Origin of the sequence: Brucella grignonensis, from assembly GCF_002252505.1 — a bacterium.
GTDB classification, from domain to species: Bacteria; Pseudomonadota; Alphaproteobacteria; order Rhizobiales; family Rhizobiaceae; genus Brucella; species Brucella grignonensis.
Window position 1 is genome coordinate 170,071 of the sequence record NZ_NNRL01000164.1, and the last position, 56,224, is coordinate 226,294.

Consider the following 56,224-nt stretch of genomic DNA (forward strand, 5'->3'; position numbering starts at 1 on the left):
ACTGCTCCGGGCAATGAAATCCTCGAACATTATCACCATGTTCCGCTGTGGGTTAAGCTGTCGCCGTTCATCGCAATGCTGATCGGTCTGGTTACAGCCTGGGTGTTCTACATCCGCGCTCCACACATTCCGAAGGCACTCGCAGAACGTCATCGCGGTCTGTACCAGTTCCTTCTCAACAAGTGGTACTTCGACGAACTCTATGACCTGATTTTCGTCCGTCCTGCACGTTGGCTTGGCCGCTTCTTCTGGAAGGTCGGCGACGGCAAGATTATCGACGGATACGGTCCTAACGGTGTCGCTGCACGCGTTCTTGATGTTACAGGTCGCGTTGTGAAGCTGCAGTCTGGTTACCTTTATCACTACGCATTCGCGATGCTTATCGGCGTCGCCGCGCTCGTCACCTGGATGATGCTCGGGAGCTCTCTCTGATGACCGATTGGCCAATTCTATCTACGGTCACATTTCTGCCGCTCGTCGGCGCCTTGTTGATCCTTCTCATCAAGGATGACAGCGAAGCCTCGCGTCGCAACATCAAGAATGTTGCGCTGCTGACTACGGTTTTCGTTTTCATTCTCTCTTTGGTTATCTGGGCCGGGTTTGATAATTCAAATCCGGGCTTCCAGATGGTCGAACAGGTTGACTGGCTCGGTGGTGGCATTTCCTACCACATGGGCGTTGACGGCATTTCGATGCTCTTCGTCGTGCTTTCCGCTTTCCTCATGCCTTTCTGCGTGCTGGCAAGCTGGGTCGCTATCGACAAGCGCGTCAAGGAATACATGATCGCTTTCCTTATTCTGGAAACGCTCATGATCGGCGTGTTCTGCGCGCTGGATCTGTTCCTGTTCTATGTCTTCTTTGAAGCGAGCCTTATCCCGATGTTCATTATCATCGGTGTTTGGGGTGGCAAGCGCCGCGTTTATGCGAGCTTCAAGTTCTTCCTTTATACGCTGCTCGGCTCGGTGCTGATGCTGATCGCGATCATGGCAATGTACTGGCAGGCCGGTACGCTGAATATCGTAGAACTGCTCAAGTACGATTTCCCTGCAGGCATGCAGACGTGGCTATGGCTGGCATTCTTCGCGTCCTTCGCGGTGAAGATGCCGATGTGGCCGGTTCACACCTGGTTGCCGGATGCGCACGTTGAAGCGCCGACAGCAGGCTCGGTCATTCTGGCCGGTATCCTTCTGAAGCTCGGCGGCTACGGCTTCCTGCGCTTCTCGCTGCCGATGTTTCCGCTGGCATCTGCCGATTTCGCACCGTTCATCTTTGCACTCTCAGCAATTGCTATCGTCTACACCTCGCTCGTTGCCTTGGTGCAGGAAGATATCAAAAAGCTGATCGCTTACTCGTCGGTAGCGCATATGGGCTATGTGACCATGGGTATCTTCGCAGCCAATGAGCAGGGTGTGCAGGGTGCAATCTTTCAGATGCTCTCGCACGGCATCGTTTCGGGCGCGCTCTTCCTTTGCGTTGGCGTGATCTATGATCGTATGCATACCCGTGAGATTTCGGCCTTCGGCGGTCTCGTCAACAACATGCCGAAATATGCCGTTGCTTTCCTCATTCTGACGATGGCGAATGTCGGTCTTCCGGGTACGTCAGGCTTTATCGGTGAATTCCTCACGCTGTTCGGTGTCTTCCGCGTCAATACGTGGGTTGCACTGTTCGCGACTTCGGGTGTGATCCTGTCGGCAGCCTATGCGCTGTGGCTCTATCGCAACGTGGTGTTCGGTGCGCTGACCAAGGAAAGCCTCAAGGGCCTTCTTGACCTCAGCCCACGTGAAAAGCTGATCCTGTATCCGCTTGTGATCCTCACCATTTTCTTCGGTGTGTATCCAGTGCCGGTCTTCGATGCGACCGCAAGCGCTGTGCATGCACTGGTTACTAATTACGACGCAGCGCTGGCAAATGCCGCTAGCGCTACGCTGGCGCAGTAAGTAAAGGCGTAGGCTTGATGCAAACCGACCTGATTGCTTCCCTGTCTCTCGCAGCTCCCGAGGTTCTCCTCGCGCTGAGCGGACTGGCATTGCTCATGATCGGCGTGTTCTCCGGAGAGCGCGCCTCAACCCTCGTCAATGGACTTGCAGTCGCTGTTTTGATCGCAGCACTGGCTCTTGTCGTGATTTTCCCGCACAACGGCACTGCTTTCGGCGGTGGCTTTGTAAGCGACGGCTTCGCACGTTTCATGAAGGCGCTGACATTGATCGGCTCCATCGTGACACTCGTCATGTCTGTTGGTTTTGCGCGTGAAGAGAAATTCGACAAGTTCGAGTTCCCTGTGCTGATCGTGCTTTCGACGCTTGGCATGCTCATCATGGTGTCGGCATCGAACATGCTGACGCTCTATATGGGCCTCGAACTCCAGTCGCTTGCACTCTATGTGCTTGCAGCTTTCAATCGCGACAGCGTTCGTTCGACAGAAGCTGGCCTCAAGTACTTTGTTCTCGGCGCGCTTTCTTCGGGTATGCTGCTGTACGGTATCAGCCTTGTTTACGGCTACACCGGCCATATCGGCTTTGCAGAAATCGCCAGCTCCATTTCCGGTGGTGAGCGTCAGCTTGGCCTGGTCTTCGGTCTGGTGTTCATTCTGGCAGGTCTGTGCTTCAAGATTTCCGCTGTTCCGTTCCATATGTGGACGCCGGACGTTTATGAAGGTTCACCAACGCCTGTAACCGCATTCTTTGCTGCCGCTCCCAAGATGGCTGCAATGGCTTTGATCGTTCGCGTGGTCGAAGGCGCTTTTGCTCCAGTGACACACGACTGGCAGCAGGTCATTACCTTCGTTGCAATCGCCTCGATGGTACTGGGTGCCTTTGCTGCTATTGGTCAGCGCAACATCAAGCGCCTGATGGCTTATTCGTCGATAAGCCATATGGGCTATGCGCTCGTTGGTCTGGCAGCCGGTACGGTTGTCGGTGTTAAGGGTGTTGCTCTTTACATGGCGATCTATCTCGTCATGACGCTTGGTAGCTTTGCTTTCATCCTGTCCATGCGGACAAAAGAAGGCAATGTCGAACAGATCGAAGATCTGGCAGGCCTCTCGCGTACCAATCCGGTTATGGCAACCATCATGACCATGATGTTGTTCTCGCTTGCAGGTATTCCGCCGCTCGCTGGCTTCTTCGGTAAGTGGTACACCTTCGTGGCTGCGGTTGAAGTGGGGCTGTATCCACTCGCAATCATCGGTATTGTCGCTTCGGTTGTTGGTGCGTTCTACTATCTGCGCATGATCAAGATCATGTGGTTCGATGAGCCGGTAACGACCTTCGTTCCAGCAGCAATCGAACTTCGTCTGGTCCTACTCGCTTCCGGTGCATTCGTTCTGTTCTACGGATTTATCGGTGGCTGGCTCGGTGGCTTGGCTGAAACTGCAGCGAAGACGTTCTTCTGAGCATGACAATGAATAAAGCCGCAGGTGATGGCATGGGTTTCACGCTGGCACCTGCGGCTTTAGCAGACGGGTATAGACTGGAGTTTTTCCCAGTCATTGGTTCTACAAATGCAGAGGCGCTTGCGCGGGCTAATGCCGGTGATGCAGGGCGCCTCTGGTTCGTTTCTCCCAAGCAGGAAAGCGGACGCGGACGACGCGGTCGTACTTGGACTGCGCCGGAAGGCAATCTCGCAGCAACATTGCTTCTGGTCGATCGATTCGATCCCAAGATTGCCGCTACTTTAGGTTTTGTGGCTGGTTTGGCTCTGGTGGATGCCGTTGATGCGGTTTTGCCATCGACTGTTGCGACCCGCGTGAACGTCGCGCTTAAATGGCCGAACGACGTTCTCGTTGACGGTGCAAAACTTTCCGGCATTCTTCTTGAATCGACGTTGTTGGCCGAAGGCCTGTTTGGCCTTGCTGTCGGTATGGGCACGAATGTCGTGGCCGCTCCTGACGGCTTGCCTTATGCAGCGACTTCGATCAGCGCATTAGGTAGCAATGCTGATGCTGCGACGTTGTTCTTGGCGCTATCTGATGCGTGGTGCCATTATTTTCGAATTTGGGATGATGGGCGCGGTCTCAACACGATCCGAGAGCTTTGGCTCAAGCGCGCGCATGGTCTTGGTCAGCCCGTTGTCATGCAATTGAATGGCCGCATTGTCGAAGGCGTTTTTGAAACTATTGATTCGGATTGCCGTCTTGTCATTCGTGAAGACGACGGAACGCGCGTCCCGGTGACCGCAGGCGATGTTTATTTTGGAACAGCAGCATCAGTTAAAGCCGTTTCCTGACAGGTTATGTGTGCAAAATACGCTTAAGTTGATGCCGTTCCATGCTTGCAAACTATCGGCAGCCGGTTCAACAGGGACATAATCAGAGCATGTCTTCTAAAAGCGGGAGCCGGGTTTTCCGGTCAGGACATGTGGAAGAATGAAAGTTTGCGGCGCATCCCTCCGAAAAGTGATAGACACTTTTTCTACAGGATGTGCGTTAAATCAAAAAGTTAGAGCGTAAAGCTGAATCAATTCGGCAAGTCGGCACTCTAAAACGAAGTTAGAACAGGGAGGCATTATGCCCCGCTCACCATCGACCCAATTTGTCTTCCTGCCTCTCGGCGGCGTCGGCGAAATCGGTATGAACCTGGCTATGTATGGCTTTGGTCCAGAAGATAATCGTGAATGGATTGTGGTCGACATGGGCGTAAGCTTTGCCGGACCTGAACATCCCGGCGCGGATCTGATCCTGCCTGATATTCGTTTTCTCGAGGCTGAGAAGAACAATCTGCGCGGTATCATCATTACACATGCGCACGAAGACCATTATGGTGCACTGCTCGACCTTTGGCCGCGCCTGAAAGCTCCGGTCTATGCGACGCCATTCACGGCAGGTCTGCTTGAAGCGAAACGCCAGTCTGAATCTGGTGCACCCGAAATTCCGATTACGATATTCAAAGCTGGCGAAAGTTTCGAGGTCGGTTCTTTCAAGCTCGAAGCAATTGCCGTAACGCACTCGATTCCTGAGCCTGTTTCGCTTGCGATCACCACGCCGCTCGGCACGGTTGTTCATACGGGCGATTGGAAGATGGACCCTGATCCCTCAATGGGGCCGCTGATCGACGAAGCGCGGTTCCGCGCAATCGGCGATCGGGGGGTTCTGGCGCTGATCTGCGATTCCACCAACGCGATGCGCGAAGGTGAATCTCCATCCGAGCGCGAAGTCGGCGATAGCCTGCGCGAACTGATTGAAAACGCCCGCGGTCGCGTGGCGATTACGACTTTCTCGTCGAATGTTGGTCGTATCCGCTCAATTACCGAAGCTGCACGCGATGCCGGCCGTCAGGTGCTGGTGGTGGGCCGCTCAATGAAGCGCACAATCGCCGTGGCAACCGAGCTTGGTTATATGGAAGGCCTGCCAGAATTTCTCAGCGAAGACGATTACGGCTATATTCCGCGTGAAAATGTCGTGATGATCCTGACGGGCAGTCAGGGCGAGCCGCGTGCAGCGCTTGCGAAACTTGCGCGTGATGAAATGCGCAGCATTGCGCTTTCGGCTGGTGATACGGTTATTTTCTCGTCGCGTCCGATTCCGGGTAACGAGAAAGCCATTCTCGACATCAAGAACAAGCTTATCGATCAGGGTATCAAGCTGATCAGCGATGATGACGCACTTGTGCATGTTTCCGGCCATCCGCGCCGCAGTGAATTGAAGCGCATGTATTCCTGGGTACGCCCGAGAATTCTCGTGCCGGTGCACGGCGAAGCCGCACATCTGGTGGCTCAAGGGTCACTCGGTGCAATGGAAGGTATCGAAGAGATCGCGCAGGTTCGCGATGGCGATATGCTGCGCCTTGCACCAGGTAAGGCAGAAATCATCGATGAGGCGCCGGTTGGCCGTATCTACAAGGATGGCAAGCTGATTGGTGACGAAGACGAGATCGGCATGGTTGAGCGTCGTAAGCTGGCCTTTGTCGGCCATGTCGCCGTTTCTGTTCTGCTTGACCGCGATTTCAAGATTATGGATGAACCGGATCTCGTCGCTTTCGGTCTTCCAGAGGAAGACGGGCAGGGCGATCTGATGGAAGATATCCTGCTTGATGCTGCTATCGAGGCTATCGACAGCATTCCGCGCGCGCGCCGTAAGGATCTGGAAGTGGTTCGTGAATCGGTTCGTCGTGCTGTTCGCGCTGCGACAAATGAGGCATGGGGCAAAAAGCCGGTAGTGACGGTGTTTCTCAACCGGATAAAGTGATTCAAACGTCGGGAGGAGGAACACTGATGCTTGAACGCCTGAACCACGTCGCAATTGCGGTGCCGGATATAAAGGCTGCCTCTGCGCTTTACAGCAGCCAATTGGGCGCGAAAGTGACCGCGCCACAAGCCTTGCCCGAGCATGGTGTCACGGTGGTCTTTATCGATGTTGGTAATACCAAGATCGAACTGCTTGAGCCTTTGGGTGAGGGATCACCCATTGCTTCCTTCCTCGAAAAGAACCCATCTGGCGGCATGCATCACCTCTGCTATGAGGTTGCGGATATCATCGCTGCCAGAGATCATCTCAAAGCCGAAGGCGCACGGGTACTAGGTAATGGTGAGCCGAAGATTGGTGCACACGGCAAGCCCGTTCTGTTTTTGCATCCCAAGGACTTTAATGGGACACTGATTGAACTGGAGGAGGTATAATCATGTCCTGGGTTTCGGGCATTGCGATTTATTTTGTCATCTGGTGGACGACGCTTTTCGCGCTTTTGCCTGTCGGGCTACGAACGCAAGCAGAAGAAAATGATGTCACCCTCGGTACGGTTGCCAGCGCTCCTGCGAAGCCACGCATCGGACTCGCATTTCTGCGAACAACCTTAGTGGCTACGGCTATCTTCGGCCTTTACTATTACATGACGCAGGTTAAAGGTTTCGGCCTTGACGATATCCCGCACTTCTTCCCCGATCTGAAGTAAAAGCGGTCGTTCCATCATACTTATTTTTCTGATTTGACGGAGCGGTGCCTAAAAATTAGGCGCCGTTTTGCGTTGGGCAGTGGGCGCATTTTATTGAGAGTATGCCGTGAATCTAAAACTTACTATTTCAGCATAACTGTTTGAATAAATAGACAATTAGCGATGCGAGATACTCCATTTTTATGGAGATTTTTCGAAATGGATGCGCGCCAAATTTGCGCTTGGCGCATAGCGCTGACCATCATTGCAACTGAAAAATAATTAGAAAATCAACGACTTGTGTCGCGAATTAGATCTCTGCAGCCGGTGGTCACATTAAAGCCAAAAAAAAAGCAAGGCTTGCGCCTTGCTAGTCGAATACGCGTTCGACCCGTTTCCATTTTACTGGCGGCGGCGGAATTTCGCGCCTGGATCCATCCTCCCAAGACTTTGACCGCGTGAGACAACGGTTTCATTCCGTTGCTGGACTTATTGATGAAAAAAATAGCGGACTGCACAGCTTTTGTCACCAAAAATCTTTCAAGCAGTCATATTTCCTTCGCATTTTTTTCTGTTCTAGTATCTTAGATACATAATACATTGAAAATTAAAGTGAATCCTCGAATGACCTTTAAGGTCCGCTTTTAATACGAGCATCAATGATGGTTGTGGACGGTAAAAAAGCTGCTCAGTAAAGCGAGACGGAGCGGGTTTTCAACAGCGGCATAACCCGTTATGAAACCGGCAAGTTTGCTTAATTTTTGCCTGATTCTACACACACTCAGTTGATACTCAGGCAATCTCTCTCTTGATCGGTGGTCACGATGCGTCTGTCGCAGTATTTTTTGCCCATTCTGAAAGAAAATCCAAAGGAGGCAGAAATTGTCTCCCATAGGTTGATGTTGCGCGCCGGTATGATCCGGCAGCAGTCGGCAGGCATCTATTCATGGCTCCCGCTTGGTCTGAAGGTCCTCAACAAGGTCTGCAACATCATTCGTGAAGAGCAGAACCGTGCAGGCGCCAACGAAATTCTTATGCCGACGATCCAGTCCGCCGATCTTTGGCGTGAAAGCGGTCGTTACGATGCCTATGGCAAGGAAATGCTGCGCATTCAGGATCGTCAGGAGCGCGAAATGCTCTTCGGGCCGACCAATGAAGAGATGGTTACGGATATTTTCCGTTCTTATGTGCGCTCCTATAAGGACCTGCCGCTCAATCTTTATCATATTCAGTGGAAGTTCCGCGACGAAGTTCGTCCGCGTTTCGGCGTGATGCGCTCGCGCGAGTTTCTGATGAAAGACGCCTATTCGTTCGACCTCGATTATGAGGGCGCGAAAATGGCTTACTACCGTATGTTCGTTTCCTATCTTCGCACTTTCGCCCGCGTCGGCCTGCAGGCGATCCCGATGCGTGCGGATACCGGCCCGATCGGTGGCGATCTTTCGCACGAGTTTATCATTCTTGCAGAAACGGGCGAAAGCCAGGTTTATTGCGATAAGGCTTATCTCGATCTGGCGGTTCCGGGTGCAGATACGGATTTCCGTAATGATGCACAGCTGACGGATATCGTTACGCGCTGGACGACGCCTTATGCGGCAACGGATGAAATGCACGACGAAGCAGAATGGTCGGCGGTGAAAGCCGATGATCAGGTTTCGGCTCGCGGTATTGAAGTTGGTCACATCTTCCATTTTGGCACCAAGTATTCCGAACCAATGGGTGCAAAGGTGCAGGGACCTGATGGCAAGGAACACCTCGTATCGATGGGTTCTTATGGTATTGGCCCATCGCGTCTGGTTGCAGCTGCGATTGAAGCTTCGCACGATGAAGCAGGCATCATCTGGCCAAAGGCGATTGCACCGTTCGGCGTCGGCATTGTCAACATGAAGCCGGGGGACGAAGGTTGTGACGGCGTGAGCGAAAAGCTCTACCAGGCCTTCACCAATGCTGGCCTCGATCCGCTGCTGGATGATACGGACAACCGTCCGGGTTCCAAATTCGCGACCCTTGATCTGATCGGTCTGCCTTATCAGGTGATCGTTGGTCCACGCGGCGTTGCTGCGGGCGAAGTCGAAGTCAAAGATCGCAAGACGGGTGAGCGGCAGAACCTCACTGTAGAAGCGGCAATCAACCTGTTGACGGCTTAAACATGAGCAATGCGGCGGCAGCAAAATCTGACGGCAAGCAGAAGGTATCTAGCAAGGCACCTTCTTCTGGCCCATTCTCAGCCTATGAGCGGATGATCGCATGGCGCTATTTGCGAGCGCGCCGCCGCGAGACGTTTATCTCGGTCATTGCCGGTTTTTCTTTCACTGGCATCATGCTTGGTGTTGCCACGCTCATCATCGTTATGGCGGTGATGAACGGGTTTCGTGCCGAGCTTTTGAACCGCATTCTGGGTATCAATGGCCACCTCATCATGCAGCCGATGGATCGGCCGCTTGATGATTATGCGAGCCTTATTCAGCGCATAGATGGGATCAAAGGCGTCCAGTTCGCCATTCCTGTGGTCGAGGGGCAAGCCCTCGTTCAGGGTAATATCGGTGCTGGCACCGGTGCATTGGTACGTGGTCTTCGCGAAGAGGATCTTGACAAGCTCAAGCTTGTTTCCACGAATGTAAAACAGGGCACATTGAAGGGCTTCGATCAGAGTGGCGGCGTGGCAATCGGCACCCGTATGGCTGAGAATCTTGGCCTTTCGATCGGTGATTCACTGCGCGTTATCTCACCCGATGGTGACGTCACGCCTTTTGGCGTCAATCCACGCGTGAAAGCCTATCCGATTGTTGCAATCTTTGAGATCGGCATGTCGGAATATGATGCGTCAATTGTCATGATGCCGCTTTCAGAGGCGCAGCTTTTCTTCAATCAGGAAGGGAAGGTGCAGTCGCTGGAGATATTCGTCGATAACCCCGACAAGGTGGATGCGATGCGTGCGCCTGTCGAGGAAGTAGCGGCCCGCCAGATTTCTCTGGTGGATTGGCGCCAGCGTAACCAGACTTTCTTCTCGGCGCTACAGGTCGAGCGCAATGTCATGTTCATGATCCTGACGCTGATCGTGCTCGTTGCCGCGCTCAATATCATCTCCGGTCTCATCATGCTTGTGAAGGACAAGGGACACGATATCGCTATCCTGCGCACCATGGGTGCAACGCGTGGCGCGGTGATGCGTATATTCCTTATGACTGGTGCTGCTATTGGTGTGACGGGAACGGTTGCAGGCGTCATCTTAGGTGTTGTGGTGTGCCTCAATGTCGAGCGTCTGCGTGAGTTCTTCTCCTGGCTTTCGGGCACGACATTGTTCAATCCGGAACTTTATTTCCTGAGCACGCTACCTGCGAAGATGGATGTTGGTGAAACATTGTCCGTCATAGCAATGGCTTTGATCCTTTCTTTTATTGCCACCATTTTGCCGGCATGGCGCGCTGCCAAGCTCGATCCGGTCGAAGCCCTGAGGTATGAATAATGGCGGCTGAAGTCATTCTGCGTCTGGAAAATGTCAGCCGCGCCTATAAGGAAGCTGATCGCGAACTCGTTATTCTCAAGGACGCGAACTTTACACTGCGTCGCGGCGAGATGGTTGCGCTCGTTGCACCATCCGGTGCGGGCAAGTCGACTTTGCTGCATACAGCCGGTCTGCTTGAGCGCCCGGACAGCGGCGACGTGATTCTTGATGATCGTTCATGTGGTGGTCTGTCGGAAGACGAGCGCACCGCGGTTCGTCGCAACGATGTCGGCTTTGTCTATCAGTTCCATCATCTGTTGCCGGAATTTTCAGCCCTTGAAAATGTGATGATGCCGCAAATGATCCGTGGCTTGCCGCAGAAGGCAGCATCAGTACGTGCACAGCAGCTGCTCGATTATATGAAGATCGGCAAGCGTGCATCCCATCGTCCGTCAGAGCTTTCCGGTGGTGAGCAGCAGCGCGTCGCGATTGCGCGTGCGGTTGCCAATGCGCCTCTGGTATTGTTGGCCGATGAGCCGACAGGCAATCTCGATCCGACGACATCGTCTTATGTCTTCGGTGCGCTGGAAGCACTTGTGCGTCAGTCGGGCCTTGCAGCTTTGATTGCAACGCATAACCACGAACTGGCCCGCCGTATGGATCGTCGTGTGACGCTTCGCGAAGGCAAGGTCGTCGACGTCTAATCAGCCACATATCAAGGGGCGATGCGCAAAGCGCTCGCGCCTTGATATGTAGACAAAACCTTCCCCTCATATCTCGTTTGCTCAACGCCGGTGGCCATGCCGCTGGTGATCGCACGTTTATTTTTCGTAAACCTTAAATACATGCATCTACAAGAACGGGTGTTGACTTTGGAACAAAAATGGAACAAAAAATAAACATACGTGAACAAAGAGGAGTTATTCCAATGACCGATCTCGTCTACGACGTTTTGTCTTTCGTCTCCGTCAGCCTGTTCGTTGCCACTTTCGCCATCTGGGTAAGTGTAATCTGAAAACGTGATAAGGGTTCTTCTGTGAACCCCGTTGATTGTAACGACCGTCGCTCTGGACTTCGTTGCCGTATTCCCCGAAACTGACGTAGTGGGCGATAAGAGTCGCCCGTTACCGGGTGCAGCTCTCATTGAATGAGACGTGCCCGGACGGCGCTGGAACATGATTTCGCTATCATGGTATGGCAGTGCTTTCAGCTCTGCATAGATCGGGGAAATAGAATGAGTGATACAGCAAGCATTGCAGCGGGCGAGGGCAAGTCGTCACCTCGTTTCGTCCATTTGCGGGTACATTCTGCCTATTCCTTGCTTGAAGGCGCATTGCCGGTCGGCAAGATCATCAAACAGGCGATTGCCGATGAAGCACCGGCCATCGCGATAACTGATAGCAATAATCTTTTTGGTGCCCTGGAATTTGCGCAGAAGGCGTCGAAAGACGGTTTGCAGCCAATTATCGGTTGTCAGCTGGACATAGGGTTTGGCGATCACAACGATAACAGTCGTAGTGCCAATCGGCGATTGGTTCTCGATTTGGCACCTGTCGTTTTGCTCGCTTCGACCGAAAAGGGCTACGCCAATATCGTAAGGCTCGTCAGCCGTGCCTTCCTTGATACGCCGTCGGGCGATCCGGTCCATATCGAAGCAAGCTGGCTGCCGGGCTTGTCCGATGACGTCATTGTACTTTCGGGTGGACAGCTCGGTCCAATCGGACGGGCTTTTGCTGCAGACCGCCCGGACCGTGCAGAAGCACGTCTGGCGTTTTTGAAAGAAGCTTTTGGTAATCGGCTATATGTCGAATTGCAGCGACAATCCGGCTATGACCGTGCGCTTGAGGCGAAGACTGTAGAACTCGCCTATGCGATGGATTTGCCGCTTGTTGCAACCAATGAAGCCTTCTTTCTCAAAGCGGAAGACTTCGAGGCACATGACGCGCTGCTTGCTATCGCCGAAGGGCAAATCCTTTCCAATGATGATCGCCGCCGTCTGACACCGGATCATCATCTCAAAAGCCGCGCAGAAATGGCGGCTCTGTTTGCAGACTTGCCGGAAGCGCTCGAAAACACGATCGAAATTGCCGAGCGTTGCAGCTGGTTCACGCAGACGCGTCAGCCCATTCTGCCGCGCTTTACTGGTGAGTCTGATGATCCAGAGGCAGGTATTCAGGCCGAAGCAGAAGAGCTGGCCCGTCAGGCGCGTGAAGGCCTGAAGATGCGGCTGGAAACTGCCGGTCTTGCCGAAGGATATACGGAAGAACAATATGCTGAACGTCTCGATTACGAGATTGGCATTATCACCCGCATGAAGTTCCCGGGTTACTTCCTGATCGTTGCAGACTTTATCAAATGGGCGAAGTTGCACGGCATTCCAGTGGGGCCGGGACGTGGTTCAGGTGCCGGTTCTCTCGTCGCTTACGCATTGACCATTACGGACGTCGACCCACTGAGGTTTTCGCTGCTGTTCGAGCGCTTTCTTAATCCAGACCGCGTATCGATGCCCGACTTCGATATCGATTTCTGTCAGGATCGTCGTGAAGAAGTCATTCGCTACGTGCAGGAAAAATACGGGCGCGATCAGGTCGCACAGATCATAACTTTCGGAACGCTTCAGGCGCGCGCTGTGCTGCGCGACGTTGGGCGTGTTCTCGAAATGCCTTACGGACAGGTAGACCGTCTCTGCAAGCTGGTGCCGCAAAACCCGGCCAACCCTGTTTCTCTGGCGCAGGCTATTGAGACAGAGCCGAAAATCAATGAAGAGCGTGAGAAAGAACCGGTTGTCGGTCGTCTTCTTGATATGGCGCTGAAACTCGAAGGCCTCTACCGTCACGCCTCTACGCACGCTGCCGGTATCGTGATTGGTGATCGGCCTCTTTCCGAACTCGTGCCAATGTATCGCGACCCGCGTTCGGATATGCCGGTTACGCAGTTCAACATGAAGTGGGTCGAGCAGGCGGGACTGGTCAAATTCGACTTTCTTGGTCTCAAAACGCTCACCGTGCTGGAAACAGCCGTCAAGCTTGTTGCACGTAAAGGCATTGAAATTGACCTTACGCGTCTGCCGTTCGATGACGCACTGACTTATGAAATGCTTTCGCGCGGCGAAACCGTCGGCGTGTTCCAGGTTGAAAGTGCGGGCATGCGCAAGGCGCTGCTCGGCATGCGTCCTGATCGGATCGAAGACATCATTGCGCTTGTAGCGCTTTATCGTCCGGGTCCGATGGAGAACATCCCGACCTATAATGCGCGCAAGAATGGTGAGGAGGAAATCGCCTCCATTCACCCGAAGATCGACGGCCTTATCAAGGAAACGCAGGGCGTTATCGTCTATCAGGAACAGGTTATGCAGATCGCGCAGGTGCTTTCGGGCTATTCGCTCGGTGAAGCTGACCTTCTGCGTCGCGCGATGGGTAAGAAGATCCGTGAGGAGATGGACAAGCAGCGCGTTCGTTTCGTCGATGGTGCGATTGAAGGCGGTGTCGACAAGGCGCAGGCGAATATGATTTTCGACCTGTTGGCCAAGTTCGCTGACTATGGCTTCAATAAGTCTCATGCAGCAGCCTACGCAATCGTGTCTTACCAGACCGCCTACATGAAGGCACACTATCCGGTCGAGTTCCTTGCGGCTTCGATGACCTACGATATGTCCAATGCCGACAAACTTAACGATTTCCGCCGTGAGGCCAATCGTCTGGGTATTGACGTCGTGACGCCATCCGTCATGACTTCCTTCCGCCCGTTTGAAGTTGGCGAAAAAAAGATTTTCTATTCGCTGGCCGCGATTAAAGGCGTTGGCGAAGCGGCAGTGGACCACATCGTCGATGTACGGGCCGAGAAGCCTTTTGAAAGTCTTGAGGATTTCTGCGAGCGTATTGATCCAAAAACTGTCAATCGACGTGTGATGGAAAGCTTGATCAATGCGGGCGCGCTCGATTGCTTCGGACGTGATCGAGCCGCAATGAGCGCGGGCATGGATCGCATCATGGGCTTTGCGCAGCGCACACAGGAAAATGCGGCCAGCGGTCAGTCCGACATTTTCGGTCTTTCGGGAGCGCCGAAGGAACAGTTGATCCTACCACAGGCTGCCCCCTGGTTGCCGTCTGAAAAGCTGCATCGTGAATTTCAGGCGGTGGGCTTTTATCTGTCCGCTCATCCGCTGGACGAATATCGTCAGGTTCTCGATCGTATGCGCGTTCAGAGTTGGGCAGATTTCTCAGCCGCTGTGAAGCGTGGCGCAAATGCGGGACGTCTGGCAGGCACCGTCACCACGCGTCAGGAACGCAAAACGCGCACTGGCAACAAGATGGGTATCGTACAGCTCTCCGATGCCAGTGGTCAGTTTGAGGCCGTACTTTTCTCGGAAGGTCTTGCCCAGTATCGCGATCTTCTCGAAAGCGGTAAATCGGTGGTCATTACGGTCGCCGCTGAAAACCGTCCGGAAGGCATAGGCTTGCGTATCCAGACGGTACAATCGCTGGAGGATGAGGCATGTCGGATGCAGAAGGCGCTCCGCCTATATCTCCGCTCCGCTGAAGCTTTGAAGCACATCGTGCCGCATTTCAATACGCGAGGCGATGGTCAGGTGAGCTTTATCGTGATCAAGGAAGAAGGCCAGCGCGAAGTTGAGATCGAACTTCCGCACCGCTATCGTGTCAGCCCACAGATCGCCAGTGCCATGAAGGCAATTCCCGGTGTCGTGGAAGTCGAACTGGTTTAGAGCGCATCCCGAAAAGTGTGAAACGGTTTTCGGACAAAGATGCGCGTTAAAACAAATATTTAGAGCGCATTTCGATCTGATCCAATCAGATCGAAATGCGCTCTAATAAAAGCCGACCAATGCTGATTGGTCGGCTTTTTCTTCATACAGATGCTTTCAGGTTCAGTGCTTTGCGTATTTTTGGCGCTACATTTGTGTTGAACAGCTCTATCGGTTACGCGCCCCGTCGTAGATGATCTTAGTAAGCAGCGGTAAAACGCTGGCGAATATGCTTACCCTGTTCTGCTTCGTCGACGATTGCAACGGCCAGATCTTCAACCGAGATTTTGCTTTCGCCCTTATCGTCAAAAACAGGCTCGTCTGCACCAAGGCGATATTTGCCTGTGCGTTCGCCAGGCTGGAGAATGATAGCGGGTGAAACGAATGTCCAATCCAGGTCCTTCTCTTCGCGCAGTTCGTTGAGCGCCTGACGCGCGCCAAGCGCACCTTCTTTCCATTCAGCAGGAAACTCAGGGGAATCCACAAGCTGATGGCCATTGATTTCAAGGCTACCTGCGCCGCCAACTGCGATCAGACGCTTCACACCCGCTTTTTTCGCAGCTTCACTGATGGAACGGCTACCTTCGATGTGTTTTTCGCGGATGTTGGCGTCTGCCCAGCCGGGATTGAAAGCGGAAATGATAATGTCGCTGCCTGCAATCTGCTTTGCGAGCGCATCAGTGTCGTACACATCAGTCTTTACAGCGGTAACATTATCGAGTTTCGCAACCTTATCTGTATTGCGGACAAGGGCGGTGACACTGTGGTCGCGTGATGCGGCTTCCTTGAGGACGGCAGCGCCAACAAAACCCGTAGCGCCGATCAGTGCGATTTTAGCCATGAAATTTTCCTTTCAGTTCCAACCAGAGAAGTGATATTTAATAATCAGGTTCTTTATGGTAACTAGGTAGCCGATACGCAGAGCCTTGTGAAGAACGCACTTTTTCATGATTAGGGTACATGGAAGTAACCGCGTTGCTGACAAGAGCGGTCCGCAGGGAATGAAGCTTCGGAAGCGAGCCCAAGGAAACAGAATGACAATCACCACGCGCCCGAATGCCGAAACTCCATTATTGTCGTCGACGGCTGCTTTTCAGTCCGATCTAGAAGGCGAAAGCTTATGTCCAATCCGCGAAGTGCTTGATCGGGTGGGGGATACGTGGAGTATTCTCGTTGTCTTCAACTTGCAAACAGGCTCAATGCGTTTCAACGCACTGCGGCGAGCGATTGAAGGTATTTCCCAGCGGATGCTGACGGTGACCTTGCGTTCGCTTGAACGTGATGGGCTTGTGGCGCGTCATGTTCGTCCGACATCGCCGCCAGAGGTTGAATATTCGCTGACCGAGCTCGGTCATTCTCTGGCGGTACCGATCGATGTGCTTGGGCAGTGGGCAGTCAAGAATCGTAAGGAAATGCGGGAAGCCCGTTCACGCTTTGATGGTGCGGCAGAAGAATAAGGAACCTGATACCGGCGCACTCGTTACTCTCCCAACCAAGGGAGTAAGAACAATGCCAGCAAAATCACAGGCTCAGCAAAAAGCTGCCGGTGCCGCACTGGCCGCCAAATGTGACGAGATCAGGAAAAGCGAGCTGATAGGCGCTTCAAAAGAAATGTTTGAATCTGTGACTGAGAAGGAACTGGAAGGGTTTGTAGAGACCAAGCACAAAGGCCTTCCAGAACACGTCCCAGACAAAAAGAGCAACTGATTGGCATCAGTTGCTCCGATAGGTGGCAAACAACGCCTATTTCGCGCCTTGTCCGGGTGCAAGTTCAATTGCCTTAAGCTTGCCACCAGTTATGCCGCAGCGCAGAGTGATGCTATCCCATTGTGTGCCGCCACTTTTTGTACGGGCTTCACCGGGGACTGAAATAACGGCAGAAACCTTGCTCGCGTCTTTGGCGCTGAATTTCGACGATTTATCATTGATTGTGGCGTCAGCGATATCGTCTTTCGTGAAGCCAAGACGATCATATTTCTTGCTCTTCTTCACGTAGTCATAAGCGCTCGCGATGCAATCAGCCACTTGCGGTGATGCGTGCTGGTCTTTCACCAGCGTCTGATAATTCCCTGTGAAATCCTTTGACCGTTTCGGTACAGCGTCTGCATGGGCCGCCCCCGCGATACCAAGAGTAAAAATTGCAGAAAGTATAATCTGGGTCGATTTCATGGATCGCTTCCTTTGAAAAGCCACCGCGCAACGTGCGGTAAGCAAAATCGATAATGACGATGCTATTAGAAACGTAGATTGGATTTTTTTGTGTTTTCCCCGCCTAGTGTGGTGGATTTGAAGTTCCTATTATTTGTGTTGCATCCACGTTTAGGAACTTCAAATCCGCAAACCACACTACATTCAATATCATACTAGTATGGCTTGGAACCCAAAATTCGTTCAAACGGTTGCTTTATGGTGTGACGAATTCCGGGTTCGCCATACTAGCTCGAGAATATCTCATTGGCAGATTCGGGCAATGCAGGATTTGCCATGACATCCCTGATCCAGATGCATATTTGTGCGGTGGGCAGCGTCGCCGTCGGGGCCGATCACGGTCATGAAAAGCTTACAACTTGCGCCATGCACTGCACGCCAGAAAGCCTTTTCCTTTTCTGATCCATTCCAGCCGCTTTCAAGTTCGGTTTTGGACCCATCCGAGAACTTGAATGACATGATATCGAGCGCATTAGCGAATGCATGTTCAGAAACGCGGCCGGTCGATGCACCATTCACATTACGACATTGATAATCTGATCCGGTACCAATTTCGGTGATCTTGATGCTATCGCCATATACTTTCCTGGCTGCATCTTTGACGTCTTTAGACCATTCAGCGAGTGTTACTGCCATGGCGCAGTTTGTCGTGACCGCATTCGCAAATTTTAAAGGCTCATTCTTGCCAATAGCAGTGAGTGAGAGCGGCGAACGCGCACTGCATTGCAAACCCTCTTCGATCGGGGACAAAATTTTTCCCTCCACGTCGCCTGTCATTAATGCCGGACACGATACCTGATAGATACGCTCGGCCTTTTTGGGTTCAGACTGCTCATCGATAGGCTTGGCTTGTTCTGCAGGCTGTTCTGGCTTTTTTTCCGGCAGTGGTGTTGCATTATTGGCGGACGCAGGCGCGGGAGCCGCCACAGCAGGCTCTTTTGTCTCTTCGCGTGCTGGTGCAGGCGTTGGTACCGGAACGACACTTAATGACGGCAAAGCCTTACTCTGGGTGGAAGAGGCTGCCTTTGATTGCTGGCGCTTGATGTTGCGTTTTTTCTTTGAGCGTTTTTGGGGAGACGGCTGCTTTGTGTTACCGCTCAACACTCTTTCAATGAGGTTCTGTGCATTTGCTATTGCAGGTCCGGTCATGTTTTCGCCCGGGAGTATCGTGACTGCGACGGCGACGAGACAGGTAACAATAATCTTTTGAAAGAAAGAGAAAGAAACGGCCATGTTCACCTCTTTTGACAGCGAGCGCTATCGTCTAATGTCGGAGGGGCGCTTGTCGTTCCTTCACACTTGATGGCAGATCGTTGCATTTGGTCTACACGGGATATTGATACGCATCTGACCCGAAAATCGCTTCGCCCTTTTCGAGACACGCGATAAACGGCTGAAATGGCCGAAAAACAGGGCTTCAGCCTTGACAAGATGACACTGCAATGACTAAAAGCCGCCATCGCTGGAGCCTAAACGCTCCGGCGTTTCATTTGACGTGTCCCGTGGATGAAGTTGCGCTCGCGTGCTTCATCCTGTCAGTCCTTGAAAACCAAGGGCAGAGGAGGGCGCGTTTCCTATCTGTGCCGCAAGGCGCACCAACTTTTTAAAGGAAATGCGATGAGCAAGCGCGAATCCGCTAAGTACAAAATTGATCGCCGTCTTGGCGAAAACATCTGGGGCCGTCCGAAGTCCCCTGTAAACCGTCGTGAATATGGCCCAGGCCAGCACGGTCAGCGCCGCAAGGGCAAGCTGTCCGACTTCGGTGTACAGCTCCGCGCAAAGCAGAAGCTCAAGGGCTTCTACGGCGATATCTCGGAAAAGCAGTTCCGCAAGACCTATGACGAAGCAGCTCGCCGCAAGGGCGATACCGGTGAAAACCTCATCGGTCTGCTCGAATCGCGTCTGGATGCTGTTGTGTACCGCGCAAAGTTCGTTCCAACGATCTTCGCTGCACGCCAGTTCATCAACCACGGCCACGTGAACGTGAACGGTCGCCGCGTCAACATTCAGTCGTTCCGCCTCAAGGCTGGTGACGTTGTTGAAGTTCGCGAAAAGTCGAAGCAGCTCGTCATCGTTCTCGAAGCAGTTGCGCTCGCAGAACGCGACGTTCCTGACTACGTTGAAGTCGATCACAACAAGATGGTTGCGACCTTCGCACGCGTTCCAGTTCTGGGCGACGTTCCATACGCCGTTCAGATGGAACCAAACCTCGTCGTCGAATTCTATTCGCGTTAATTCTGAGCTTCTAGCTCAGTCTGCAGAAATAAATGGTCGCCCTTGGTTCCCCCAAGGGCGGCTTTTTTGTATGTAGATTTAAACCTTCTCTTATTCGTAGGAAGCACCATGAACGCTTTCGATCCAAATATCGCCGAAGATGCCGGAACTGACGGTTGTCATCCACTTTTTCGCGATGTGCCGACTTCGGTTGAATTCAACAAACTGCGCAAACGCCTGTTGCGGCTGACACGTCAGGCTGTTGATGACTTCGCCATGGTAAAGCCCGGCGAACGCTGGATGGTGTGTCTTTCGGGCGGCAAGGATTCTTATGGTCTGCTTGCTTTGTTGCTCGACCTTAAATGGCGTGGCCTGCTGCCGGTCGAACTGCTGGCGGTCAATCTCGATCAGGGACAGCCGAATTTTCCAAAGCACATTCTACCCGATTTCCTAAACAAGTATGGGATCGAGCATCGCATCGAATATCAGGATACCTATTCGATTGTGACAGAGAAGCTGCCTGAAACGAGCACCTATTGCTCGCTTTGTTCGCGCCTGCGTCGTGGCAATCTTTATCGCATCGCGCGGGAAGAAGGCTGCTCTGCAATCGTTCTCGGGCACCACCGCGAAGACATTCTCGAGACCTTCTTTATGAACTTGTTTCATGGTGGTCGCCTTGCCGCGATGCCGCCAAAGCTTCTTAATGATGAAGGCGATCTGATGGTATTCCGTCCGCTTGCTTATGCGGCTGAGGAAGATCTCGAGAAATTTGCCACGGCAATGCAATTTCCAATCATTCCGTGCGATCTGTGCGGCAGTCAGGAAGGTCTTCAGCGCAATGCAATGAAGGCGATGCTGACTGATATCGAAAAGCGCATGCCCGGCCGCAAGGATACGATGATCCGCGCCATGACCAACGTGCGCCCAAGCCATCTGTTGGATCGCAGGCTGTTTGATTTCGTAAGTTTGATGGCAAGTGGTGATACGGAGAATGATCGTGCAATTTGATGAAAAGCAGATCGATTGGCTGGCGGATCTTCTGGCAGAAGCCGCGAATGAAGAAATCATGCCGCGTTTTCGGCAACTGGGGCAGGGTGATATTCGTCAGAAAACCTCTCCTGCGGATCTCGTTACTGAAGCTGATGTAAACGCAGAGCGCTATATCACTGCGCGCCTCAACGAACGCTTCCCTAACGCGTTGATTGTTGGCGAAGAAGCTTGCTCCGATGACGAAACACTGTTGAATGGCCTTGGCGACGCGGACCTCGCATTCACTATCGATCCTGTCGACGGCACCTTTAACTTCGCGTCAGGCGTTCCGCTCTTTGGTGTGATGCTGGCAGTTGTATCGAAGGGTGAAACGGTTGCCGGCATTATCTACGATCCGGTTGGCAAGGACTGGATACTGGCTGCAAAAGGCGGAGGTAGTCATATCCGCTATGCGAATGGTTCCACGAGACCTGTGAGCGTGGCAGAAGCTGCGGATATATCGCAGATGACGGGATCGGTTTCCTGGCAATATACAGCGGAGCCGGTGCGGTCACGTCTTGCACGCAATCACACGAAGTTTCTGTCACAGATCGGCTATCGCTGCGCTGCACACGAATATCGCATTATCGCAACCGGTGGCGCGCATTTTGCGGTCTATAACAAGCTGATGCCATGGGATCATCTTCCGGGCGCACTTATTCATCAAGAAGCAGGCGGATATCTCGCGCGCTGGGATGAAAGCCCGTATCTGCCGTCACATACTGGTGGCGGTATACTGGTCGCGCCCGACAAGGAAAGCTGGAACGCGATCCACAAAACCCTCTTTGCAGAATAGAAGAAAGCCCGCTTTTGGCGGGCTTTTTGATTAGATCGGCTTGTTGTGCGGCTTGAACATTTTGCCACGTTCGGCAATCAAAACGCAAATGAATGCGATGAAACCCAAGACACAATAGCCAGCGGCAACGGGTGTGGTTGTTCCATCAAAAGACTGCCCGATAACGGCACCAAGTGCCGCACCGATAACTGTTTGCGCGAAGCCCAGAACCGAAGAGGCTGTACCGGCAACTTCACCGAGCGGTTCCATGGCCAGCGCATTGAAGTTGGCTGTCACGAGGCTGAATGAGAACATGATGGTCATGTAGATCGTCATCAGCATCCAGAACGGCACAGGACTTGTCATTGTTATTGAAAGCACAACCCAAAGCAGGCTGAAGCCGACGAATACCAGCAACATTGTCTGTGAAATGCGACGCATTCCGTAACGTCCGACAAGGCGCGAATTGAGGAAAGATGCAAGCGCAAGCGTCATAGCCACGGCTGCAAACGCCAGTGGGAACATGGTGCCGAGTTGGTATATGCCAACGAAAATCTGCTGCGCCGAGTTGATATAGCCAAACAACGCACCGAGGATGAAAGACGTACCGAGCATATAGAAGAGGGCAACCCGGTTGGAGAGGACGATTCCGAAGCCTCCAATGATGCTCTTCACTGTAAGCGGGCGGCGGTGATCGACGGGCAGAGTTTCTGGCAGGCGAATATAGGCCCATATGGCGACAATCGCTGCCATTACAGCCATTGAAAGGAAGATCAGGTGCCATTCGCCAAACAGCATGATCAGCTGTCCTGTGGCAGGCGCAATGACTGGCAGGATCATGAAAACCATCATGACAAGCGACATGACTTCCGCCATCTGGCGCCCGGCAAAACGATCACGTACGACGGAAACGGCAATGACACGGGTTGCTGCGGCACCCAGTCCCTGCAGCACGCGCAGGACAATAAGCGTCGTAAAATCGGTGGCAACCGCGGCTCCAAGAGCTGCGAGAATATAGATAGCCAGACCGCCGAAAAGTGGTAGTCGCCGACCAAAGCGATCGCTCAGTGGACCATAAAACAGTTGCGAGACACCAAAGCCCAGCAGATAGGCTGTGATGACAAATTGCGCGTGGTTTTCGGTGAGAACCCCAAGGCTAGCTCCGATCTGTGGCAGACCGGGCAACATGATATCAACTGCGAGCGCATTGATTGCCATGATTGCTGCAATAAGAGCAATAAATTCGGTGCGTCCGCGCATGGATGCTTTCTGGTCCGGCGAACCGTTCCTGATGTCTAGCGGCATGACTCGTATTCCTTGGCATAATTCGGTGCCACGTGCGGAGCAGGCGGCGCAAGATCGGAGATTTCAAAAGCAAGTCTGGCGGGCGAGAGCCGCTTAGCCCGAATATCAGGCCAATATAAAAGGCGCCAACAATCGGCGCCTTTTAGAATAAAAGGGAGGCAAAAGCCGTATGAGGGGAAATTAATCCTCAAGCAGCCTTGGTGGCAATGCCTTTATCAGCAAAAAGTGTCTGCAATTCGTTTGATTGGAACATTTCGCGTACGATGTCACAACCACCAATGAATTCGCCCTTTACATAAAGCTGAGGGACGGTTGGCCAGTTGGAGTAGTCCTTGATGCCTTGGCGGATTTCGTCGGAGGCAAGAACGTTCACGCCCTTATAATCGACGCCGAGATAGTCGAGAATTTGTACGACCTGACCGGAGAAACCACACTGCGGGAAGCCTGGTGTGCCCTTCATGAACAGCACGACGTCGTTGGTCTTCACTTCATTGTCGATAAAATCGCTGATTCCGGTCATTTCAATTCCTTTCAGGATGCCGGTTCAAGTCCCGGCCCGCGTAGGGAGAGGTTCTACCTCAATATAGTAAGCTGGGCTTTGGTAACCACCCTCTGGAGGTGAAAGCAAGTCAAATTAGCGCGAAAATAGGTTGCTTTGGGGGCAACATCTTGCCGCAGGAAGAAAATTACCGCCTCCAACCGTCACTTACGATGCTGTTCTGACGTATTCCATACTCAGATAGTTTCTCTCGCAAGCATAACAATCAGAGGCGGCGTACTTCACTTATTCCGGTACGCTGGTCTGAAGAGCGAGCGCATGAAGCACGCCGCCCATATTACCCTTGAGGGCATCATAAACCATCTGGTGCTGCTGCACGCGTGACTTGCCGCGGAAACTTTCCGCAACAACTTCAGCAGCATAATGATCTCCGTCTCCGGCAAGGTCGCGGATCGTAACCTTTGCGCCGGGAATACCTTCGCGTATCAGTTTTTCGATCTCATGAGCGTCCATAGCCATGCAAAATCTCCTGCCTTTTCGGGCTTCTTCTTGTTTGTCTCGAATCGTAACACATCATCGTTATACGTTAACGCCAATCTGTCTAACTTTTAAATCATAGACAAGCAAACGCCCGGCGCAGTGTTCCCGGCCGGGCGTCAATTGGTAACAGTTCCAACCGATAACGATTAGTTGTCGACCGCAGCTTCACCGCTCATGAAGTCCGGGAACCAGCCTTCAAAAGCCTTGCTGAGATCAGCAACAGTGACGTCAACGGTGCCAGCGAATTGCAGGCGATCACCGCCAACGGTTCCGAGTACGCGGAATGGAATTCCGGCGCCTTCGGCGTTCAATGCAATGAGTTTTGCCATTTCAGGCGTCGCGGCAATAACATAGCGCGCCTGATCTTCACCGAAGAGCACTGCATGAGGCAAGCCGTCACCCGCATCAAGCACAGCACCCTTGCCGGATTTGATCGCCATTTCTGCAACTGCGACTGCAAGACCGCCGTCGGACAAATCATGGCATGCCGTAACCTGACCATTGCGGATGGCTGAGCGAACAAACTCACCGTTGCGTTTTTCAAACGCAAGATCGACTGTCGGCGCAGGACCATCAGCACGGTCGAACAGATCGCGCAGATAGATGGACTGGCCGAGATGCGTACCGTCCACACCAAGAAGAACCAGCGTGTCGCCGTCCTGCATACCGCCAATCTTAGCCATCTGTGACCAATCGGGGATCAGGCCAACGCCAGCAATGGTCGGTGTTGGCAGGATCGCCTGACCATTTGTTTCGTTATAGAGCGAGACATTGCCGGATACGATCGGGAAGTCGAGTGCACGGCAGGCTTCGCCAATGCCTTCGATAGCCTTGACGAGCTGACCCATGATTTCTGGCTTTTCGGGGTTGCCGAAGTTGAGATTGTCGGTCGATGCAAGTGGCTCAGCGCCAGTCGCGGTAATGTTGCGCCAGCATTCGGCCACGGCCTGCTTGCCGCCTTCAAAAGGATCAGCTTCGCAATAGCGCGGAGTGACGTCAGACGAGAAGGCCAGAGCCTTTGTGTCGTGACCTTCAACGCGGATCACACCGGCATCGCCACCAGGGATTTGCAGCGAGTTGCCTTGAATGAGCGTGTCATACTGTTCGTAAACCCAGCGGCGCGACGAACCATCCGGCGAACCGATGAGCTTGAGCAGCGCATCCGAATAGTCTTCAACCTGTGGTACGTTGCTGGCAGGCAGCGGTGCGTGCTTGCCCGGTTCCATCCACGGACGATCATATTCGGGAGCCTCGTCACCGAGTTCCTTGATCGGCAGATTGGCGACTTCTTCGCCCTGATGAATAACACGGAAGCGCAGATCGTCGGTTGTCTTGCCGACGATCGCGAAATCGAGGCCCCATTTGCGGAAGATTGCCTGAGCTTCTTCTTCCATTTCCGGCTTGAGCACCATGAGCATACGCTCCTGGCTTTCAGACAGCATCATTTCATAAGCCGTCATGTTCACTTCGCGAACCGGAACGTGGTCGAGAATGAGTTCGATACCAAGATCACCCTTGGCACCCATTTCAACAGCAGAACAGGTGAGGCCTGCTGCGCCCATATCCTGAATGGCGATAACCGCGCCCGAAGCCATCAGCTCAAGGCAGGCTTCCAGAAGGCACTTTTCAGTAAACGGATCGCCAACCTGAACGGTAGGACGTTTTTCTTCAATAGATTCGTCGAACTCAGCGGACGCCATGGTAGCGCCGCCAACACCATCGCGGCCCGTCTTGGCGCCGAGATAGACGACCGGCAGGCCAACGCCCTTGGCTTCCGACAGAAAGATGCCATCATGCTTGGCAAGGCCAGCAGCGAATGCATTGACGAGAATATTGCCGTTATAGCGCTTATCGAAGTTCACTTCGCCGCCAACGGTCGGAACGCCGAAAGCATTGCCATAACCGCCAACGCCGGACACGACGCCCGATACGAGGTGGCGGGTCTTTGGATGGTCGGGCTCACCAAAACGCAGCGCATTCATTGCGGCGACCGGGCGCGCACCCATGGTGAATACGTCACGCAGAATGCCGCCAACGCCAGTTGCTGCGCCCTGATAAGGTTCGATGTAAGACGGGTGGTTGTGGCTTTCCATCTTGAAGACGACACAATCGCCATCGCCAATGTCGACAACGCCAGCATTTTCGCCAGGACCCTGGATAACGCGCGGGCCGGTTGTCGGGAGTGTGCGAAGCCACTTCTTCGACGACTTGTAGGAACAATGTTCATTCCACATCGCCGAGAAAATGCCGAGTTCCGTGAAGCTCGGTTCGCGTCCGATCAGGTCGAGAATACGCTGATATTCGTCCGGCTTGAGGCCGTGGGCAGAGATAAGTTCCGGCGTGATGTCGCGCTTATTGGAAATAGTCATTGAGCTGAGGGACCCCGTGGCAGGCTGCGGTACCCGAAAACTTCTGCCGAAGGGCGGACACCTAAGGTTTCAAGGGGCCTCTTTAACCTAACTCTGTCAGAAGCGCGACAGGAAAATGCCGATTTCCCGGCTCAAATGCTGCCTTCATAGCCCACTTGTTCATTTTCCAGCAGCTGGCGCAAAGTTGTGAAGCCATTTTCGACCAGAGCACGGTCTGTTGGCGAAGAAAACGCAATGCGAACCCGGTGGTGCGTCCGATCAATACGCCCGGCTTTGAACTCGTCTTCGTCATCGATCAGTAGCCCGTTTTCATAGGCGGCCGCTTTGAATGTGCTTGTTAGCCAGGGTTCCGGTAGTTTCAACCACAGGATTGGCACGTGAGGCGAAGAAACGAAGTCATAACCGGCAAAGATTTTGCGGGCCAGTTGCTCCCGCCACTCGATTTCAGCGGAACATTTGTCCAGCAATGCTGTAGCCTGTCCGGAAAGCACCATCTGAGCGGTCGTTTCAGCAAGCAGAAACGAAACGCCCCCCGTCATCAGCTTGTGCGTGACACGCAAACGCTGCGCACAATGCGGAGGGCAGGCGACCCAGCCGCAGCGCAAGCCGGCAGTCACAGCCTTTGAAAGACTGCCCAACAGGAATGTGCGTTCCGGTGCAATATCGGCAATTTTTGGGATATTTGACCGGGTCATAACCCCATATGTGTCATCTTCAATGAGCCAGACATTGTGCCGTGCTGCGATATTGGCTATCGCCACTCGGCGCTCATAGGGCATGGTCGCAAGCGTTGGATTGTGGATGCTTGGCATGAGAAATGCCATTGTCGGGTGCTGCTGGTTGCAGACCCGCTCAAACTCTTCCGGGATCATGCCATATTTGTCGCTTGCAGCAATCGCGACGCGGCGTCCGGCAATTTTCACGGACCGGCTCACTTGTGTGTAAGTGAGATCTTCAAAAACAATCCTGTCGCCGGGCGAGGTGAAAGCCGTAATCGCCGCAATTGCACCAGCATGAGCACCATTTGTGATCACGATGTTGCTTGCGTCGGCAGGCGCGTTCTCCTGATTGAGCCATTGCTTTCCGGCTTCAAGCCAGTGTTGCGGGAAATGCCGCGTATAATTGACGACCTCGTGAGGAAAATTGCGAATGACGGAGGCGATAAGCGGCTCAAGCACTGCGTTCTGTCCAACATCTGGTGCAGCAGTCGTATCGAAGCGCCCTTTATCGAGCGGAGCATCCTGAACGCGCGTGCCCGCAATGCCGTCACTTGAATAGGCTGAAGGCGCATTCTTGCGATCCTGGCTGCCCAGCACATAAGTGCCGCGTCCGACTTCGCCGGTTACAAGTCCGCGCTCATGCGCGAGGGCATAGGCTCGTCCTATTGTACCGATTGTCACCTTGAGATCAAAAGCGAGATTGCGCTGCGGCGGCAGCTTCTGCCCGGCAGGCAGTGCGCCATCTACAATCGCTTCCTCAATGGCATTAGCCAATTGAAGATAGAGGGGGCCGGATTTGGAGGTAAGGTCTGGGAGCCAATTTGTCATGGTCACAATATAAGCATTGTATCTGTATTTGAGTCAATTGTATTTATGTCTTCAAGCACCAAATCGGTGCAAAACGGTGATAAAGGCCAGAAATGAAGGCTGTTTGCTATGACATATGTGTCAATCAAGCACGATGATATAGATACAATTGATACAATGCAGGAGCGAGAAAGCGCTATTTCTTATACGCAGCGCTCGTTCTGGCAGAATTTCGCTGATTGGTGCTCTCTGCGTCTGATGTTGCGCCGTAGCCGAATTCAGTTGATGGATCTGACCGACGAACAACTCCGGGATATTGGCATCACACGGATCGACGCGGACAAGGAAGCGCGGAAAGTGCGCTTTCATATTCGTTAGCGCAGTTTCGGAAAAAATGGGAACCAGCTTTCCCTTTGAAAGCGTGGTTCCCAGGATTCAGTATTGGGTGAAACTGATCAAATTTATCGACTGGGGTCAGCAGTCTTTTTGGCCAGATGCCCAGCGATTGATATCTTTGGCGATGCGATCGCCATGTGCCTGTTGCATCATCGGACCAAAAGCCTCGATCCGGGCAGGGTTGCCCTGTGCCTGGACAACAAGCAACGGCCGCCCTGCCAGATTGCGTGAAGGAACCACGAGAAAACGTGGGCGCCCGGTAAATGAGTTGAGTTCGGGCGCAAGTGTATAGCCGCGGAAGTCCTTATCCTTGGATTTGAACCAGCAGCTGTTTGCCCCGAGAGCAATGCGCTCCATGGTCGGGAGCGCAGCCTTACTGGAATCGATGGAAACGGGGCCAGGTGCAGATTTTGGAGTACAAGCTGCAAACAGTGCAAGCGCTGGAAGTGCTACAAGCGCAATGGTCTTATTCTTCAAGGACGACTCCATCGGAACGTTTTCGGCAAAGCCATCAGACGACTGGCTTGCCGATAAACGCATAGAAATAAAGTGTTAAAGCGCCTCCCTAAAGAGTACGCCTTCTACTGGGTGGGATAACTCAGGCAAGCTGCGGCATGAAAGCCTTCAACCCGTCACTCATCTCATTCCATATGAGTTCGAACGCAGGGTCTTGCTTTGCTTTCACCGCATATGTGTCGAATTTTGGGTAAGCCGCCAGCAAATCATCTTTCCCCGAAAGCTTTTTGAGCGGCTCCATGAGAAAGCGTACAGGGACCAGCCATGCATCGGCAAGCGTTGGCGCGTCGTTGAGTGCAAAATCGTGATCGGTAAGGCGCGATTCAACCACGTTAAGACCTCTGTGCAGCTTGGTGAAAAGCCGCTCGATGGTGGCCTCATCCCTTTCAGGCTTGCTCTGAAGAATGAAGAGTTTCATCGCAGGGCCGAGAACTTCAAGTTCCGCTACACGCGCCAGAAGGCGGATCAACGCACGCTCGCGCGGGCTGCCGGGTAGAACGGGCATGTCCGGGAAATGATCTTCCAGATATTCCGCTATAACGGCTGCTTCAAATAATGTCTCTCCAGAGCCGGTTATCAGCACAGGGACACGCTTCAAAGGTGTCACATGAACGAAGTCTTCGGGAAACGGATAGGGAAGACTAATTGGTTTGAACGGGAGTTCCTTGAGATAAAGAACACCGCGTACAAAAGCGGAATAGGGGGAGAGTGGGCGTGAATATAGCTGCATCGATATCGTTCCCCGATTCGGTTTATTCAGGAAGTATCTGATGATCAAGCTGCCACGATTTTGCGCAGGATGCTAGGCCTTGAGAAAGTGGTTCTCATTTGCTGGCTCAATTGAAATGCTGAGTTTCAGGCAATAAAAAATGACCTCCGTTTTGCAACGAAGGCCATTTTATCTGTTTATCAATGCTGTATTGCTTAGGCAGCGATACCGAGTGCACCTGCAAAAAGTGCACGGCCATCATCGCCGCCATGTGCACCTTCAATCAGATTTTCAGGATGCGGCATCATGCCAAGAACGTTGCCGCGCGCGTTCACAATACCTGCAATATCATTGACCGAGCCGTTCGGGTTGGTGCCTTCCGCATAACGGAACACGACCTGACCTTCACCTTCGATACGCTTTAGTGTTTCTGCATCGGCAAAATAGTTGCCGTCATGGTGCGCAACCGGGCAACGGATGATCTGGCCTGGCTGATAGCCGCGTGTGAACGAGGTGTTCGCATTGCTGACTTCTAGCTTCACTTCGCGGCAGACAAACTTCAGCGAAGTGTTGCGCATCAAAGCACCGGGCAGCATTCCGGCTTCAACGAGAATCTGGAAGCCATTGCAAACGCCGATCACCATCACCCCTTTATCGGCCTTCTCGCGAATGGCCTGCATTACCGGCATACGCGCTGCAATTGCACCGCAACGCAGGTAATCGCCATAAGAGAAACCGCCGGGAATCAGGATCAGGTCGACATCATCGGGTATGCTGGTGTCTGTCTGCCATACGGTGATTGGTGCCTGGCCGGAAATCTTGGTGATGGCCGCAATCATGTCGCGGTCACGGTTGAGGCCCGGAAGAAGAACGACTGCTGCTTTCATGGCGTTTTACGTCTCTTTGAATTTGAGTGCCCTTCAAACCCGCTGCGAAGCGGCCTGAAGGCGCGCAAAAAACTATATTTAAGCCGCAGCGCGTCAGGCGATGACGATTGCGTAATCTTCAATAACCGTGTTGGCGAGCAGCTTCTCGCACATGGCCTTGATTTCGGCTTCAGCTTTCGCCTTGTCCGAGCCTTCGAGTTCGAGATCGAAGACCTTGCCCTGACGGGCGGAATTGATGCCTTCGAAGCCCAGGCTGCCGAGCGCGCCGACAATAGCTTTGCCCTGCGGGTCGAGAACGCCGTTTTTCAGTGTAACGGTGACGCGTGCCTTGATCACTCTGTAGTTCCTGCTGATTTAATGTAACAACAATGAAAACAGCCCGGAACGCGAGTTACCGGGCTGTGCGGATCTTTACTTCACAAGCGTAGGGCCGGAAGGACGGGGCGTGTCGTTCTCGTTCATGATGCCGAGACGGCGCGCGACTTCCTGATAGGCCTCAACCAGCCCGCCCATATCGCGGCGGAAGCGGTCCTTATCGAGCTTGTCATTTGTGTTGACATCCCAAAGGCGTGCCGAGTCTGGCGAAATTTCGTCGGCAACAACGATACGCATCATGTCGCCTTCAAACAGACGCCCGCATTCCATCTTGAAATCAACAAGCTGGATGCCGATGCCCAGGAACAGACCGGTGAGGAAGTCGTTGACGCGAATGGCAAGAGCCATGATGTCGTCGATTTCCTGCGGGCTGGCCCAGCCGAAAGCGGTGATGTGCTCTTCGGTGACCATTGGGTCATCAAGCGCGTCCGCCTTGTAATAGAACTCGATGATCGAGCGTGGCAGAACAGTGCCTTCTTCGAGGCCCAGGCGCTTGGACATAGAACCTGCGGCTACGTTGCGAACAACAACCTCAAGCGGGATGATCTCGACTTCCTTGATCAGCTGCTCACGCATGTTGAGGCGGCGGATAAAGTGGGTCGGAATACCAATGCGATTAAGCTGGGTGAAAATGTGCTCGGAGATGCGGTTATTCAACACGCCTTTTCCGTCAACAACTTCATGCTTCTTCGCGTTGAACGCGGTTGCGTCATCTTTGAAGAACTGGACAAGAGTACCGGGTTCAGGGCCTTCATAAAGAATCTTGGCCTTGCCCTCGTAAATACGGCGGCGACGGTTCATGGCTTTTCTCGGATTTCCAAAAATGTGATGATCGGCTTTTGCCGCTATTCTCGCGGGCTACGTATAGCAATTGTGGGCTTTTAACAATCCTGCTTTGTACCCGTTCCCCCGTTTTAAGCGTTTCAGAGCCAGATAAATCAATAAAGTGATTTTTGGCTCTTGTATAATCTTGCGCCCCTTGCCAGCTTTAGGCAAGAGAACGGATGACGATCTCACATAACTTAGAGCGCATCCCGAAAAGTGCGAAACGGTTTTCGGAAAAGATGCGCGTTAAAATAAACATTTAGAGCGCGATCTGATTTAATCAGATTGAAACGCGCTCTAAGGTCTTGGGAGTTGTATGAATGGCCACTGGCATGGATGACCGCCGCAACGCTTTCGAAAGCAAGTTCGCACTTGATGCGGAATTGCGCTTCAAGGCGGAAGCTCGCCGCAACAAGATTCTTGGTCTTTGGGCCGCGGAACTTCTGGGCAAGCACGATGCAGACGCAGAAGCCTATGCTCGTGAAGTTGTTGCTGCTGATTTCGTAGAAGCGGGTGATGAGGACGTCTTCCGCAAGCTGCGTGCCGATTTTGATACGGCTCGTGTGACGGTCACGGACGAAACCATTCGCGAGAAGATGCTCGCTTTCCTTGAGGAAGCCGTCAAGCAGGTCCAAAAGGACTAAATGATATTTAAGGGCGGAAATGCAAAGCGCATTTCTGCCCTTATCATTTGGAGCACATCCCGAAAGGCGGGAACCGGTTTTCGGAACAAGATGCGCGTAAAAACAAATAGCTAGAGCATTTCCATTGATTCAATCTAAACGGGAAGTGCTCTTGAGTAGGGGAATAAGCATGTCTTTGTCTTCGCGTCTTCGTGCCGGAGAAACAGTTCTTTCTGCATGGTCGTCCTTGCCGGAAGTGCTGACAGTTGAGGTTTTGGCGCATAGTGCTCTTGAAGCTGTAACGCTCGATATGCAGCACGGCGGCCATGATGAGCAAAGTGTGCTGCGCAGCCTCGGATTGATCCTGAACGCGGGAAAGCCACCGGTCGTTCGTATTCCCGTCGGACGCTTCGATATGGCAAGCCGTGCGCTCGATTTTGGCGCACAGGCTGTTATCGCACCGATGATCAACTCGGTTGAAGATGCGCGTAAATTTGCCGCTGCTATGAAATATCCGCCGGTTGGCGAGCGTTCGTGGGGTGTGTTCCGCGCCAATGCCGATTACGGCGCGCCAGGCTCGAATGACTATCTCGTGACGGCGAACCAGGACACACTGGCTTTCGCGATGATTGAAACGCGCGACGCATACGATGCGCTTGATGCGATTCTCGATGTACGTGGCATTGACGGTGTTTTCGTTGGCCCAGCCGACTTCTCGATTGCCTGGAGTAATGGCCGTGAGGCCAATCCGAATTCGGAAGCTATCATTGAGCCGATTAGTATAATTGCACGTAAGGCCGCTGCCGCAGGAAAGTTTGCAGGCATTTATTCGCCTTCTGCGGAGTTTGCGCGTCGCTATATTCCGCTTGGTTTCCAGTTTCTGACCCTGGGAAATGATGGCGGTTACATTCGTCTCGGCGCAAAAACGCTGGTGGATGCTGTTCGCTCATAAGAAAAAAAGCGGCAGATGGTTTGTCATCTGCCGCTTTAAAACATGTTCTGAATCTATTTGATCAGAAATATCTGTAATTCATTGATTTAGTGATGTTTTATCGGCTGAAGCTGGGTCATGAACTCAGTGAAAACCATAGAGCCTTCCGGCCATGGACCGTGGCCCGACTCCGAATTGATATGCCCGGATTCACCAGCATCGATCAACATCGCACCCCAATCTTTCACAACCTCTTCTGCGGCCTCAAAGCTGGAAAACGGATCGTTGCGACTGACGACTGTGATCGTCGGAAAAGGCAGACGCTCACGTGGATAAGGACCAAACGTCATAAGATGCTTGGGCCGGATCTTTTCATTTGAAACATCCGGCGGCGCCACGAAAAATGCGCCAGCAACCTTATGCTGTATATGCGGTATGGCGTGGAGCGCTGTTGCAACCCCAAGCGAATGCGCAACCAGAACGATAGGTTTTGTGGCCTCATTGGCGGCTTTAACAAGCTGCGCCACCCAATCGTCCTTTACGGGCTTCGACCATTCGGCCTGCTCGACACGTCGCGCCGTCGAGAGTTTGCTCTCCCAACGGGTCTGCCAGTGATCAGGGCCGGAATTGGTGTAACCGGGTATAATGAGGATATCTGTGTCTTTGACTTTCATGCCCCCTATTTAGAGGCGATTTTGCGCGTCTTCAAGCTTGGTCGTTGCGAACCCCGAAAAGTAGTGAGCGGCTTGAGATAAAACCGGTCCTCAAAGAAGATTGATGCAAATGATGAACAGCTTGTTCGCTAATCGCTATCTTGTGTAACGCTCTCCAAATTGTGATCTTTAGCGGGAAGATAATTACGGAGAGGATTGACGACTATGGCCATCAGCAGAAGAACTGTACTTGGTTCTGCAGGCGCTGCCGTTATGAGCAATGTTCTTTCCGCGCGGGCAGAAATGCCGTCGAAGGAGAATGAAATGACTGAGACACTGAAGACGGCCGCTTCCATCAACACTGCAAAGAACGCTCCTTTACCTTTCGCAATGACGACGCCAGTGCGTGTGGCGCGTGTTGGCCTTAAGGCGCGCGATGCAGAAAGCCTTGCGGAATATTATAGCGATGTCGTGGGACTCCGTGAGATGGCGCGCCGTGGTGCTTCCATTGTTTTGGGCGCTGGTGACCGCGAACTGATGGAAATCGAACAGTTTTCGGCTGCCAAGCCTGATGATCCACGCAGTGCTGGTCTCTACCATACGGCTTTCCTGCTGCCGACTCGTGGCGATCTCGCCCGTTGGTCGCGCCGCGCCATCGACAAGCAGCTGCCTGTTGCCGGTGCGTCGGATCACAATGTCAGTGAAGCAATTTATCTGACTGATCCAGAAGGCAATGGCATTGAGATCTATTCCGACCGCCCACACAATACATGGCAGTGGAATGGTGATCGCGTGAAGATGGGCACCGAAGCGCTTGACGTTAAAAACCTTCTCGATGTTATTGATCGAGAGGGCGGTGAATGGAGCGGTGCACCGCAGAATACTGTCATTGGTCACGTTCACTTGCGCGTGGGCAATGCGAAAGATGCGGAAGCCTTCTGGCATCAGCAGTTGGGCTTTGACACTGTGCAGACCTATGGTGACAAGGCCGTGTTTCTGTCCACTGGCGGCTATCATCACCACATCGGCGCGAATGCCTGGCAGAGTTCAGGTGCTGGCTTGCGCGATAAGGATCGCACGGGTCTTGCATGGGTTGAAATGGAAGACACGCGTGGCGGTAACAACCACGTCTTTGAAGACCCATGGGGCAATGTGATCAATACGATCAAAAAGAGCGCTTAACCCCAAACAATAAAAAGCCCCATGTTTACAGAAACATGGGGCTTTTTTCGGATTCAATTTAGGAAGGCTAATTTTTAGCCGAAAACACGCTTGAAAATCGTGTCCACGTGCTTCGTGTGATAGCCAAGATCGAACTTTTCGCGGATCTGTTCTTCTGAGAGCGCAGCACGAACTTCCTGATCAGCCAGCAACTCCTCGAGGAAGTCTGCACCCTGTTCCCAGACTTTCATGGCATTGCGCTGCACGAGACGGTAGGAATCTTCACGCGATACGCCAGCTTGCGTGAGGGCAAGCAGAACGCGCTGCGAATGCACGAGACCACGGAACTTGTTCATGTTCTTGAGCATGTTTTCCGGGTAGATCACCAGCTTTTCGACGACGCCAGCCAGACGGTTCAGCGCGAAGTCGAGTGTGATGGTGGTGTCTGGACCAATCGCACGCTCAACGCTCGAATGCGAAATATCGCGTTCATGCCAGAGAGCGACGTTTTCCATAGCAGGAACAACCGACATGCGAACCAGACGGGCGAGGCCGGTCAAGTTTTCAGTCAGAACAGGGTTGCGCTTGTGCGGCATTGCCGAAGAGCCTTTCTGGCCGGGCGAGAAGAATTCTTCTGCTTCCAGAACTTCCGTGCGCTGCATGTGACGGATTTCGATTGCAACATTTTCAATCGATGAAGCGATAACGCCGAGTGTTGCAAAGAACATGGCATGGCGGTCGCGCGGGATAACCTGCGTGGAAACCGGCTCTGCTTCCAGACCAAGCTTTTCGCAGACATATTCTTCCACGCGTGGATCGATATTGGCGAAGGTGCCAACAGCGCCCGATACGGCACCGGTCGCGATTTCTGCGCGTGCGGCAACGAGACGTGCGCGGTTGCGCAGCATTTCGGCGTAGAAACGAGCGAAAGTCAGACCCATTGTGGTCGGCTCGGCGTGGATGCCATGGCTGCGGCCGATACGAACGGTATCCTTGTGTTCGAAAGCGCGCTTCTTGAGCGCTGCAAGCACACGGTCCATGTCTGCGAGAAGCAGATCAGCTGCGCGAACGAGCTGCACATTGAGCGTGGTATCGAGTACGTCCGACGAGGTCATGCCCTGATGCACGAAGCGGCTGTCTGGACCAATAAATTCAGCAAGATGCGTCAGAAACGCGATGACGTCATGTTTGGTGACTGCTTCGATTTCGTCGATGCGCGCAACGTCGAACTTGGCGGCATCACCCTTTTCCCAAATGGTCTTTGCTGCTTCCTTGGGGATGACGCCGAGTTCGGCAAGCGCCTCACATGCATAGGCCTCAATCTCAAACCAGATGCGGAATTTGGTTTCGGGAGACCAAATGGCGACCATTTCTGGTCTGGAATAGCGCGGGATCATGGGCATATCCTGTTTTGGCGGCCCGTCTGCCGGGCTGCAGGTCTTGGGTAAAGGGAATGCGCGGTGTTTAGCAGAGCCTGATGCTCAGCTCAACGCACTCCTCCCGGAAAAGTGGCTTTAGATTATCGTGCCGCTTCTGCGGCTTCGCGAATGGCTTTGATATTGGCGCTGTAGCTCTCGACCGAGTTGCCTTTGTAAACGGCAGAACCCGCAACGAGAATATTTGCACCGGCTGCAACAACCGATCCGGCAGTCTCAGGCGTGATGCCACCATCGACTTCAATGTCAATCGGGCGGTCGCCAATCATCTCACGCACTTGGCTGATCTTATCAAGCATCGGGGCGATGAACTTCTGGCCACCAAAGCCCGGATTGACCGTCATGACGAGAACGAGATCAACGTCATCAATCACGTTGGTCAGTGCTTCGACAGGTGTTGCTGGATTGAGCGCCAAACCGGATTTTTTGCCGAGTGCGCGAATGTTCTGCAACGAACGATGCGTGTGTGCGCCAGCTTCTGCATGAACCGTGATCAGGTCACAGCCTGCATCGGCGAAAGCTTCCAGATACAGATCGCATGGTGCAATCATCAGATGCGTGTCGAAGAAAGCCTTGGTGCGCGGACGAATTGCTTTCACCACCTGAGGACCGAACGTGATGTTCGGCACGAAATGACCATCCATGACGTCGATATGAATCCAGTCGGCACCGGCTTCAAGCACGGCATCGACTTCTTCGCCCAAGCGCGCAAAGTCTGCGGAAAGGATGGATGGGGCGATTGCGATAGGACGCATGGTTGTCTCCCTGGCAGGATGTTTGTCACATCATAAAATAAAAAATGCGCCCGGCCATTTTTGACCGAACGCAGATATTGAGTCTCTAGCCCCAACGCTTGTGGAACCACATCCACTGGCCGGGATATTCGCGCACCCAGTCTTCAACGGTGTCGTTGAGAAGCTGTGCGGTCGCGGCGATGTCGATCTCGCCCTTTTCGTCGCGCGGGAGCTCCATACGCTCTTTCAGCTCTAGGCGATAGCGACCGCCGGGCAGGCGAATGCAGCGCGCCGGATAGACATCGCAATCATACTGGCGCGCGAGCTTTGCCAGCAGCGGATTGGTCTTCACCGGACGGTTGAAGAAGGTTGAAGGAACGCCACGCTGGAACTTCTGGTCCACCAGCATCCCGACATTGCCACCAGTATCCAGAACACGCGCCAGCGACCATGCAGCACCGGCCTTGGAAGGCACCAGATGCCCCATATTGGTCTTGCGTGCTTTCAGAACTGTTTTGGCAATATAGGGATTGTTCGGCGGGCGGAAGAGGGCGGTAACATCTAGGCCAAATGTACCTGCACAAATCGGCAGAAGCTCGAAATTACCGGTATGGGCGGTGAAGAATATATGCGGCTTCTTCTCGTCACGCAGACGTTCAAAAATCGGAATGCCGTCAACTTCAATAAGACCCGGCTCGGTCGCATTCGGATCAAAATCGAAAATCGCATCGAGGAAGATATATTCCGCGAAAAGACGCGCCATCGAATCCCACATCTCGACGGCGATTGTCTCAATTTCAGCGTCACTCTTCTCTGGATAGGCATGACGCAGATTGCTGGTTGCAACCTTATGCCGTGGTGTAAGTGGCCCGACCTTACGCGCAAACCATGCCGAAAAGTGGATCGCGCTTTTAGCAGGCAGCAGACGCAGCAGTGCCAGCGCGATAAACACAGCCTGCGCCCAAAGCCAGTAATTAAACTGCTTAAGCTTGCGCGACCACTTGAAGAGAAGAAGTTTGAATTTGAACATCAACGTCTTAGTCGATCTGCAATACGATCTTGCCGAAGACGTCGCGGCCTTCCATGCGCTTCAAAGCGGTGCCAATGTCATCAAAGCCGACAATGGTGTCGATAACCGGATGAACAACGCCCTGCGCCATTTTCTGCATCGCATCAGCCATGTTTTCCATGCGGCAACCGAAAGAGCCGAGGATTTTAAGCTGCTGCTGGAAAAGCTGCATCAGGTTCATGTTCGTGGAAACACCTGAGGTCGAGCCGCAAGTGACGAGACGTGCGCCGCGCTTCATGCAGAGCATCGAGCCTGCCCATGTGTCCGCACCGACATGTTCGAACACGACATCGACGCCCTTCTTCTTGGTGAGCTTGCGCACAACACCTTCAAAGCGGTCGACACGATAATTGATGACGTGATCAGCACCGAGCGCCTTGGCCTTTTCGATCTTGTCGTCGGAGCCAACCGTGGTGATAACCGTGCAGCCCATTTTCTTGGCAAGCTGGATTGCAGCCGAGCCAATGCCTGAACCACCGGCCTGAACCAGAACAGTTTCACCCGGCTGTAGTTTGGCATTGTCAAACAGCATATGCTCGACTGTACCGAAGGTAACAGGAGCAACCGCTGCGCCAATGGCGTCAACGCCGGGAGGTGCCGGAACGAGCAAACGTGCTGGCAGATTGACGGCTTCACATGCAAAGCCATCGAGATGGAAGCCATGAACGCCGCCGACATGTTCGCAAAGATTGTCACGACCTTCGCGGCAGGCTTTGCAGAGACCACAGGTGCGTGCGCCATAAATCGAAACAAGCTGACCCGGCAAAACATTGGATACGCCCGGGCCGATTGCATCGACCACGCCGGAGGCTTCCGCGCCGATCACCAGCGGCATTTTGCGCTTGGCAAATGCCATGCCGCGCCAACCCCATACGTCGATATGGTTGAGTGCTACAGCCTTGATCTTCACTGTCACTTCGCCATTGCCGGGTGCAGGTGGCGGTGCAATGTCGGTCATTTCGAGACGACGATCATCGAGAAGCTGCAAGGCGCGCATGAATTTATCCTTTTCAAGACATAATCCCGGATAGCACTCGGCTTTCCGGGATTACCGAGAATATATAATTTTTAGTCCGATTAATTCGGATTAGCTGTCAATACAAGGCTGGTATTCTGTCCACCAAAGCCAAATGAGTTTGAAAGCACGGCGGAAACCTGTCCATCACGCTTCACATTCGGCACAACATCCAGCGGAATTGCTGGATCTGGATTGTCGTAATTGATGGTCGGAGGCAATGTGCCGGTTTCAATTGTCAGCAGTGAGAATACCGCTTCAATCGCACCGGCTGCGGTCAGGGTGTGACCGATCATCGACTTATTGGACGATACCGGGATCGAAGAAAGCTGCTCGCCAAATACGGTTGAAAGAGCGAGATATTCCATCTTGTCATTTTCAGGCGTCGAGGTGCCATGTGCATTGACATAGGAAAGCTGATCTTCGGTGAGACCCGCATCGGCAAGGGCCGCGCGCACCGTTCCGATTGCAGGCGAGGCATCCGGCTTGGAGCGGGTGCGGTGGAAGTCGTCAGCCTTTTCACCGCAACCGGCGAGAATGCCAAGCACCTTCGCGCCACGAGCAATTGCACTTTCAAGCGATTCCATAACCAGCGCGCCCGAACCCTCAGCCATCGCAAAACCATCGCGATCTTTCGAGAAAGGCTTGGAAGCTTTTTCTGGCTTGTCGTTCTGCGTAGAAAGGGCTGAAAGCAGCGAGAAACGAATGAGCGATTCAGCCGATACCGAACCGTCTGTACCAATCGAGAGAACGCGGTCGCTTTCACCACGGCGAATAGCTTCAACACCAAGCTGGATCGCAGTTGCGCCAGAGGCACAGGCCGTTGACAGTGTTACAGGCAGGCCGCGTGTGCCAAAGGCTTCCGACAGGCGCTCGGCAATATAGCCAAACTGCGTTGTATTGAAGAGTTCTTCCTGACGGGCACGACGGCAAGCTTCAAGCAGAAGCTGATAGCTGGCCGAACCTTCATCCTTGATGCTCGCATCAAGAGCAAAACGGCTCTTCCAGTCGAGTTCAACGGGAGGTGCTGCAAGGAAAAGCGGACCGCCGAAATTGGTTACGGAAAGGCCGGACTGTGCGAGAGCTTCTTCGCCTGCAAGACGTGCGAGCGCCTCGGAGAGAGCAGAGGAGCCGACATTGCTTTCAGGCAGAAAATCGACTGTACCGGAAAAACGTGTCTTCAGGCTTTCCGTTGGAAAACGGGTAATTTCATGAATGCCGGAGCGTCCGCCGGTAAGGGCCGCCCAGTTGTCCTGCTTGCCCTGTCCGAGTGAAGAAACAACGCCTGCACCCGTGATAGCAACGATGGGACGGCCGAGATGGTCTGTATATTTGGTCATCTTATGCTCTCACCAGCTTTGCGGCACCCTCAGCGCGGGTTGCGCCGACGGTGGTGACAATGGCTTCGCCGATCGTTCCATCAATCGTCTTTTCAGACGGGCTTAATGGTGCGAAAGCCTCACCTTTCCAAACAGAAATAGCCGCGAGAGCCAGCGCCAACGGGAACTGAGCTTCGCGCAAATGTCCGGTCAGGTTGGCAATGCCGCGATAAGCGGCGGAAATGCCCTCAAGTGCAGCTTTTTCGGCGGCCGTTGCGTCATGCGCGCCGGAGGCACCCGAAACCACATATTCAGGCTCCTTGCCGCCATTGGCAGCAAGCACCAGTTCACGAACCGTCTTCGTGAGATCGGCAGCATCGCGACGAACCTGTGCACTTTCGATGTTTGCGATCTCCGCATAGGCGCGGGCACCGCGCTTTTGCGCATGGTCTGCGCTTTCAAGCACAAGGAACACGCCGCCAGAGCCGGAAATCATGCCGCCACCGGCGCTGCTTTCACGCTCCCAGAGCGATGCCCAGCCATCATGCTTGAGCAATCCGCCAAGCTCATGGCCGAGAATCATGTCGAAATGTTCTGAGTTGTACGATCCGCCAACCAGCGCATGCGTGCTCTGGCCAGAGCGAATGCGTGCTGCCGCCGTTTCAATCGCTGAAATGCCTGAACCTTCTTCGCCCATGAATGTGCGCGATGAGCCGGTCACTTTATGGACGATGGAAATATTGCCAGCCAGCAGATTGGAAAGCTGGGCCAGAAACAGGGTAGGGCGCAGCTCGGTCGAGAGTTTCTCATTGAGCATCACACCGCGATCGTTACTGGTCCGGCCTTCGTCGAGAATCTGCATGTCGACGGTGATGTCGCGTTCGCCGCCACCGGCGCCCACAACCATGTCCATGCTTGCGCAAAGCGCTTCGTCGTCCTTGATACCGGCATCGTCAAGCGCAAGGCCTGCCGCATAGGTGCCAAGCCGCTGCCATGTTTCCATCTGGCGCTGGTCGCCACGCTTTGGGATTTGCAAACCCCAATCGACTTCGCCCAGTGGATGAACTGTGTATGGCGCAAAGGCTTCCTTTTCGAGGCGCGGTTCTGAACCTGTCTTGGAGAAAGCATTCCAATGCGCATCCAGTCCTTCGCCTAGCGAAGAGATGATGCCAATGCCGGTGATGACGACTTTATTGCTCTGCATGGTTCGGTCTGCCCGTAAATGCTGTGCTTATGGATTCTATGCGTGATCCAGAAACGGAATCAGGGCGAACACGGATGTTCACCCTTCAATACCGTCAGCTTTCGCGGCTGGTCAGCCCTTTTTGGCTGCGACCAGCTCGTCGATCTTGGCGCAGAGATTCTTCAGAACGAAGTATTCTTCCGTCGGCGCTTTGCCTTCGTTCACTTCCTGCGTCCACTGTTCAAGCGGAATCTTGATGCCGAATTCTTTGTCGATCGCAAATACGATGTCGAGGAAGTCGAGGCTGTCGATGCCAAGATCATCGATAGTGTGGCTATCCGGCGTGATGGTGTCACGGTCGATTTCGCTGGTTTCGGCGATGATGTCGGCGACTTTGTCAAAAGTAGAGGACAAGTTTCGATTCCTTTATTCTTGGCGATGCCACAACAGGCATACGTCTGAGTATCTGCGCGTGTCTAGCGTGTTTCCGGCGATAGGGAAAGTCATATTGCTTTCACAATAGCCAGAGCTTTGTGGGCGCATATAAGGTGCCTGCTACGTGAAGCGCAACATAAAGCGAATTACAAATTTTTGAAATGTTTTGAAGTTCGTATCATGAATTGGGGCAAAAGCAATGTTTCATCCTTAGCATATCGAGCAGTTAGCCTCTTGCGCAGTGCGCGCCGATGCGGCTTGATGCGGCTCTCAAAAACGCATCAGAATGGGCGAACAAAGTGACAGCGGAAATTTTTGGATATGCACCGGACGGGCAGGCGGTTCATCGGCTCACAATCGCAAACGGTTCGCTGGAAGCGAAGATCATCACGTGGGGCGCAGCCGTTCAGGATTTGCGCATGGAAGGGCACGATGCGCCATTGGTGATTGGCTATCGTGATTTTGCCGATTATCCAGCGCACTCGCCTCATTTAGGTGCAATCGCCGGTCGCTTTTCCAATCGCATCCGTAATGCTCGCTTTGAGCTTGACGGCAAGACATACGAAGTCGAGGCGAATTTTCAGGGTATTCATAATCTGCATGGCGGCAGCAAAGGTCTCGGAAATCGCGTCTGGAAAGTCACCGGTTCCGGATCTGATTTTGTAACACTTGCGACACTCGCAGCCGATGGGGAGATGGGTTTTCCCGGCAATCTCAATGTAAGCTGCACCTATATGCTCAATGCAAAGGGTACGTTGATTGTGCGTCTTGAAGCCGTGACGGACAAACCTACAGTCTGCAATCTTCTCCATCACAGCTATTTCAATCTCGACGATGGCGGCGAGGGCGACATTCTCGATCATCAGTTAAAGATCGAAGCTGGCGCTTATATGCCAGTCGATGAAGCGCTGATTCCGGATGGACGCATTCTGCCGGTCAAAGACACGCCTTATGATTTCCGCGATTTCCGTCCGATCCGTTTTGAGGACGACGGCAAACAGGTCGAATATGACAGCAATTTCTGCATGACCGCAGCGCGTGGTCCCTTGCGCCCCTGTGCGTCCGTCAAAGGTGCACGATCCGGCATTCGTCTTGATATCGAGACGACGGAGCCTGGCGTTCAGTTTTATGCTGGTAACACAATGGCCAATGATTGCATTGGCTTGACGGGCAAGCCTTATGGCAAACATGCAGGTTTCTGCCTGGAGCCGCAGGTCTGGCCGGGGTCGCTGGAATATGCCTATGTTCCTCAGGCGATCTTGCGTCCGGGCGAAGTCTACGCCCAGACGAGCCACTTTACCTTCTCGCGGGATTAGAGCGCGCTGTGCTCTAATTGTTTGTGTTGACGCGCATCTTATCCGAAAAACGTTTCACACTTTTCGGGATGCGCTCTAAATTACCGCCTCATAAGCGGCGCGTGCGTGTTCCATAGGAGCAAGCGCGCCGCGAATTTCAACCACACGAGCGGCAACTGCATGTGCTTTGCGTGCAGCCTCGACCGGCGATAGGCCTTCAATGCGCGCGGCAAGATAGCCACCGTTAAAGCTGTCACCAGCGCCGGTCGTATCAAGCGCATTGGCTTTGACGGATGGAACGAGGGTTTTCTCGCCGTCCGCTATAATAAGTGCAGGCTCCGTGCCGTCCTTGACGACGATTTCCTTTACGCCGAGGCCCACAAGTCTTTCCGCACAGGCTTGAGCCGTTTCATCACCAAAGAGTGCCTGTTCATCGGGAAAGGTCGGCAGTGCTATATCGGCGACCTGCATTGCTTCGCTGATGATCTTCTTCGCCACTTCACGATCAGGCCAGAGCTGATGTCGGAAATTTGGGTCAAACGCAATGCGTGCACCTTCTTCACGGCATTCACGTAAGATTTCGAACAAAGTTTCGCGGTGCTCCGGGAAGACGATGGCAATCGAAATGCCGGAGAAATATATCATGTCGCGACCAGCTAGACTGGCCTTCAAGGCATTTCGGTCACTCGCAAGGCGCCTTGCTGCTGCATCGCTACGCCAATAGGTGAACGAGCGTTCTGCACCGTTAAGAGTGATCGCATATAGTCCCGGGTGGACGCCCTTGATGATGGGGCTTTGGGCAATGCCGATGCCATTCGATGTGAGGAAAGCGCGCTGTTTCTGCGAGAAATCATCCTCGCCGAATGCGCTGACGTATTCCACAGGATATGATTGGTCTGCCAGTGCCCGCATATACCAGGCGGTATTCAGTGTGTCACCGGCATATCCCATGCGCCATTGATCATCGCCACCGCCTGAAAGCTCGATCATGCACTCACCGATCGATGCAAAGCCACCCATAGCCATCTCCTCATTTCTAACCGGACGTAGGCCTATACGAATTTGCCGTGATGTAAAATCCCGATGTTACTTCCCCTTTATCGACTTGCCACAATCTGCGTGTAACGATCCGGCCAAGAGAGGAATCACTATGCGTTACGCGATTTATTTCACGCCGCCTTCAGGCGATGCACTTTTGAAAGTTGCCGCCAATTGGCTTGGGCGAAGTGCGTTTAGTGGGGAGCTGGTCAAGGTACCTGCGATTCGCACCCTCGCAGCCGAGGATATTGTTGCGCTGACCGCAGAGCCGCGCCGCTATGGTTTTCATGGGACGCTAAAGGCACCTTTCCGGCTGGACGAGACCTATGAGGAAAGCGATCTGCTTTCCGCTTTGATGTATTTTGCATCGTCGAGCGTGCCATTTGTTATTCCACGCTTGAAATTGCAGAATATTGGCCCATTTTTTTCGCTCGTACCTGAAGAGCCGGTGACTGAACTCAACCAGCTTGCCAATGACGTGGTTGTTTCATTCGACCGTTTTCGGGCGCCATTGCGGGACGCGGAAATTGCCAAGCGTCGACCAGAACGGCTGAGTGAAGCTCAGCGGCAGAATCTGGATCGTTGGGGTTATCCTTATGTTTTCGACGAGTTTCGTTTTCATATGACGCTGACCGGCCCCGTCGATGAAAAGCAGAGACCGCATGTCGAACGCGTGCTCGACGACTTTTTTGCGCCTGTTCTGGATGACCCGGTCGAAATCGCCAATCTCGCGCTCTTTGTGGAGCCGGAAAAAGGTGCACCGTTCGAGATTCATTCGCTGCATCCAATGACCGGTGGTACTAAGGTGTCAAAACGGTCCTCACGGGCTGTGGGGAGGCCTTGAGGGATGACGACGGAAACTGTTCTTAAAAATGCGAATATTGTTCTGCCTGACGAAGTAATCAGCGGTACGGTTAAAATCGTCGATGGTGTCATTGTCGATATTGCATCCGGCTCGTCGGTGTCTGGCGAGGACATGGAAGGTGATTATCTGACGCCGGGACTGGTTGAGTTGCACACCGATCATCTCGAAGGTCATTATGCGCCTCGCCCGAAAGTGCGCTGGAACCCGATCGCGGCGGTTCAGGCACATGATGCGCAGATCGCGGCTTCCGGCATTACAACAGTCTTTGATGCCTTGCGGATCGGCTTCGATGATGAAGCGCAGACGGGCATTGATGATATGCGTAAGTTGTCATCAGCAATCGCAGAGGGGCGCGAGGCAGGACGTTTGCGCGCAGACCATTTTCTGCATTTGCGGTGTGAAGTTTCAGCCCCTGATTGCTTGAGCGCATTCCAGCGGTTTGGCGTGCATCCGCTGGTCAAACTGGTTTCGTTGATGGATCACGCACCGGGACAGCGCCAGTTTACGGATATTGAAACCTACAAATCCTACTACATGAGCAAGCTCAGAGTGACTGAGGAAGAATTCATACGCTATTGCGAAAAGCGTATAGGCCAGTCACAGCAACATTCGGCACCGACCCGCAAGGCGATTGCCAGTGCTTGCCTTGAGCGGGGTATCGTTCTGGCCAGCCATGATGACGCCACTGTGGATCACGTCGCAGAAGCAAGCACGCAGGGAATCCGTGTTGCCGAATTTCCGACAACTCATCTGGCTGCCAAGGCATCCAAGGAAGCGGGTATGTCGGTGCTGATGGGGGCGCCCAATGTGGTGCGCGGGGGCTCGCATTCTGGCAATGTTTCGGCGCGCGAATTGGCGGAAGCCGGTCATCTTGACATCATCTCATCTGATTATATCCCGGCAAGCATGATGCAATCGGCATTCTTTATGGCCGATGTGATGGAACAAATTACGCTGCCGCAGGCAATCAGGCTGGTATCAAGCAATCCGGCAAAGGCCGTTGGCCTTGAAGATCGTGGTGAAATAGCGCTTGGAAAGCGTGGCGATCTGGTGCGGGTGCAAATCGCCGAACATGTGCCGATCATCCGCACTGTCTGGCGCGAAGGACGGCGCGTGATTTAGAGCGCGTTTCGATCTGATTGGATCAGATCGGCGCTCTATATATTTATTTTAACGCGCATCTTTGTCCGAAAACCGTTTCACACTTTTCGGGATGCGCTTTAATACGCGCCGTACTCTTTGTTTCAGACCGAAGCATCTGCAAGCAATAACATGCCAGTTTCACCGTCGACGGACAGTTTTAACTCGCGGTAGCTGTTGATGCTTCTGTGCGATGTTTCAGGCGAGTGTGGGTGCGTTGCAGTGACAACAACGACGCTCGCACCTGCAGTCTCACCAGCGACAATGCCAGCCGGGGCATCTTCAAACACAAGGCAATTGTGTGGATCGAAGCCGAGCCGCTTTGCACCGAGCTGGAAGCATTCAGGGCTTGGTTTTCCGCGCTCAACATCTTCAGCTGAAACAATTGTTTTGGGCATTGGCAAACCGGCGGCTTGCAAACGACGCCGCGCCAGCTCAATTGGTGCGGAGGTGACGATTGCCCAGCGACCCTCTGGCAGTGAATTCAGGAAATCCAGTGCGCCTTCAATGGCTACGATCCCATCCACATCAGCCATTTCCGCATCCAGCAGGATTTTGGCTTCGGTGTCTGGATCAAGATGCGGTAGGCCAAGTCTACGAACGGTATCGACTGCACGCACACCGTGAATGGTCGGAACGAATGTGACCGGATCAATGCCATGACGGGTTGCCCATTCACCCCATACACGCTCAGTTGCTGCAATTGAACTCAGCACTGTGCCGTCCATATCGAACAGAAAAGCGTCGAATGATTTGTTGAAGGGAGACAGGTCGGTCAAAATGAAGGTCCTCGAATTTTCGTCGAAAGAATCGGGTGGGTTTGTTCGCAGGGATCATAATGCGGAACCTAAGCGAAAGTCACAGTAATCAACTTGCTGACTGCTTTTACCTCCGTCAAAGCGTGAAAAATCGCAGATGCTTCTTATATTGAAGAAGCTTGGTCCAACCGACAAAACTTGATCATTTGCTTCATTTATGGCTTTTTGCGCCACTTGACGCAGGGCGCTTCACCTCAGAGCCAGAAATTTAGATGAATCGCATTCTCAGGATTGTTGTTTAAATGACTGAAATAAAAAATAAAAATCACAACTATCCAGATCACCGGTTCTCCGTTGCGCCTATGCTCGACTGGTCGGATCGTCATTGTCGATATTTTCACCGCCTGTTTTCCAAGCGCGCTTTGCTCTACACAGAGATGGTCGTTGCTGATGCGGCAATCCATGGCCCGCGTGAACGGCTCATGGGCTTTGATGCCACGGAGCACCCTGTAGCTCTTCAGCTTGGCGGTTCCGATCCGGTCAAACTACAGGAAGCTGCGCGAATAGGTGCTGGCTTCGGATACGACGAAATCAATCTCAATGTCGGTTGTCCGTCTGATCGTGTGCAATCCGGCACATTCGGCGCATGCCTTATGCAGACTCCGGAAATTGTTGCGCGTTGCGTCGCGGCCATGAAGGAAGTGGTTTCTGTGCCTGTTACCGTCAAATGCCGGATAGGCGTTGATGATCAGGACCCGGAAGTGGCGTTGGATGCCGTCGCGGATCAAGTGCTGGAAGCAGGCGCGGATGCGCTTTGGGTTCATGCCCGCAAAGCATGGCTGAAAGGGCTTTCACCGAAGGAGAACCGAGATATCCCGCCGCTTGATTATGATCGTGTTTATCGCCTCAAACAGCGTCTCGATGCGCCATTTATTGGTATTAATGGCGGTATAAGCACTCTCGAAGATACTGTCTCGCATCTCGATCATCTGGATGGCGTCATGCTGGGGCGTGCTGCCTATCATAATCCGGCATTGCTCGCTGATGTCGATCATCTTATCTATGGGGATGATGAAAAGCCAACGGATATGGCAGAAATCATTGAGGCAATGTGCGAATATATTGATCGGCACATTGCCGATGGCGGCAGGCTTTCACACATAAGCCGTCACATGGTTGGATTGTTCATGGGGCAACCCGGTGCGCGCCGTTGGCGTCAAATATTGTCCACAGATGCTGCCAAGCCAGGCGCGAACAGCGATGTGCTGCGTCTGGCCTATAGGTCTATCATGGAAGCGGGCAGCGAAGCTGCCTAATCCATCATAATAAGCTGATCGCCACGAACGCTGAAACCACCCAGCGTTTGCAGGAAGTTCATGCCGAGCAGGCTCCCGGTCATCAGCCCTTCCTGCGTCACCATTGCACGGATATTTTGCCGTTCAATGTCACCGATCTGTAATTTCGCAATGGTTATGCTTGCAGCAGCGGCTCTGCCGTTCGCAGTGTTGATAGGAACGGAATAATTGAGCGATGACGTGTCGATGCCTGCGCGCTCGGCGTCTTCCTTTGAAAGCACGACAGAAGACGCGCCTGTATCGACAAGGAAATGCACGCGCGCATCATTAACGCGACCATTGACCTCGAAATGCCCGTTGGCAGACTTTGCCAATGTTACCGTGAGGGAACCATCGACAGCACGGCCTGAAATGGGGCTGCCGGGAATGAGCCCGGCTGTAATACGGCTACCCACATCCTGAAGCTCATAACGATATTGGTAGGCTGCGACGAGAGCAAGGATAATGACCGCCCACACGGCCATATTGCGGGCAAAGTCGCTCAGTTTGATCCCTGAGCCAAGCAGACCGGCTGCGAGCACAACGCCCCATATGCCCATATAGGCAGCCTGACCAAAGGCATCATTGGCAATGCCGAGTGTGGTTCCGCTGTCATCGTTCGCCATCAGCAGCAATATGACAACTGCAATTGCTGCAATCACGATCCAGAACAAACGCCCCATCAGCCTTCTTTCTTTTCCAGTATTTTATGGCGCGCTGGTAAAAGCGCTATGATCGTTCGCCGTTGATCATCTCGCATGGAGGACCATTCGGCAATTTCATCGAGTGTGCGTGCGCAGCCAAGACAAAATCCGGTCTGAATGTCCATCACGCATACCAGAATGCATGGCGATTCTATTGTTGCCGCGTTCATAGGGCCAATGTGGTCACATCAAAGCGCTGTGACAAGACCGAGCAGCACTGCCATGGAACAGATTTGTTGAGCAGCGCCGAGGGTATCACCGGTTTGTCCGCCAATTTTTGCCAGACAGAGTTTCGCAAAGCCAAATAAAAGCACGATGCTGAAAATGAGCGCATTAAAAAGAGCTGTAAACCCGCCAGCCGGGATGATGGTTACAACCATTATTGCCAGACCGATTGCACATGCGCAAACGAGCGTTTCCCATTTGGGTGCGCCGAGATTGTCTGCAAGTCCACCAGGGCGAGCGGATGGCAATCCATGCCAGAGGGCGAGAATTGCCGCGCGACTTGCAGCTTCTGCTCCGATCAGTGCTAGAGCCGCATAACACGCGCCAGCACGATCAATGATGGCAGCAAGCAGCGAAACCTTGATACCGGTCCAGATGATGAGTGTGAGCGCCGCAAAGGTGCCAATCCGCGAATCTTTCATGATCGCAAGACGACGATCTGGCGTTGAGGCGCCAAAGAAGCCGTCAGCAGTGTCTCCAAGACCGTCTTCATGCAGTGCACCGGTCGTCGCTGCCAGCATTCCGACCGCGATCAAGCTCGAGACAACCGCGGGAAGGTTGAGATAATCGGATACCAGAAGTGAAAAACCGGCCAGAAGCCCAAGGACAGCGCCCGCCAGTGGGAACGCGCGCATGCCCGTTTTCAGCGAATCGCCCAAACCTTCATCTGCGTCTGTAAGCCAGCTATGCGGCAAAGGCAGACGGCTCAGAAAGCCCAGAGAACGAATTGTATCTCCTATGAAGCTGTTTCGCTGCAACTGCTTGCTCCGCTTTAAGAACTATAATGCTGCTGACCGGAATATTTGCCGCCAATATGGTTTGGCGCAAAGAGGTGATTTGAAAATTTGACTAAGTGCTTATAGGACGAGCACAACAGTTTTGTATCCTCCATTGATTGATTGGACTAGACGATATGAGCGCCAGTGGCCTTCCTTTTGACGATTTCCGTGAACTTATCCGTAATCTGCCGGGACCTGATCTTGGTGCGGAAGCGGCTGTACGTGCGCGGGAAGCGACACTGACCAAGCCTGCTGGCTCGCTCGGCCAGCTTGAAGAAATTGTTGCATGGCTCGCTGCCTGGACTGGAAAGTCAGTTCCGCAGATCAATCGCCCGCTGGTCGCGGTCTTTGCAGGCAATCATGGAGTGACTGCCAAGAATATCACGCCCTTCCCATCAAGTGTGACCGCACAGATGGTTGAGAATTTTGCAGCAGGCGGTGCAGCGATCAACCAGATATGCATTGCCCATGATCTCGGTCTTAAGGTCTTTGACCTTGCACTGGAGCATCCGACTGCTGACATCACCGAAGAAGCGGCAATGGACGAACGCACCTGTGCGGCGACTATGGCATTCGGCATGGAAGGCATTGCTGGTGGCACAGATCTTCTCTGCATAGGTGAAATGGGTATCGGTAACACCACGATTGCTGCAGCCATTGCGCTGGCACTCTTTGGTGGGACAGCTGAAGATTGGGTCGGACCGGGTACTGGTTCGACCGGTGATCTTTTGGAACGTAAGCTTGCGGCGGTTCGTGCCGCTGTCGAGCTTCATCAGGCACATCTTAAGGATCCGCTGGAAGTTTTGCGGCGTCTGGGCGGACGTGAGGTCGCTGCCATGGCAGGTGCAATTCTCGCCGCGCGTATGGAGAAAATTCCGGTTATCATTGATGGCTTTGTAGCCAGTGCAGCCGCTGCCGTCCTCTACGCTGCAAATCCGACAGCGCTCGACCATTGTCTTTTTGGCCATGTGTCGGCAGAGCCGGGCCATCGACTGATGCTTGAAAAGATGGGCAAAAAGCCGCTTCTCGATCTCGGTATGCGATTGGGCGAGGGCACAGGTGCTGCTCTGGCGGCCGGTATCGTTAAGTCAGCCGCCCTTTGCCATAGCGGCATGGCGACCTTCGAACAGGCTGGCGTAACGGCCGGACAATAAAACGAAAAGCCCGGAGAAATCTCCGGGCTTTTTCATATGTATTCTTTAGAGCGCATCCCGAAAAGTGTGAAACGGTTTTCGGAAAAGATGCGCGTTAAAACAAATATTTAGAGCGCCGATCTGATCCAATCAGATCGAAACGCGCTCTAAAAAACTTAGTTGTTTTCTTTGTCCAGCACCATGTAGTCGAGCGGCAATTCGGTCGTGTACTTGATCTGCTCCATCGCAAAGGATGAGGACACATCACGAATTTCGATCTTGCTGATGAGGCGCTTATAGAATGCGTCATAAGCCGCAATATCTGGCACTGCTACACGCAGCAGGTAATCGACATCACCACTCATGCGGTAGAATTCGATGACTTCAGGAAACTCCTGAACCACTTCAGAAAAGCGCTTCAGCCATTCATTGCTGTGCGAACTGGTCCGTACCGACACAAATACGGTGACGCGTGTGTTGACGCGTACCGGATCGAGGATTGCGACGCGGCGTTTGATGACGCCGTCTTCCTCGAGTTTCTGGATGCGGCGCCAGCAAGGTGTAGTGGAGAGGCCAACCTTCTTGGCGACATCTGCTACCGCCAGTGTTGCGTCTTCCTGCAGTAAGCGCAGTATTTTTCTGTCGAGCCTGTCCATACGTTTTTTATCCCGGTATTAGAAATCGTTTCCCGAACTTTCCGGATCAATGAAACTTCATACCTTATGGTTCGCATTCATCCGAAATTACAGGAAATTTATTCCAATGAAAATAAAGGAACTAAAATTTATTTTCTATCCACCAGCAGGTGGCGGACTTTTTCGCGAAGAAGGGGAACGACTTCCTGATCAAACCAGGGATTTCGTTTGAGCCAACCGCTGTTACGCCAGGATGGATGCGGCAGAGGTAAAACTGTTCGTCCCGCAGCATTCGGTGTTTCCATAAAACTGCGCCAGTTCTGGACCGTTTCTGTGAGGCTCGCTTTGCGCCATTCAGGCAAATGATAGGCAAGCGCATATTGTCCGACGACCAGAATGAACTCGAGCTGCGGCATAGAAGCAAAGACACGATCATGCCAGGTCGGACGGCATTCGCGACGCGGTGGGAGATCGCCGCCATGCTTGTCATAACCAGGAAAGCAAAAACCCATTGGCACAATTGCGAAACGCGCCGGATCGTAAAACTCCTCGCGTGTTGTGCCGAGCCATTGTCTCAAGCGATCACCAGAAGGGTCATTAAAGGGCAGGGAGCTGTTATGCACACGTATCCCCGGAGCCTGCCCACAGATCGCAATGCGTGCAGTATCCGAGATTATGCATACCGGATTGGGTTCGTGCGGCAAAGGCGGCAGAAATTGAGGCGCGTCACGGCAAATGCGACAGGCTTGGATCGAGTGCCTGAGCTCGTCCATATTTTCCATTATTCCTATCGGGCTCCAGACCAGAGAGAGTTTAACAAGGTAGAGACATAGCCTCTGATATAGCTGATCATATCGCTGATTACATCGGATGCAGACGTTTCGTGGCCTGTTTCCGGTTCAACATTCGGCTTTTGATGTTCCTTGCGCCATTGATACGGCACTTCAAAGCTGCCAGCCCAAATTCCTCGTTTCTCGCGGCGGGCGACAACCTCTTCGTTTCGGTAGTCGCCATAGGAGACAGCCCAGCCTTGTTGCACCATCCATCTGTTGAGATCGGTCTCACCAAGATAGCATCGACCGAGATAACGCCCGTATTTATCGAGCCCTTCTTTTTCGCAGCGAATCGCAGTTCCACCGATTCTGCTGCGTAGTGCATTGCGCGCTTCCCGACCGCAGAGATAGCTATGATCACCGGTCTGACAGCTTTGCTCCATCTCGGGCGCGTCGATACCGAGAAGGCGGATGTGGGCCTTGTTGAGGATAACGGTGTCGCCATCAATGACATAGACGGTGCCCGCCAATGATTCTTTGGGCGGACGATTGACGGGCAGGGATACGATTATTGCAATGAGTGCGGAAAAAATGAGCAAAGTTAAGAGGATGCTACCGAAAGCTCCACTTCTTCGCCGTCGTTCCGGTTGATATGGCCGCCTATAATAGCGCCGTCTGTTGGTCATTATCCGATGCCCCCGACCTTGTCAGATCATAACTCATCCGGGAGTTTTGCAAAATTCCACTGCTCTGGAAGTGATGGATCGTCACAATTTATTGGGGCCAACAACATTTGATTTTGTGTTGATTTAGCAACAGTCTTTACCATTGCTTTAGGCTAGAAAGACGGGAGACACATTTTGCCCATTTCCCGCCACAAAGAAGCGTCACCGGATAGGAAAGGCAAAGGCCATTAACAACTCCGGGAAACGTTATTTCCCTCAGGACAGGACGAAATGAAGAAAGACGCATTGTTTCACAACGATCCGTTTTCGAGCAGCGAAAAGACTGCTCTGTTTTCATTTCGCATTTCTGGCAATGGCCGAGCTTTATTCCGTCAAAATCGGGTCGCAGTCTTGACGAAAAGACAATGTACTCTGTCACTTATGTCATCAACTTCTACCCAATGTGAAAGACCGGCGTTGTGATGCGTATTCGCAGTTTTTCATATCCCCTTATCGCTGCGGCACTTGGCTTGGCCATTGTCTGCAACAGCGCTTCGGCTTTTGATCTGAACGATGACTCCGAGAAATCACGGAGCCCGTTCGAGCTCTTCAAGTTTGGTTTCTCTGCCTATAAGAGCGGCCACAAGGATGAAGCCATCAAGGCGCTGCGTTATGCGGCGGAACGTGGTCATCAGGGTGCCAAGTGGAAGCTCGCTCGCATGTATGCCGATGGCGACGGTGTGGCAGAGGACGATTACGAAGCTTACCAGATTTTCGAAAAGATCGTCCGTGACGGTGCGGAACCGGGTTCTGAAAACGAGCCTTATGTCGCTGATGCGCTGGTCGCGCTCGCGGGTTACGTAAAGCGCGGTATTCCCGGTTCTCCGGTTAATTCTGATCCAAAATTCGCCCGTAACCTTTATGTGCAGGCTGCATCCAATTTTGGCGATCCGGCTGCTCAGTATGAGCTTGGCAAGATGCTGCTGGACGGTGAGGGTGGTGAACGCAATTCAATGCAGGCCGCTCGCTGGTTCCAGCTTGCGGCCAAGAAGGGGAATGCAAGCGCTCAGGCCATGCTTGGCAATATGCTGTTTCAGGCTGGAAAGACCGTTCGGGGCCTTGCCATGCTCACCGCAGCATTCGAGCGTTGTCCGACGGAGGATTGCACCTGGATCCGCGATATGCAGGAGCAGGCTTTCTCTATCGCCGGTGAAGCTGATCGTCGCAACGCTATAGCGCTCTCAAGCAACTACGTCGCCAAAGGTGACTTTTAAAAGCTGATCGATGAGCTTCGTATTCCAAAAAGCTCTCGATCATGAAATCAGACAGACAATGTTACCGTTACGGGTACATGATCTGACGGCTTTTCCCACGCTCTGACGTGTTTTTCGATATCTGTTGAAACGAAATGGTTTGCTGCTTCCGGCGATAACATCAGATGATCGATGCGAATGCCGTTGTTCTTCTGCCAGGCTCCAGCCTGATAATCCCAGAATGTATAGACACCGTCTTCGTCCGTCGCCGCACGAACAGCTTCTGTGAAGCCCAGATTTTCAAGTCGGCGGAATGCCTGACGTGATTGCGGCTGAAACAGTGCATCACCGAGCCATTGCTGCGGGTTTTTCGCATCGTTAGGCTCCGGGATGACGTTATAGTCCCCAGCAAGAACAAGCGGTTCTTCCAGTTCAAGCCGGCTTTTCGCCCAGGTCTCCAGACGCTGCATCCAGGACAGCTTGTAGGGGAATTTCTCAGTATCGACGGGGTTGCCGTTGGGCAAATACAGCGACACGACACGGAGAACACCCTTATCTGTCGAAAAAACAGCCTCAATGAAGCGCGCCTGTTCATCGCTGTCATCGCCGGGAAGCCCGCGATTGACCTCATCAGGCGATTTTTTGGAAAGGATCGCGACCCCGTTAAAGCCCTTCTGGCCATGAGTCTCGACGTGATAGCCGAGCGCTTCAATTTCCAGTCGCGGGAACAGATCGTCCACGGACTTGATTTCCTGAAGGCAGGCGATGTCAGGCGACGATTCCTTCAGCCAATGCTGGAGGTTTTCGATACGCGCCTTGACGCCATTAATGTTCCATGTCGCGATTTTCATGATGAAATGATTAGGCGGAAGACGAGGCGAGGGCAAGCGCTGCCCTCTCTCCATCACAGAATTTCGACTTGTCTGATAATTATTCAAATGCCATTTGTATTGCCGCTTTTGCGTTCCTATCTCCAAGAAACCGTAGCCAAACAGGAGATTTGAATGTTCGACGCCAAAAAGCTTCTCGACCAGTTTCTGGGATCACAAATTCCGGGCATGTCCGGAAGCGTTCGCGACAAGGCGGGGCAGGCCACTGATCTGGCCAAGAAAAACCCATTGGCTACCGGTGCAATTGCCGCGGCAATTCTTGGCACAAAAACCGGACGTAAGCTCGCTGGCAATGTTGCGACGGCAGGCGGTATCGCGGCAATTGCGGGCCTGGGTTATCTCGCCTACAAGAACTACAAATCTGGTCAGCAGCCGCAGACAGCTGAGCAGCCAGTCGCAAAAGAGCCGGAATTGCTTCCACCACCACCGGCAGATTCACCGTTTCATCCGCAGTCACCGGCAATGAGCAACAGTTTTGCATTGACGCTTGTGCAGGCAATGATTGCTGCCGCAAAGGCTGATGGCCACATTGATGATGCGGAACGCGCACGCATTATGGAAAAGGTTCAGATTTCAGGCCTTGATGATGAAGCGGAAGCCTTTTTTGAGAAAGAACTCGCTGATCCGATTGATATCGATGCGCTGGTAGCCGCTGCTCAGACTGAAGAGCAGAAGGTCGAGCTTTATACAGCATCGCGTCTGACCATTGATCCTGACAGCCGTGCGGAGCGTGGATATCTCGATATGCTGGCCGGTCGCCTTGGTTTGCCGGATGCGCTGGTCGATCATATTGATGCGACGGTTTCATCTGTTAAAGCCTGATAAAACAAAACCGGCTGCGTAATGCAGCCGGTTTCTTTTTTCGAATGCTGGAATTGATCAGATCGCGAAGCTTGTACCGCAGCCGCAGGATGCCGTGGCGTTCGGATTGC

58 protein-coding genes (2 of these 58 running past the window's edge) are annotated in these 56,224 nt (G+C 53.1%); 27 read left to right on the forward strand and 31 right to left on the reverse strand.

From position 1 onward, the window contains the following. The 11 genes from nuoL to dnaE form a co-directional block, all read left to right on the forward strand. Positions 1-432, forward strand: the final stretch of a protein-coding gene (gene nuoL, locus CEV33_RS18710) for an NADH-quinone oxidoreductase subunit L (protein ID WP_094541909.1). 1,563 nt of this gene lie to the left of the window's left edge; 432 of the gene's 1,995 nt are visible here — the last part of the coding sequence; its start codon lies beyond the left edge, outside the window; its stop codon occupies positions 430-432. Continuing rightward, on the forward strand, positions 432-1,940 hold the full coding sequence (locus tag CEV33_RS18715; protein ID WP_094541910.1) for an NADH-quinone oxidoreductase subunit M: 1,509 nt from the start codon (positions 432-434) through the stop codon (positions 1,938-1,940). Before nuoL ends, CEV33_RS18715 begins: the two co-directional genes overlap by 1 nt. 17 nt (positions 1,941-1,957) lie before the next feature. Continuing rightward, positions 1,958-3,394, forward strand: a complete 1,437-nt coding sequence (gene nuoN, locus CEV33_RS18720) for an NADH-quinone oxidoreductase subunit NuoN (RefSeq protein ID WP_094541911.1) — start codon at positions 1,958-1,960, stop codon at positions 3,392-3,394. Between the two features lie 32 nt (positions 3,395-3,426). Next, entirely contained in the window at positions 3,427-4,227 is an 801-nt protein-coding gene (locus CEV33_RS18725; RefSeq protein WP_094542077.1) for a biotin--[acetyl-CoA-carboxylase] ligase, read from the forward strand. Between the two features lie 280 nt (positions 4,228-4,507). Continuing rightward, positions 4,508-6,184 carry a ribonuclease J gene (locus CEV33_RS18730; protein ID WP_094541912.1) on the forward strand — a complete coding sequence of 559 codons (1,677 nt, stop codon included), beginning with the start codon at positions 4,508-4,510 and terminating at the stop codon, positions 6,182-6,184. Positions 6,185-6,210: 26 nt separating this feature from the next. After that, on the forward strand, positions 6,211-6,615 hold the full coding sequence (gene mce / locus CEV33_RS18735) for a methylmalonyl-CoA epimerase (RefSeq protein ID WP_094541913.1): 405 nt from the start codon (positions 6,211-6,213) through the stop codon (positions 6,613-6,615). 2 nt (positions 6,616-6,617) lie between these two features. After that, positions 6,618-6,887, forward strand: a complete 270-nt coding sequence (locus CEV33_RS18740; RefSeq protein ID WP_024897490.1) for a DUF1467 family protein — start codon at positions 6,618-6,620, stop codon at positions 6,885-6,887. 803 nt (positions 6,888-7,690) lie between these two features. Further along, positions 7,691-9,013, forward strand: coding sequence for a proline--tRNA ligase (proS, locus tag CEV33_RS18745; protein WP_094541914.1), 1,323 nt, complete (start codon positions 7,691-7,693; stop codon positions 9,011-9,013). A gap of 2 nt (positions 9,014-9,015) precedes the next feature. Then, positions 9,016-10,332, forward strand: a complete 1,317-nt coding sequence (locus tag CEV33_RS18750; RefSeq protein WP_094541915.1) for a lipoprotein-releasing ABC transporter permease subunit — start codon at positions 9,016-9,018, stop codon at positions 10,330-10,332. Continuing rightward, a complete protein-coding gene (locus CEV33_RS18755) occupies positions 10,332-11,015 on the forward strand; it encodes an ABC transporter ATP-binding protein (RefSeq protein ID WP_094541916.1) in 684 nt (227 codons plus the stop codon). Before CEV33_RS18750 ends, CEV33_RS18755 begins: the two co-directional genes overlap by 1 nt. Positions 11,016-11,545: 530 nt before the next feature. Beyond that, positions 11,546-15,034: a DNA polymerase III subunit alpha gene (gene dnaE / locus CEV33_RS18760; protein ID WP_094541917.1), complete on the forward strand. Its 3,489-nt coding sequence runs from the start codon at positions 11,546-11,548 to the stop codon at positions 15,032-15,034. A gap of 238 nt (positions 15,035-15,272) precedes the next feature. Here the strand turns inward: dnaE and CEV33_RS18765 are convergent, their stop codons facing one another. Continuing rightward, positions 15,273-15,914 carry an NAD(P)-dependent oxidoreductase gene (locus tag CEV33_RS18765; protein ID WP_094541918.1) on the reverse strand — a complete coding sequence of 214 codons (642 nt, stop codon included), beginning with the start codon at positions 15,912-15,914 and terminating at the stop codon, positions 15,273-15,275. A 193-nt stretch (positions 15,915-16,107) separates the two neighbouring features. On the opposite strand from CEV33_RS18765, the gene CEV33_RS18770 reads away from it, so the two are divergent. Beyond that, a complete protein-coding gene (locus CEV33_RS18770; protein ID WP_094541919.1) occupies positions 16,108-16,530 on the forward strand; it encodes a winged helix-turn-helix transcriptional regulator in 423 nt (140 codons plus the stop codon). Positions 16,531-16,582: 52 nt separating this feature from the next. After that, positions 16,583-16,780: a DUF3008 family protein gene (locus CEV33_RS18775; protein WP_094542078.1), complete on the forward strand. Its 198-nt coding sequence runs from the start codon at positions 16,583-16,585 to the stop codon at positions 16,778-16,780. 36 nt (positions 16,781-16,816) lie between these two features. Here CEV33_RS18775 and bspC read toward each other — a convergent pair whose 3' ends face one another. Next, entirely contained in the window at positions 16,817-17,242 is a 426-nt protein-coding gene (gene bspC, locus CEV33_RS18780) for a type IV secretion system effector BspC (protein WP_094541920.1), read from the reverse strand. 282 nt (positions 17,243-17,524) lie between these two features. Next, positions 17,525-18,514, reverse strand: a complete 990-nt coding sequence (locus tag CEV33_RS18785) for an extensin-like domain-containing protein (protein WP_094541921.1) — start codon at positions 18,512-18,514, stop codon at positions 17,525-17,527. A gap of 384 nt (positions 18,515-18,898) precedes the next feature. Here CEV33_RS18785 and rpsD point away from each other — a divergent pair, with 384 nt between their 5' ends. The 3 genes from rpsD (at position 18,899) to CEV33_RS18800 (ending at position 21,320) form a co-directional block, all read left to right on the forward strand. Beyond that, the gene (gene rpsD / locus CEV33_RS18790) at positions 18,899-19,516 is read left to right on the forward strand and encodes a 30S ribosomal protein S4 (protein WP_094541922.1); all 618 of its coding nucleotides are present in this window, start codon (positions 18,899-18,901) and stop codon (positions 19,514-19,516) included. A 108-nt stretch (positions 19,517-19,624) separates the two neighbouring features. Further along, positions 19,625-20,503, forward strand: coding sequence for a tRNA 2-thiocytidine(32) synthetase TtcA (gene ttcA / locus CEV33_RS18795; protein WP_094541923.1), 879 nt, complete (start codon positions 19,625-19,627; stop codon positions 20,501-20,503). After that, positions 20,487-21,320, forward strand: a complete 834-nt coding sequence (locus CEV33_RS18800) for an inositol monophosphatase family protein (RefSeq protein ID WP_374816540.1) — start codon at positions 20,487-20,489, stop codon at positions 21,318-21,320. Before ttcA ends, CEV33_RS18800 begins: the two co-directional genes overlap by 17 nt. A 30-nt stretch (positions 21,321-21,350) precedes the next feature. On the opposite strand, the gene CEV33_RS18805 is transcribed toward CEV33_RS18800, so the two are convergent. The 5 genes from CEV33_RS18805 to CEV33_RS18825 all read right to left on the reverse strand — a co-directional run bounded on the left by CEV33_RS18805 (position 21,351) and on the right by CEV33_RS18825 (position 27,559). Continuing rightward, positions 21,351-22,604, reverse strand: a complete 1,254-nt coding sequence (locus CEV33_RS18805; RefSeq protein ID WP_094541925.1) for a multidrug effflux MFS transporter — start codon at positions 22,602-22,604, stop codon at positions 21,351-21,353. Positions 22,605-22,791: 187 nt separating this feature from the next. Continuing rightward, a complete protein-coding gene (gene grxD, locus CEV33_RS18810) occupies positions 22,792-23,124 on the reverse strand; it encodes a Grx4 family monothiol glutaredoxin (protein WP_094541926.1) in 333 nt (110 codons plus the stop codon). A 264-nt stretch (positions 23,125-23,388) separates the two neighbouring features. Next, positions 23,389-23,622, reverse strand: a complete 234-nt coding sequence (locus CEV33_RS18815; protein WP_007874594.1) for a BolA/IbaG family iron-sulfur metabolism protein — start codon at positions 23,620-23,622, stop codon at positions 23,389-23,391. 167 nt (positions 23,623-23,789) lie between these two features. Further along, the gene (purL, locus tag CEV33_RS18820; protein WP_094541927.1) at positions 23,790-26,012 is read right to left on the reverse strand and encodes a phosphoribosylformylglycinamidine synthase subunit PurL; all 2,223 of its coding nucleotides are present in this window, start codon (positions 26,010-26,012) and stop codon (positions 23,790-23,792) included. 131 nt (positions 26,013-26,143) lie between these two features. After that, on the reverse strand, positions 26,144-27,559 hold the full coding sequence (locus CEV33_RS18825; RefSeq protein ID WP_094541928.1) for an aminotransferase-like domain-containing protein: 1,416 nt from the start codon (positions 27,557-27,559) through the stop codon (positions 26,144-26,146). A gap of 108 nt (positions 27,560-27,667) precedes the next feature. Between CEV33_RS18825 and CEV33_RS18830 the strand changes: the two genes are divergently transcribed. Further along, positions 27,668-27,916 carry a DUF1127 domain-containing protein gene (locus CEV33_RS18830; RefSeq protein ID WP_094541929.1) on the forward strand — a complete coding sequence of 83 codons (249 nt, stop codon included), beginning with the start codon at positions 27,668-27,670 and terminating at the stop codon, positions 27,914-27,916. Between the two features lie 96 nt (positions 27,917-28,012). On the opposite strand, the gene CEV33_RS18835 is transcribed toward CEV33_RS18830, so the two are convergent. The 5 genes from CEV33_RS18835 to purC form a co-directional block, all read right to left on the reverse strand. Continuing rightward, on the reverse strand, positions 28,013-28,411 hold the full coding sequence (locus CEV33_RS18835) for a hypothetical protein (RefSeq protein ID WP_094542079.1): 399 nt from the start codon (positions 28,409-28,411) through the stop codon (positions 28,013-28,015). Positions 28,412-28,532: 121 nt separating this feature from the next. Further along, entirely contained in the window at positions 28,533-29,180 is a 648-nt protein-coding gene (locus tag CEV33_RS18840) for a glutathione S-transferase family protein (RefSeq protein ID WP_094541930.1), read from the reverse strand. A 194-nt stretch (positions 29,181-29,374) separates the two neighbouring features. Further along, positions 29,375-30,046 carry a phosphoribosylformylglycinamidine synthase subunit PurQ gene (gene purQ, locus CEV33_RS18845; protein WP_094541931.1) on the reverse strand — a complete coding sequence of 224 codons (672 nt, stop codon included), beginning with the start codon at positions 30,044-30,046 and terminating at the stop codon, positions 29,375-29,377. 93 nt (positions 30,047-30,139) lie between these two features. Further along, positions 30,140-30,382 carry a phosphoribosylformylglycinamidine synthase subunit PurS gene (gene purS, locus CEV33_RS18850; protein ID WP_079211779.1) on the reverse strand — a complete coding sequence of 81 codons (243 nt, stop codon included), beginning with the start codon at positions 30,380-30,382 and terminating at the stop codon, positions 30,140-30,142. Positions 30,383-30,457: 75 nt separating this feature from the next. Beyond that, positions 30,458-31,222, reverse strand: a complete 765-nt coding sequence (purC, locus tag CEV33_RS18855; protein WP_007874627.1) for a phosphoribosylaminoimidazolesuccinocarboxamide synthase — start codon at positions 31,220-31,222, stop codon at positions 30,458-30,460. Between the two features lie 344 nt (positions 31,223-31,566). Here purC and CEV33_RS18860 point away from each other — a divergent pair, with 344 nt between their 5' ends. Both CEV33_RS18860 and CEV33_RS18865 read left to right on the forward strand, forming a co-directional pair. Beyond that, complete coding sequence (locus CEV33_RS18860; protein WP_094541932.1) at positions 31,567-31,890, forward strand: DUF1476 domain-containing protein; 324 nt, start codon at positions 31,567-31,569, stop codon at positions 31,888-31,890. 163 nt (positions 31,891-32,053) lie between these two features. Next, entirely contained in the window at positions 32,054-32,821 is a 768-nt protein-coding gene (locus CEV33_RS18865; RefSeq protein WP_208620226.1) for an HpcH/HpaI aldolase family protein, read from the forward strand. A gap of 86 nt (positions 32,822-32,907) precedes the next feature. On the opposite strand, the gene CEV33_RS18870 is transcribed toward CEV33_RS18865, so the two are convergent. Then, complete coding sequence (locus tag CEV33_RS18870; protein WP_094541934.1) at positions 32,908-33,474, reverse strand: alpha/beta hydrolase; 567 nt, start codon at positions 33,472-33,474, stop codon at positions 32,908-32,910. A 204-nt stretch (positions 33,475-33,678) separates the two neighbouring features. Between CEV33_RS18870 and CEV33_RS18875 the strand changes: the two genes are divergently transcribed. Next, entirely contained in the window at positions 33,679-34,635 is a 957-nt protein-coding gene (locus CEV33_RS18875; RefSeq protein WP_374816547.1) for a VOC family protein, read from the forward strand. 74 nt (positions 34,636-34,709) lie between these two features. On the opposite strand, the gene purB is transcribed toward CEV33_RS18875, so the two are convergent. The 7 genes from purB to CEV33_RS18910 all read right to left on the reverse strand — a co-directional run bounded on the left by purB (position 34,710) and on the right by CEV33_RS18910 (position 41,784). Beyond that, on the reverse strand, positions 34,710-36,011 hold the full coding sequence (gene purB / locus CEV33_RS18880; protein WP_094541935.1) for an adenylosuccinate lyase: 1,302 nt from the start codon (positions 36,009-36,011) through the stop codon (positions 34,710-34,712). A 122-nt stretch (positions 36,012-36,133) separates the two neighbouring features. Continuing rightward, on the reverse strand, positions 36,134-36,805 hold the full coding sequence (gene rpe / locus CEV33_RS18885) for a ribulose-phosphate 3-epimerase (RefSeq protein WP_094541936.1): 672 nt from the start codon (positions 36,803-36,805) through the stop codon (positions 36,134-36,136). Positions 36,806-36,890: 85 nt separating this feature from the next. Then, positions 36,891-37,817, reverse strand: coding sequence for a lipid A biosynthesis lauroyl acyltransferase (locus CEV33_RS18890; protein ID WP_094541937.1), 927 nt, complete (start codon positions 37,815-37,817; stop codon positions 36,891-36,893). Positions 37,818-37,821: 4 nt separating this feature from the next. Next, a complete protein-coding gene (locus CEV33_RS18895) occupies positions 37,822-38,850 on the reverse strand; it encodes a zinc-binding dehydrogenase (RefSeq protein ID WP_094541938.1) in 1,029 nt (342 codons plus the stop codon). Between the two features lie 80 nt (positions 38,851-38,930). After that, positions 38,931-40,208 (reverse strand): beta-ketoacyl-ACP synthase, encoded by a 1,278-nt coding sequence (locus CEV33_RS18900; protein ID WP_094541939.1) that lies wholly within the window; start codon positions 40,206-40,208, stop codon positions 38,931-38,933. A 1-nt stretch (position 40,209) separates the two neighbouring features. Then, complete coding sequence (locus tag CEV33_RS18905; RefSeq protein WP_094541940.1) at positions 40,210-41,391, reverse strand: beta-ketoacyl-ACP synthase; 1,182 nt, start codon at positions 41,389-41,391, stop codon at positions 40,210-40,212. Between the two features lie 111 nt (positions 41,392-41,502). Beyond that, entirely contained in the window at positions 41,503-41,784 is a 282-nt protein-coding gene (locus tag CEV33_RS18910; protein WP_024897522.1) for an acyl carrier protein, read from the reverse strand. Positions 41,785-42,104: 320 nt separating this feature from the next. Between CEV33_RS18910 and CEV33_RS18915 the strand changes: the two genes are divergently transcribed. Next, the gene (locus tag CEV33_RS18915) at positions 42,105-43,121 is read left to right on the forward strand and encodes an aldose epimerase family protein (protein ID WP_094542081.1); all 1,017 of its coding nucleotides are present in this window, start codon (positions 42,105-42,107) and stop codon (positions 43,119-43,121) included. 75 nt (positions 43,122-43,196) lie between these two features. Here CEV33_RS18915 and CEV33_RS18920 read toward each other — a convergent pair whose 3' ends face one another. Next, positions 43,197-44,120: a sugar kinase gene (locus CEV33_RS18920; protein WP_094541941.1), complete on the reverse strand. Its 924-nt coding sequence runs from the start codon at positions 44,118-44,120 to the stop codon at positions 43,197-43,199. A gap of 130 nt (positions 44,121-44,250) precedes the next feature. Here CEV33_RS18920 and CEV33_RS18925 point away from each other — a divergent pair, with 130 nt between their 5' ends. Together CEV33_RS18925 and CEV33_RS18930 are read left to right on the forward strand one after the other, a co-directional pair. Then, positions 44,251-44,982, forward strand: coding sequence for a DUF1045 domain-containing protein (locus CEV33_RS18925; RefSeq protein ID WP_094541942.1), 732 nt, complete (start codon positions 44,251-44,253; stop codon positions 44,980-44,982). Positions 44,983-44,985: 3 nt separating this feature from the next. Beyond that, positions 44,986-46,125, forward strand: a complete 1,140-nt coding sequence (locus tag CEV33_RS18930) for an alpha-D-ribose 1-methylphosphonate 5-triphosphate diphosphatase (RefSeq protein WP_094541943.1) — start codon at positions 44,986-44,988, stop codon at positions 46,123-46,125. A gap of 122 nt (positions 46,126-46,247) precedes the next feature. Here CEV33_RS18930 and CEV33_RS18935 read toward each other — a convergent pair whose 3' ends face one another. Beyond that, positions 46,248-46,922, reverse strand: a complete 675-nt coding sequence (locus CEV33_RS18935; RefSeq protein WP_094541944.1) for an HAD family hydrolase — start codon at positions 46,920-46,922, stop codon at positions 46,248-46,250. Between the two features lie 281 nt (positions 46,923-47,203). Between CEV33_RS18935 and dusA the strand changes: the two genes are divergently transcribed. After that, on the forward strand, positions 47,204-48,217 hold the full coding sequence (dusA, locus tag CEV33_RS18940) for a tRNA dihydrouridine(20/20a) synthase DusA (RefSeq protein WP_094541945.1): 1,014 nt from the start codon (positions 47,204-47,206) through the stop codon (positions 48,215-48,217). Here the strand turns inward: dusA and CEV33_RS18945 are convergent. The 3 genes from CEV33_RS18945 to CEV33_RS18955 are packed head-to-tail and all read right to left on the reverse strand — an operon-like array spanning position 48,214 to position 49,922. After that, on the reverse strand, positions 48,214-48,918 hold the full coding sequence (locus tag CEV33_RS18945; protein ID WP_094541946.1) for a TIGR02281 family clan AA aspartic protease: 705 nt from the start codon (positions 48,916-48,918) through the stop codon (positions 48,214-48,216). The genes dusA and CEV33_RS18945 overlap by 4 nt on opposite strands. Next, the gene (locus CEV33_RS18950; RefSeq protein ID WP_094541947.1) at positions 48,918-49,109 is read right to left on the reverse strand and encodes a DUF1289 domain-containing protein; all 192 of its coding nucleotides are present in this window, start codon (positions 49,107-49,109) and stop codon (positions 48,918-48,920) included. The genes CEV33_RS18945 and CEV33_RS18950 overlap by 1 nt, the downstream gene beginning before the upstream one ends. 18 nt (positions 49,110-49,127) lie before the next feature. Further along, positions 49,128-49,922 (reverse strand): adenosylcobinamide-GDP ribazoletransferase, encoded by a 795-nt coding sequence (locus tag CEV33_RS18955; RefSeq protein WP_094541948.1) that lies wholly within the window; start codon positions 49,920-49,922, stop codon positions 49,128-49,130. A gap of 155 nt (positions 49,923-50,077) precedes the next feature. On the opposite strand from CEV33_RS18955, the gene cobT reads away from it, so the two are divergent. Continuing rightward, positions 50,078-51,097 (forward strand): nicotinate-nucleotide--dimethylbenzimidazole phosphoribosyltransferase, encoded by a 1,020-nt coding sequence (cobT, locus tag CEV33_RS18960; RefSeq protein ID WP_094541949.1) that lies wholly within the window; start codon positions 50,078-50,080, stop codon positions 51,095-51,097. A gap of 155 nt (positions 51,098-51,252) precedes the next feature. On the opposite strand, the gene CEV33_RS18965 is transcribed toward cobT, so the two are convergent. From CEV33_RS18965 to CEV33_RS18975, 3 genes are all read right to left on the reverse strand, one after another. After that, positions 51,253-51,732, reverse strand: coding sequence for an Lrp/AsnC family transcriptional regulator (locus CEV33_RS18965; protein WP_024896587.1), 480 nt, complete (start codon positions 51,730-51,732; stop codon positions 51,253-51,255). Positions 51,733-51,860: 128 nt separating this feature from the next. Continuing rightward, positions 51,861-52,493 (reverse strand): uracil-DNA glycosylase family protein, encoded by a 633-nt coding sequence (locus tag CEV33_RS18970; protein ID WP_374816556.1) that lies wholly within the window; start codon positions 52,491-52,493, stop codon positions 51,861-51,863. A 5-nt stretch (positions 52,494-52,498) separates the two neighbouring features. Continuing rightward, the gene (locus tag CEV33_RS18975) at positions 52,499-53,014 is read right to left on the reverse strand and encodes a thermonuclease family protein (RefSeq protein ID WP_407923794.1); all 516 of its coding nucleotides are present in this window, start codon (positions 53,012-53,014) and stop codon (positions 52,499-52,501) included. A 617-nt stretch (positions 53,015-53,631) separates the two neighbouring features. Between CEV33_RS18975 and CEV33_RS18980 the strand changes: the two genes are divergently transcribed. Beyond that, positions 53,632-54,423 carry a tetratricopeptide repeat protein gene (locus CEV33_RS18980; protein ID WP_024896590.1) on the forward strand — a complete coding sequence of 264 codons (792 nt, stop codon included), beginning with the start codon at positions 53,632-53,634 and terminating at the stop codon, positions 54,421-54,423. Between the two features lie 47 nt (positions 54,424-54,470). Here the strand turns inward: CEV33_RS18980 and xth are convergent, their stop codons facing one another. After that, positions 54,471-55,253 carry an exodeoxyribonuclease III gene (gene xth, locus CEV33_RS18985; protein ID WP_094542082.1) on the reverse strand — a complete coding sequence of 261 codons (783 nt, stop codon included), beginning with the start codon at positions 55,251-55,253 and terminating at the stop codon, positions 54,471-54,473. Positions 55,254-55,406: 153 nt separating this feature from the next. Between xth and CEV33_RS18990 the strand changes: the two genes are divergently transcribed. Next, positions 55,407-56,114, forward strand: a complete 708-nt coding sequence (locus CEV33_RS18990) for a tellurite resistance TerB family protein (RefSeq protein WP_094541952.1) — start codon at positions 55,407-55,409, stop codon at positions 56,112-56,114. A 57-nt stretch (positions 56,115-56,171) separates the two neighbouring features. Here the strand turns inward: CEV33_RS18990 and erpA are convergent, their stop codons facing one another. Further along, on the reverse strand, positions 56,172-56,224 hold the end of the coding sequence (erpA, locus tag CEV33_RS18995; protein WP_024896593.1) for an iron-sulfur cluster insertion protein ErpA. The gene runs 274 nt beyond the window's last position; only the last 53 of its 327 coding nucleotides appear in the window; the start codon falls outside the window, past its right edge — the gene reads right to left on this strand; it ends in the stop codon at positions 56,172-56,174.

Bases quoted from the DNA above. Each gene is read 5' to 3' on its own strand.
- CEV33_RS18715 (WP_094541910.1), top strand. From the start codon at position 432: ATGACCGATTGGCCAATTCTATCTACGGTCACATTTCTGCCGCTCGTC.
- nuoN (WP_094541911.1), top strand. From the start codon at position 1,958: ATGCAAACCGACCTGATTGCTTCCCTGTCTCTCGCAGCTCCCGAGGTT.
- CEV33_RS18725 (WP_094542077.1), top strand. From the start codon at position 3,427: ATGGGTTTCACGCTGGCACCTGCGGCTTTAGCAGACGGGTATAGACTG.
- CEV33_RS18730 (WP_094541912.1), top strand. From the start codon at position 4,508: ATGCCCCGCTCACCATCGACCCAATTTGTCTTCCTGCCTCTCGGCGGC.
- mce (WP_094541913.1), top strand. From the start codon at position 6,211: ATGCTTGAACGCCTGAACCACGTCGCAATTGCGGTGCCGGATATAAAG.
- CEV33_RS18740 (WP_024897490.1), top strand. From the start codon at position 6,618: ATGTCCTGGGTTTCGGGCATTGCGATTTATTTTGTCATCTGGTGGACG.
- proS (WP_094541914.1), top strand. From the start codon at position 7,691: ATGCGTCTGTCGCAGTATTTTTTGCCCATTCTGAAAGAAAATCCAAAG.
- CEV33_RS18750 (WP_094541915.1), top strand. From the start codon at position 9,016: ATGAGCAATGCGGCGGCAGCAAAATCTGACGGCAAGCAGAAGGTATCT.
- CEV33_RS18755 (WP_094541916.1), top strand. From the start codon at position 10,332: ATGGCGGCTGAAGTCATTCTGCGTCTGGAAAATGTCAGCCGCGCCTAT.
- dnaE (WP_094541917.1), top strand. From the start codon at position 11,546: ATGAGTGATACAGCAAGCATTGCAGCGGGCGAGGGCAAGTCGTCACCT.
- CEV33_RS18765 (WP_094541918.1), bottom strand. From the start codon at position 15,914: ATGGCTAAAATCGCACTGATCGGCGCTACGGGTTTTGTTGGCGCTGCC.
- CEV33_RS18770 (WP_094541919.1), top strand. From the start codon at position 16,108: ATGACAATCACCACGCGCCCGAATGCCGAAACTCCATTATTGTCGTCG.
- CEV33_RS18775 (WP_094542078.1), top strand. From the start codon at position 16,583: ATGCCAGCAAAATCACAGGCTCAGCAAAAAGCTGCCGGTGCCGCACTG.
- bspC (WP_094541920.1), bottom strand. From the start codon at position 17,242: ATGAAATCGACCCAGATTATACTTTCTGCAATTTTTACTCTTGGTATC.
- CEV33_RS18785 (WP_094541921.1), bottom strand. From the start codon at position 18,514: ATGGCCGTTTCTTTCTCTTTCTTTCAAAAGATTATTGTTACCTGTCTC.
- rpsD (WP_094541922.1), top strand. From the start codon at position 18,899: ATGAGCAAGCGCGAATCCGCTAAGTACAAAATTGATCGCCGTCTTGGC.
- ttcA (WP_094541923.1), top strand. From the start codon at position 19,625: ATGAACGCTTTCGATCCAAATATCGCCGAAGATGCCGGAACTGACGGT.
- CEV33_RS18800 (WP_374816540.1), top strand. From the start codon at position 20,487: ATGATCGTGCAATTTGATGAAAAGCAGATCGATTGGCTGGCGGATCTT.
- CEV33_RS18805 (WP_094541925.1), bottom strand. From the start codon at position 22,604: ATGCCGCTAGACATCAGGAACGGTTCGCCGGACCAGAAAGCATCCATG.
- grxD (WP_094541926.1), bottom strand. From the start codon at position 23,124: ATGACCGGAATCAGCGATTTTATCGACAATGAAGTGAAGACCAACGAC.
- CEV33_RS18815 (WP_007874594.1), bottom strand. From the start codon at position 23,622: ATGGCTATGGACGCTCATGAGATCGAAAAACTGATACGCGAAGGTATT.
- purL (WP_094541927.1), bottom strand. From the start codon at position 26,012: ATGACTATTTCCAATAAGCGCGACATCACGCCGGAACTTATCTCTGCC.
- CEV33_RS18825 (WP_094541928.1), bottom strand. From the start codon at position 27,559: ATGACAAATTGGCTCCCAGACCTTACCTCCAAATCCGGCCCCCTCTAT.
- CEV33_RS18830 (WP_094541929.1), top strand. From the start codon at position 27,668: ATGACATATGTGTCAATCAAGCACGATGATATAGATACAATTGATACA.
- CEV33_RS18840 (WP_094541930.1), bottom strand. From the start codon at position 29,180: ATGCAGCTATATTCACGCCCACTCTCCCCCTATTCCGCTTTTGTACGC.
- purQ (WP_094541931.1), bottom strand. From the start codon at position 30,046: ATGAAAGCAGCAGTCGTTCTTCTTCCGGGCCTCAACCGTGACCGCGAC.
- purC (WP_007874627.1), bottom strand. From the start codon at position 31,222: ATGAACCGTCGCCGCCGTATTTACGAGGGCAAGGCCAAGATTCTTTAT.
- CEV33_RS18860 (WP_094541932.1), top strand. From the start codon at position 31,567: ATGGCCACTGGCATGGATGACCGCCGCAACGCTTTCGAAAGCAAGTTC.
- CEV33_RS18870 (WP_094541934.1), bottom strand. From the start codon at position 33,474: ATGAAAGTCAAAGACACAGATATCCTCATTATACCCGGTTACACCAAT.
- CEV33_RS18875 (WP_374816547.1), top strand. From the start codon at position 33,679: ATGGCCATCAGCAGAAGAACTGTACTTGGTTCTGCAGGCGCTGCCGTT.
- purB (WP_094541935.1), bottom strand. From the start codon at position 36,011: ATGATCCCGCGCTATTCCAGACCAGAAATGGTCGCCATTTGGTCTCCC.
- rpe (WP_094541936.1), bottom strand. From the start codon at position 36,805: ATGCGTCCTATCGCAATCGCCCCATCCATCCTTTCCGCAGACTTTGCG.
- CEV33_RS18895 (WP_094541938.1), bottom strand. From the start codon at position 38,850: ATGCGCGCCTTGCAGCTTCTCGATGATCGTCGTCTCGAAATGACCGAC.
- CEV33_RS18900 (WP_094541939.1), bottom strand. From the start codon at position 40,208: ATGACCAAATATACAGACCATCTCGGCCGTCCCATCGTTGCTATCACG.
- CEV33_RS18905 (WP_094541940.1), bottom strand. From the start codon at position 41,391: ATGCAGAGCAATAAAGTCGTCATCACCGGCATTGGCATCATCTCTTCG.
- CEV33_RS18920 (WP_094541941.1), bottom strand. From the start codon at position 44,120: ATGGGTGGCTTTGCATCGATCGGTGAGTGCATGATCGAGCTTTCAGGC.
- CEV33_RS18925 (WP_094541942.1), top strand. From the start codon at position 44,251: ATGCGTTACGCGATTTATTTCACGCCGCCTTCAGGCGATGCACTTTTG.
- CEV33_RS18930 (WP_094541943.1), top strand. From the start codon at position 44,986: ATGACGACGGAAACTGTTCTTAAAAATGCGAATATTGTTCTGCCTGAC.
- dusA (WP_094541945.1), top strand. From the start codon at position 47,204: ATGACTGAAATAAAAAATAAAAATCACAACTATCCAGATCACCGGTTC.
- CEV33_RS18945 (WP_094541946.1), bottom strand. From the start codon at position 48,918: ATGGGGCGTTTGTTCTGGATCGTGATTGCAGCAATTGCAGTTGTCATA.
- CEV33_RS18950 (WP_094541947.1), bottom strand. From the start codon at position 49,109: ATGAACGCGGCAACAATAGAATCGCCATGCATTCTGGTATGCGTGATG.
- cobT (WP_094541949.1), top strand. From the start codon at position 50,078: ATGAGCGCCAGTGGCCTTCCTTTTGACGATTTCCGTGAACTTATCCGT.
- CEV33_RS18965 (WP_024896587.1), bottom strand. From the start codon at position 51,732: ATGGACAGGCTCGACAGAAAAATACTGCGCTTACTGCAGGAAGACGCA.
- CEV33_RS18970 (WP_374816556.1), bottom strand. From the start codon at position 52,493: ATGGAAAATATGGACGAGCTCAGGCACTCGATCCAAGCCTGTCGCATT.
- CEV33_RS18980 (WP_024896590.1), top strand. From the start codon at position 53,632: ATGCGTATTCGCAGTTTTTCATATCCCCTTATCGCTGCGGCACTTGGC.
- xth (WP_094542082.1), bottom strand. From the start codon at position 55,253: ATGAAAATCGCGACATGGAACATTAATGGCGTCAAGGCGCGTATCGAA.
- CEV33_RS18990 (WP_094541952.1), top strand. From the start codon at position 55,407: ATGTTCGACGCCAAAAAGCTTCTCGACCAGTTTCTGGGATCACAAATT.